The organism is Micromonospora sp. ATCC 39149, assembly GCF_000158815.1.
Taxonomy (GTDB): domain Bacteria; phylum Actinomycetota; class Actinomycetes; order Mycobacteriales; family Micromonosporaceae; genus Micromonospora.
Genome location: NZ_GG657738.1, coordinates 1,561,675 through 1,605,887 on the forward strand (window position 1 = coordinate 1,561,675; position 44,213 = coordinate 1,605,887).

42 protein-coding genes and 2 pseudogenes are annotated in these 44,213 nt (G+C 74.3%); 6 read left to right on the forward strand and 38 right to left on the reverse strand.

Annotated elements, in window-relative coordinates:
• Positions 1-104: pseudogene (locus MCAG_RS32260) on the forward strand (TetR/AcrR family transcriptional regulator); the annotation flags it as partial.
• A gap of 5 nt (positions 105-109) precedes the next feature.
• Here the strand turns inward: MCAG_RS32260 and MCAG_RS06265 are convergent.
• From MCAG_RS06265 to MCAG_RS06275, 3 genes are all read right to left on the reverse strand, one after another.
• The gene (locus MCAG_RS06265; protein WP_036376505.1) at positions 110-871 is read right to left on the reverse strand and encodes a hypothetical protein; all 762 of its coding nucleotides are present in this window, start codon (positions 869-871) and stop codon (positions 110-112) included.
• 145 nt (positions 872-1,016) lie between these two features.
• A complete protein-coding gene (locus tag MCAG_RS06270; protein ID WP_007072127.1) occupies positions 1,017-2,792 on the reverse strand; it encodes an ABC transporter ATP-binding protein in 1,776 nt (591 codons plus the stop codon).
• Positions 2,789-4,663, reverse strand: a complete 1,875-nt coding sequence (locus MCAG_RS06275; protein WP_198141509.1) for an ABC transporter ATP-binding protein — start codon at positions 4,661-4,663, stop codon at positions 2,789-2,791. The genes MCAG_RS06270 and MCAG_RS06275 overlap by 4 nt, the downstream gene beginning before the upstream one ends.
• A gap of 149 nt (positions 4,664-4,812) precedes the next feature.
• Here MCAG_RS06275 and MCAG_RS06280 point away from each other — a divergent pair, with 149 nt between their 5' ends.
• Both MCAG_RS06280 and MCAG_RS06285 read left to right on the forward strand, forming a co-directional pair.
• On the forward strand, positions 4,813-5,442 hold the full coding sequence (locus MCAG_RS06280; RefSeq protein WP_007072129.1) for a TIGR03085 family metal-binding protein: 630 nt from the start codon (positions 4,813-4,815) through the stop codon (positions 5,440-5,442).
• 162 nt (positions 5,443-5,604) lie between these two features.
• Entirely contained in the window at positions 5,605-7,431 is a 1,827-nt protein-coding gene (locus tag MCAG_RS06285) for a long-chain fatty acid--CoA ligase (protein ID WP_036376508.1), read from the forward strand.
• A gap of 55 nt (positions 7,432-7,486) precedes the next feature.
• On the opposite strand, the gene MCAG_RS06290 is transcribed toward MCAG_RS06285, so the two are convergent.
• Positions 7,487-8,824 carry a low temperature requirement protein A gene (locus MCAG_RS06290; RefSeq protein WP_007072131.1) on the reverse strand — a complete coding sequence of 446 codons (1,338 nt, stop codon included), beginning with the start codon at positions 8,822-8,824 and terminating at the stop codon, positions 7,487-7,489.
• Positions 8,825-8,906: 82 nt separating this feature from the next.
• Positions 8,907-10,364, reverse strand: a complete 1,458-nt coding sequence (locus tag MCAG_RS06295) for a PLP-dependent aminotransferase family protein (RefSeq protein ID WP_007072132.1) — start codon at positions 10,362-10,364, stop codon at positions 8,907-8,909.
• 58 nt (positions 10,365-10,422) lie between these two features.
• Here MCAG_RS06295 and MCAG_RS06300 point away from each other — a divergent pair, with 58 nt between their 5' ends.
• Positions 10,423-11,157 (forward strand): YitT family protein, encoded by a 735-nt coding sequence (locus MCAG_RS06300; RefSeq protein ID WP_007072133.1) that lies wholly within the window; start codon positions 10,423-10,425, stop codon positions 11,155-11,157.
• Between the two features lie 77 nt (positions 11,158-11,234).
• On the forward strand, positions 11,235-11,696 hold the full coding sequence (locus MCAG_RS06305; protein ID WP_007072134.1) for a hypothetical protein: 462 nt from the start codon (positions 11,235-11,237) through the stop codon (positions 11,694-11,696).
• A 262-nt stretch (positions 11,697-11,958) separates the two neighbouring features.
• On the opposite strand, the gene hisF is transcribed toward MCAG_RS06305, so the two are convergent.
• The 11 genes from hisF to hisD form a co-directional block, all read right to left on the reverse strand.
• Complete coding sequence (gene hisF, locus MCAG_RS06310) at positions 11,959-12,726, reverse strand: imidazole glycerol phosphate synthase subunit HisF (RefSeq protein WP_007072135.1); 768 nt, start codon at positions 12,724-12,726, stop codon at positions 11,959-11,961.
• Positions 12,727-12,858: 132 nt separating this feature from the next.
• The gene (locus tag MCAG_RS06315) at positions 12,859-13,857 is read right to left on the reverse strand and encodes an NADP-dependent oxidoreductase (protein ID WP_007072136.1); all 999 of its coding nucleotides are present in this window, start codon (positions 13,855-13,857) and stop codon (positions 12,859-12,861) included.
• A gap of 77 nt (positions 13,858-13,934) precedes the next feature.
• Positions 13,935-14,366 (reverse strand): organic hydroperoxide resistance protein, encoded by a 432-nt coding sequence (locus MCAG_RS06320; RefSeq protein WP_007072137.1) that lies wholly within the window; start codon positions 14,364-14,366, stop codon positions 13,935-13,937.
• Between the two features lie 5 nt (positions 14,367-14,371).
• A complete protein-coding gene (locus MCAG_RS06325) occupies positions 14,372-14,818 on the reverse strand; it encodes a MarR family winged helix-turn-helix transcriptional regulator (RefSeq protein WP_036376514.1) in 447 nt (148 codons plus the stop codon).
• 173 nt (positions 14,819-14,991) lie between these two features.
• On the reverse strand, positions 14,992-15,717 hold the full coding sequence (priA, locus tag MCAG_RS06330) for a bifunctional 1-(5-phosphoribosyl)-5-((5-phosphoribosylamino)methylideneamino)imidazole-4-carboxamide isomerase/phosphoribosylanthranilate isomerase PriA (RefSeq protein WP_007072139.1): 726 nt from the start codon (positions 15,715-15,717) through the stop codon (positions 14,992-14,994).
• A gap of 81 nt (positions 15,718-15,798) precedes the next feature.
• Positions 15,799-16,122 (reverse strand): hypothetical protein, encoded by a 324-nt coding sequence (locus MCAG_RS06335; RefSeq protein WP_007072140.1) that lies wholly within the window; start codon positions 16,120-16,122, stop codon positions 15,799-15,801.
• Between the two features lie 42 nt (positions 16,123-16,164).
• Entirely contained in the window at positions 16,165-16,800 is a 636-nt protein-coding gene (gene hisH, locus MCAG_RS06340; RefSeq protein WP_007072141.1) for an imidazole glycerol phosphate synthase subunit HisH, read from the reverse strand.
• 43 nt (positions 16,801-16,843) lie between these two features.
• The gene (locus tag MCAG_RS33460; protein WP_007072142.1) at positions 16,844-17,017 is read right to left on the reverse strand and encodes a hypothetical protein; all 174 of its coding nucleotides are present in this window, start codon (positions 17,015-17,017) and stop codon (positions 16,844-16,846) included.
• Between the two features lie 2 nt (positions 17,018-17,019).
• Positions 17,020-17,631 carry an imidazoleglycerol-phosphate dehydratase HisB gene (gene hisB, locus MCAG_RS06345; protein WP_007072143.1) on the reverse strand — a complete coding sequence of 204 codons (612 nt, stop codon included), beginning with the start codon at positions 17,629-17,631 and terminating at the stop codon, positions 17,020-17,022.
• A complete protein-coding gene (locus MCAG_RS06350) occupies positions 17,628-18,701 on the reverse strand; it encodes a histidinol-phosphate transaminase (RefSeq protein WP_007072144.1) in 1,074 nt (357 codons plus the stop codon). Before MCAG_RS06350 ends, hisB begins: the two co-directional genes overlap by 4 nt.
• Positions 18,702-18,777: 76 nt before the next feature.
• Positions 18,778-20,100 (reverse strand): histidinol dehydrogenase, encoded by a 1,323-nt coding sequence (gene hisD / locus MCAG_RS06355; protein ID WP_007072145.1) that lies wholly within the window; start codon positions 20,098-20,100, stop codon positions 18,778-18,780.
• A gap of 168 nt (positions 20,101-20,268) precedes the next feature.
• Between hisD and MCAG_RS06360 the strand changes: the two genes are divergently transcribed.
• Complete coding sequence (locus MCAG_RS06360) at positions 20,269-20,958, forward strand: LON peptidase substrate-binding domain-containing protein (protein WP_007072146.1); 690 nt, start codon at positions 20,269-20,271, stop codon at positions 20,956-20,958.
• On the opposite strand, the gene MCAG_RS06365 is transcribed toward MCAG_RS06360, so the two are convergent.
• From MCAG_RS06365 to MCAG_RS06470, 22 genes and pseudogenes are all read right to left on the reverse strand, one after another.
• Complete coding sequence (locus MCAG_RS06365) at positions 20,873-21,703, reverse strand: DUF2567 domain-containing protein (RefSeq protein ID WP_007072147.1); 831 nt, start codon at positions 21,701-21,703, stop codon at positions 20,873-20,875. The two genes, MCAG_RS06360 and MCAG_RS06365, sit on opposite strands and share 86 nt — an antisense overlap.
• A gap of 57 nt (positions 21,704-21,760) precedes the next feature.
• A complete protein-coding gene (locus tag MCAG_RS06370; RefSeq protein ID WP_007072148.1) occupies positions 21,761-23,338 on the reverse strand; it encodes an AAA family ATPase in 1,578 nt (525 codons plus the stop codon).
• 76 nt (positions 23,339-23,414) lie between these two features.
• Positions 23,415-24,395 carry a hypothetical protein gene (locus MCAG_RS06375; RefSeq protein WP_007072149.1) on the reverse strand — a complete coding sequence of 327 codons (981 nt, stop codon included), beginning with the start codon at positions 24,393-24,395 and terminating at the stop codon, positions 23,415-23,417.
• Between the two features lie 45 nt (positions 24,396-24,440).
• On the reverse strand, positions 24,441-25,319 hold the full coding sequence (locus MCAG_RS06380; protein WP_232290352.1) for an RluA family pseudouridine synthase: 879 nt from the start codon (positions 25,317-25,319) through the stop codon (positions 24,441-24,443).
• 53 nt (positions 25,320-25,372) lie between these two features.
• Positions 25,373-25,981: a signal peptidase II gene (gene lspA, locus MCAG_RS06385; RefSeq protein ID WP_007072151.1), complete on the reverse strand. Its 609-nt coding sequence runs from the start codon at positions 25,979-25,981 to the stop codon at positions 25,373-25,375.
• Positions 25,982-26,043: 62 nt separating this feature from the next.
• Positions 26,044-26,463, reverse strand: a complete 420-nt coding sequence (locus MCAG_RS06390; RefSeq protein ID WP_007072152.1) for a TraR/DksA family transcriptional regulator — start codon at positions 26,461-26,463, stop codon at positions 26,044-26,046.
• Between the two features lie 223 nt (positions 26,464-26,686).
• Positions 26,687-28,192 carry a potassium/proton antiporter gene (locus MCAG_RS06395; protein WP_036372567.1) on the reverse strand — a complete coding sequence of 502 codons (1,506 nt, stop codon included), beginning with the start codon at positions 28,190-28,192 and terminating at the stop codon, positions 26,687-26,689.
• 22 nt (positions 28,193-28,214) lie between these two features.
• Positions 28,215-28,514, reverse strand: a complete 300-nt coding sequence (locus tag MCAG_RS06400; protein WP_007072154.1) for a DUF167 domain-containing protein — start codon at positions 28,512-28,514, stop codon at positions 28,215-28,217.
• A 6-nt stretch (positions 28,515-28,520) separates the two neighbouring features.
• Entirely contained in the window at positions 28,521-29,138 is a 618-nt protein-coding gene (locus MCAG_RS06405; RefSeq protein ID WP_007072155.1) for a hypothetical protein, read from the reverse strand.
• A gap of 74 nt (positions 29,139-29,212) precedes the next feature.
• On the reverse strand, positions 29,213-30,016 hold the full coding sequence (locus tag MCAG_RS06410; protein ID WP_036372568.1) for a DivIVA domain-containing protein: 804 nt from the start codon (positions 30,014-30,016) through the stop codon (positions 29,213-29,215).
• 55 nt (positions 30,017-30,071) lie between these two features.
• Entirely contained in the window at positions 30,072-30,371 is a 300-nt protein-coding gene (locus MCAG_RS06415; protein WP_007072157.1) for a YggT family protein, read from the reverse strand.
• A 29-nt stretch (positions 30,372-30,400) separates the two neighbouring features.
• Positions 30,401-31,123: a cell division protein SepF gene (locus MCAG_RS06420; protein WP_007072158.1), complete on the reverse strand. Its 723-nt coding sequence runs from the start codon at positions 31,121-31,123 to the stop codon at positions 30,401-30,403.
• A gap of 188 nt (positions 31,124-31,311) precedes the next feature.
• A complete protein-coding gene (locus tag MCAG_RS06425) occupies positions 31,312-32,073 on the reverse strand; it encodes a YggS family pyridoxal phosphate-dependent enzyme (RefSeq protein ID WP_050777886.1) in 762 nt (253 codons plus the stop codon).
• 9 nt (positions 32,074-32,082) lie between these two features.
• On the reverse strand, positions 32,083-33,195 hold the full coding sequence (gene ftsZ / locus MCAG_RS06430; RefSeq protein ID WP_036372570.1) for a cell division protein FtsZ: 1,113 nt from the start codon (positions 33,193-33,195) through the stop codon (positions 32,083-32,085).
• Positions 33,196-33,470: 275 nt separating this feature from the next.
• Entirely contained in the window at positions 33,471-34,289 is an 819-nt protein-coding gene (locus MCAG_RS06435; protein ID WP_007072161.1) for a cell division protein FtsQ/DivIB, read from the reverse strand.
• Positions 34,286-35,743, reverse strand: coding sequence for a UDP-N-acetylmuramate--L-alanine ligase (murC, locus tag MCAG_RS06440; RefSeq protein ID WP_036372573.1), 1,458 nt, complete (start codon positions 35,741-35,743; stop codon positions 34,286-34,288). The genes MCAG_RS06435 and murC overlap by 4 nt, the downstream gene beginning before the upstream one ends.
• Before the next feature lie 34 nt (positions 35,744-35,777).
• Positions 35,778-36,884, reverse strand: coding sequence for an undecaprenyldiphospho-muramoylpentapeptide beta-N-acetylglucosaminyltransferase (gene murG / locus MCAG_RS06445; protein WP_007072163.1), 1,107 nt, complete (start codon positions 36,882-36,884; stop codon positions 35,778-35,780).
• Positions 36,884-38,290 (reverse strand): FtsW/RodA/SpoVE family cell cycle protein, encoded by a 1,407-nt coding sequence (locus tag MCAG_RS06450; protein WP_232290353.1) that lies wholly within the window; start codon positions 38,288-38,290, stop codon positions 36,884-36,886. The genes murG and MCAG_RS06450 overlap by 1 nt, the downstream gene beginning before the upstream one ends.
• A gap of 215 nt (positions 38,291-38,505) precedes the next feature.
• Positions 38,506-39,639, reverse strand: a complete 1,134-nt coding sequence (gene mraY, locus MCAG_RS06455; RefSeq protein WP_036372580.1) for a phospho-N-acetylmuramoyl-pentapeptide-transferase — start codon at positions 39,637-39,639, stop codon at positions 38,506-38,508.
• Positions 39,636-41,036, reverse strand: coding sequence for a UDP-N-acetylmuramoyl-tripeptide--D-alanyl-D-alanine ligase (gene murF / locus MCAG_RS06460; protein WP_007072166.1), 1,401 nt, complete (start codon positions 41,034-41,036; stop codon positions 39,636-39,638). The genes mraY and murF overlap by 4 nt, the downstream gene beginning before the upstream one ends.
• Positions 41,033-42,534, reverse strand: a pseudogene (locus MCAG_RS06465) (UDP-N-acetylmuramoyl-L-alanyl-D-glutamate--2,6-diaminopimelate ligase). The gene murF and the pseudogene MCAG_RS06465 overlap by 4 nt, the downstream one beginning before the upstream one ends.
• 118 nt (positions 42,535-42,652) lie before the next feature.
• A partial coding sequence (locus MCAG_RS06470) for a penicillin-binding protein 2 (RefSeq protein ID WP_036372582.1) occupies positions 42,653-44,213 on the reverse strand: 1,561 nt, incomplete at its 5' end.

A 44,213-nucleotide genomic window follows, 5' to 3' on the forward strand; every position in this document is an offset into this window, starting at 1 on the left:
GGTACGTCGTCCGGCTGGAACCGGTCGCCTCCGCCCCGCCGGAGACCCTGGTGGCGGCGGTGGGCCCCACCGTCCAGCGCTACCTGCTCGGCGACCTGACGTAGCCCGGTCAGGCGGTCGGGGGCGGGGAGACGCGCGCCGGGCGGTGGTGGCAGAGCATCGGGTGCAGCAGCCGGGCCAGCTCCCGATGGTCGGCCACCGGGCCCGGGAAGGCCAGCCGGGCCCGCCGCCGGGCGCCGGGCCCGCCGAGGGAGACCAGCAGCCCGTACCGGTCGACGCGGACCACCCGGGGCGGGCCGTCGGGGCCGGACTCGACCAGGCCGAGCTGGCGGCGGACGTACGCGGCCATTTCCCGGCCGTGGCGCACGGCCAGCTCGGCCAGCAGCTCCGTCTCCACCGGGTGCAGCGGGTCCGGCTCCGCCTCGGCGTACGCCACGGGGTCGACCCGCAGCAGCCCGTCGGGGCGCTCCAGGCGGGCCTCGGCCACCTCGAAGCGGTACAGCCGGAAGCGGGTGCCCACGTCGAGCAGGTCGCCGGTCGGGTCCACCTCGGCGAAGTCCAGGGCGGCCCGGCGGGCCGCGTCCGCGTGCAGCGCGGCGGCCCAGCCGGAGACCCAGGCGCGGCCGAGCGACGGGGCGCCGGCGGCGGGCGGCAGGTCCAGCACGTCGAGCGCCACGGCGACGTCGGAGCCCCTGCCGAGGGGCAGCGCCGCCGCCAGGTCGCTGTGGACCGGGACGAGCAGCAGCACCCGCCCGTCGGCGTCGGTGACGTGCCGGACGTGGAACGGCCCGGGTCGCTGGGCCAGGTGGACCAGGGCCGGGAGCCGGCCGGCGACCAGCGTCCGGACGATCTCGGCGGGCGCGGGGCGCAGGGCGGGACTGGGGCGCATGACCCACCTCCGAAGGTTAGGCTTACCTAACAGCACCGTAAACCACGCGTGCCCCCACGTCCACCGGCTCGCCGTTTTCCCCGCCCCGGCCTGGAGATGCCGATCACGTTCGCGAAGCGGCAGCCGGTCAGCGGGTCTGCTCCAGCCACGAGGCATGCAGCAGGGCGTAGACCGAGTCGGGGTCGCGGACCAGCTCGTCGTGCGGCCCGCGCTGCACGATCCGGCCCCGGTCCACCACGATCACCTCGTCGGCGGTTTCGGCGGTGGAGAGCCGGTGGGCGATCGCGAGGGTGGTCCGGCCCCGGGTCACCGCGTCCAGGGTGCGTTGCAGCCGCACCTCCGTCGCCGGGTCCACCGCGCTGGTCGCCTCGTCCAGCACCAGCAGGTCCGGGTCCGCCACGTACGCCCGGGCGAGCGCCACGAGCTGCCGCTCCCCCACGCTCAGCGCCTCGCCCCGCTCGCCGACCGGGGTGTCCAGCCCGGCCGGCAACCCGTCCAGCCAGTCCGCCAGCCCCAGCTCGGTGAACGCGGCGGTGAGCTCCGCGTCGGTCAGCTCCGGCCGGGCGAAGCGGACGTTCTGCCCGACCGTGGCGTCGAACAGGAAGCCGTCCTGCGGCACCATCACCACCCGGGAGCGCAGCGAGGCGAACCGGACCTCGGGCAGCGGAACGCCGGAGAGCAGCACCGCGCCGTCGGTCGGGTCCATCAGCCGGGTGAGCAGCTTCGCGAACGTGGTCTTGCCGCTGCCGGTTTCGCCCACCACGGCGACCCGGCTCTTCGCCTCGATCTCCAGGGTCACGTCGTGCAGCACCGGCGGCCCGCCCGGATAGGCGAAGCCGACCCCGGCGAAGTGGATGTCCAGCGGCCCCGGGGGCAGGTCCCGGCCCTGCTCGCCCGGGTCGGCCACGTCCGGGGCGACGTCCAGCACATCGAGCACCCGCCGCCAGCCGGCAATCGCGTTCTGCGCCTCGTTGAGCACCTCCGTGGCGATCTGCACCGGCTGGATGAACAGGGTCACCAGGAACAGGAACGCGGTGAGCTGGCCGACCGACAGGGTGCCGTCCACCCCGAGGGTCACCCCGAGCACCACGACGCCGGCCAGTGCCAGCCCGGCGGCCAGCTCCCCCACCGAGCTGCCCAGGATGCTGATCCGGATGGCCCGCTGCTGGGCCCGCTGCTGCCCCTCGATCGCCGCGTCCAGCCGCCGGGCGGTCCGCCCGGCGATCCCGTACGCGCGGATCACCGGAGCGCCGACGACGCTCTCGCCGATCGCGCCGAGCAGGGTGCCCATCCGCTGCCGGACCACCCCGTACGCCTCGGCGAGGCGGCGCTGGAGCTGCCGGATCATCAACACCGCCGGCGCGAACGCGGCGAGCACCACGAGGGTCAACTGCCAGGAGTAGGCGAGCATGACGGCCGTCGTCACCACGAGCTGCCCGAGGTTGACGATCAGGATCACCCCGCCCCACTGGAGGAACTGGGTGATCTGGTCGACGTCGCTGGTGACCCGGGAGACCAGCGAGCCGCGCCGCTCGGACTGCTGGTGCAGCATCGACAGGTCGTGCACGTGCCGGAACGCCCGGGTGCGCACGTTGGCCAGGGCCGTCTCGCTGACCGTGAACAGCCGGCGCATCATCAGGTACCCGCAGATCGTGGTCACCGCCAGCACGGCGCCGGTCGCCGCGACGACGCTCCACACCACACCCAGGTCGGGTCCGTCGACGATGCCCTTGTCGATACCCTGCTGCACGGCGACCGGGACGGCGACCCGGCCGATCATGTAGACCAACGCCAGCACGAGGGTGCCGGCCAGGCCGGTGCGCAGCTCCGGCGAGAGGGCCAGGCCCCGCCGCAGCGTCTGCCAGGTGCTCTCCGCCGGCCGCTCGGCCTCGACCACGCTCACCGGTCCACCTCGACTTCCAGGCCGGAGGTCAGCGGGGCGACCTCGTCGTACGGGCGTGGCTGCTCACCGTCAGTCTCCGCCTGCTCATAGGCGGTGACCAGGTCGGCGTAGCCGGAGACGGTGGCGAGCAGCTCGGTGTGGGTGCCCCGGGCGACCACCCGGCCCTGCTCCAGGTAGATGACCTCGTCGGCGAGCGCGATGGTGGCCCGCCGGTACGCCACCACGAGGATCGAGGCGGCGGGTCCACCGGCGGCCGGCGCGCGCAGCCCGGCCAGGATGGCCGCCTCCACCCTCGGGTCCACCGCGCTGGTGGCGTCGTCGAGGACCAGCAGCCGGGGCCGTCCGGCCAGTGCCCGGGCCAGGGTGAGCCGCTGCCGCTGCCCGCCGGAGAGGGAGGTGCCCCGCTCACCGACCATGGTGTCCAGCCCCTCGGGCAGCGCGGCGACGAAGCCGTCCGCCTCGGCGAGCCGCAGCGCGGCCCAGACGTCGTCGTCGGACACGCCGGGCCGGTCCAGCGCGATGTTCGCCCGGACGGTGTCGTCGAAGACGAACGGCACCTGGGCGACCAGGGCGGCGGTGTCCACCAGCGAGGCGGCGGTGAGCCGGCGGACGTCCACCCCGTCGAGGCTGACCGTGCCGGTGTGCGGGTCGACCAGCCGCACCGCCAGCGCGGCGACGGTGGACTTGCCCGAGCCGGTGGGGCCGACCAGGGCCACGGTCTGCCCGGCTCCGACGGTGAAGGAGACCTCGCCGAGCACCTCGGCGCCGGGCAGGTGCGCCTCGGCGGGCTCGTACGCGAAGCCGACGCCCGCGAAGGTGAGCGTGGCCGGTCCCGGCTCGGCCGGGTCGAGCGCCACGTGCCCGTACGGCATCTCGCCGGTGGCGTCGAGCACCCGGCGCACCCGGTCCCAGCCGGCGACGCTGCGCGGCAACTCGGCCAGCACCCAGCCGATGGCCCGCACCGGGAAGGCCAGCACGGTGAACAGGAAGGCCACGCTGACCAGCTCGGTGACCGTGATGGCGCCCTGCCGGAGCCGGAACGCGCCGACCACCAGCACGGCGAGGGTGCCGAGGCTGGGCAGGGTCTCCAGCATCGGGTCGAAGACGCCCCGCAGCCGGCCCACGGCGATCAGCGCGTCGCGCAGCTCGCCGGCCCGGGCGGCGAACCGGGCCGTCTCCTGCGCCTCGCGGCCCATGGTCTTGACCACCAGCGCGCCGTCGAAGCTCTCGTGGGCGATGCCGCTGACCTCGGCGCGCAGCCGCTGCGCGCGAGCCTGGCGGGGGGCCATCCGGCGGGAGTAGACCACGTTGAGGGCGAACAGGGCGGGGAAGACCGCCAGCCCGACGAGGGCCAGCGCCCAGTCGGTGGCGAACAGGGAGGCGATCGCGCCGACCAGCATCACCACCGTGCCGACCGCGAAGGGCAGCGGGGCGATCGGGTACCAGGCCGCCTCGACGTCGGAGTTGGCGTTGGACAGCAGGGTGCCGGTGGCGTTGCGCTGGTGCCAGGACAGCGGCAGGTTCAGGTAGCGGCGGGTGACCTGCCGGCGGTAGGCGGCCTGGAGCCGGAACTGCATGTAGCCCGCGCCGAGCCGACGGCCGAAGATGCCGACCACCCGCAGCACACTGATGCCGAACAGGGCACCGGCGGCGAGGGCGAGGGCCGCGACGCCCACCGACCCGCGCGCGATCGCCGGCACCACCACGTCGCCGACCACCGCCCCGACGACGTACGCGCTGGCGATCACCAGCCCGCCGAACAGCACGCTGCCGCCGACCGCGATCACGAAGATCCGGGGCTGTTCCCGGATCGCTTGGCCGAGCACGGCCAGCCCCCTGCGGAGCACATCCCGACTTGTCCTGCTGGTCACGCTCTCCCCCGCCGTAAGTTGCAATTATCTCCCTCATCCTTACCGGACGGACACCACCGCGCCTCCCGCAAACCCTATGTCGGCGATCACGTCGACCGCCGTCGTTGCCACGACGGGCGGACGGCGACCGGGCGGCCTACGATCGGGCCATGCCGCGGTACGCCCGGTCGGAGCGCGAGGCACTCGCCGACCTCATGCAGAGCGTGGGTCCGGACGCGCCGACCGTCAACGAGGGCTGGCCGGTCCGGGACCTCGCCGCCCACCTGATCCTCCGGGAGCGCCGGCCGGACGCCGCTGGGGGGATCGCGCTGCCGCCGCTGCGCGGGTACGCCGAGCGGGTACGCCTGCGGATCGCGGCGCGACCCTTCGCCGAGCTGGTGGCCCTGGTGCGCCGGCCGCCGCTGTGGAGCCCGGTGAGCAACCCGGTCACCGACGAACTGGTCAACACCATGGAGTTCTACATCCACCACGAGGACGTCCGGCGGGCCCGGGCGGGGTGGCAACCGCGCGAACTGCCGGCCGGGCTGGGCGCCGTGCTGTGGCGCCGGGCCACGGTGCTGGGCCGGCTGGCGCTGCGCCGCTTCCCGGCCGACGTGCTGGTGCAGGCACCCGGGCACGGCGAGCTGTCGGCTGGCCGGGGCGGGCAGCGGGTCCGCGTGGTCGGCGCGCCGACCGAGCTGGTGCTGTTCCTCACCGGCCGGCAGCGGGTCGCCCGGGTACAGGTGGAGGGGCCGGCGGCGGCGGTCGACCGGCTGCGGGTCGCCCACCTCGGTATCTGACCCACCGCTTCCAGGTGGTCACGTGGAGCCACCGGAAGCCCCGATCGGTTCCCCGACTGCCGCCGCGAGGGCTAGCCGATGCCCCCGTGCAGGCAATACCCTTCGGTAACCGCAAACGACGTGACCCCCGTCACGCTCCACCCCCCGAAGGCGACCACAGCGATGGCTCTCGATATCCCCTACCGTTCCATCCCCGACATGTTCCTCAAGCGCGTGGCGGCCACCCCCGACAACCCCGCGTTCGCCCACCCCGCCCCCGACGACTCCGGGCCGGTCTGGCTGACCTGGGCGCAGGTCGGGCAGCGGGCCCGGGCGGTCGCGGCCGGGCTGCACGGGCTCGGTGTCGGCCAGGAGGACCCGGTGGCGATCCTGTCGAGCACCCGGCTCGACTGGGTGATCGCCGACTTCGGCATCATGTGTGCGGGCGGTGCCACCACCACCGTGTACCCGACCACCGAGCCCGAGGACGCGACGTACATCGTCGCCGACTCCGGCTCCCGGGTGGCGTTCGCGGAGAACCCGGCCCAGGCCGCGAAAATCACCGGCGCGCGACTGCCCGCGCTGACCCACGTGGTGCTCTTCGACGGCGCGCCCGACCCGGCCGCGGCCGTGCCGCAGCTCACCCTGGCCGAGCTGGAGGAGCGGGGTGCCCGGACGCTGGCCGACGACCCGGGGCTGGTCGAGCGCCTGGTCGCCGACCTCGGGCCGGAGCACCTGGCCACCCTCATCTACACCTCCGGCACCACCGGCCGGCCCAAGGGCGTGGAACTGCTGCACGGCGGCTGGTGCTGGGAGGGGGTCGCCCAGGCCGAGATGGGGCTGCTGCGCGACGACGACCTGCAATATCTCTGGCTCCCACTGTCCCATTCGTTCGGCAAGACCCTGCTCTGCGGGGTGACCCACGTGGGCCTGCCGACCTACGTCGACGGCCGGGTCGAGAAGCTGGTCGAGCTGCTGGCCGTCGTGCGGCCGACGCTGATGTGCGGCGCGCCCCGGGTCTTCGAGAAGGTCTACAACAAGGCGGTCACCACCGCGCAGGACGCCGGCGGCGCGAAGGCGAAGATCTTCGCCTGGGGGGTGCGGGTCGGCAAGGAGAAGGTCACGCTGGAGCAGGCGGGGCAACCGGTCCCGGCCGGGCTGAGGCTGCGGTACGCGCTGGCCGAGAAGCTGGTGTTCAGCAAGCTCCAGGCCCGCCTCGGCGGTCGGATCCGGGTGCTGGTCTCCGGCGCCGCTCCGCTGAGCACGGAGATCGCCACGTTCTTCGCCGCCGCCAACCTGCCGATCTCCGAGGGGTACGGCCTCACCGAAACCAGCGCCGGCAGCTTCCTCAACCCGACCGACGGCCTACGCATCGGCACCGTCGGCCGGGCGATGGGCGACCTGGAGTGCCGGATCGACACCGACGGGGAGATCCTGCTCCGGGGCCGCCCGGTGATGCGCGGATACCACAACCTCCCCGAGGAGACGGCCGCCGCGTTCACCGAGGACGGCTTCTTCCGCACCGGCGACATCGGGAGCCTCGACGACGACGGCTACCTGCGCATCACCGACCGGAAGAAGGACCTGGTCAAGACCTCCGGCGGGAAGTACATCGCCCCCTCGCACATCGAGGGCATGTTCAAGGCGCTGTGCCCGTACACGTCGCAGGCGGTCGTCATCGGCCAGGCCCGCAACTACTGCACCATGCTGGTCAGCCTCGACCCGGACGCGATCCAGGGTTGGGCGGCCGGCGGCCCGCTGGAGGGCCGCACCTACGCCGAGATCGCCGCCTCCGACGAGGCCCGGGCCATGGTCGAGGAGTACGTCGCCCAACTCAACGCCAAACTCAACCGCTGGGAGACGATCAAGAAGGTGACCGTCCTGCCCCGTGATTTGACCATCGAGGACGGCGAGGTCACGCCGTCGCTCAAGATCAAGCGCCGGGGCGTGGAGAGCAACTTCGCCGCCGAGATCGACCGGATGTACGTGGGTACCCTCGCCGAGCTCTGAGCACCGACCCGCCGGCGGCCGTGCCCCACCGTCCCGGGGCACGGCCGCCGGTCGCTCACAGGTGCTCGCCGCGCCACCTGCTCGCCTCGGCCTCGGCCGCCTGCTGCTCCGCCAGCGCCAACTGGCGGACCCGGTGCCGTCCGCGGCCCTCCCCCCGGGTCTCCACCACGACCAGCGCCACGCAGACCACACCGAGCAGCACCAACGCGTGCAGGGCCGCGATCCGGACGGCCAGCGGCGAGACCAGGACCAGCACCGCCACCGCGAGCACCGGCGGCCAGCGCAGCACCCGCAGCACGCGCACCCCGCAGGCGACGAGGCTGAGCAGGTAGAGGCCGACCCCGCCGTAGAGGACGAGGATCCAGAACGTTCCCAGCGGCTCGCCCCAGGCCGGCGATCCCGGCTCCGCCGCCTCGACGAGCAGGTCCTTGATCCCGAGGGCGAAAAAGATCACCCCGGTGATGATCGGCAGGTGCAGGTAGGTGTACGCGTCGCGGGCCAGCCGGGCCCGCACGACGGGGTCCCGGGTGCGGTGCAGCGCCTGCTCGACGGCGAGAGCCAGGGTGTCGAAGTACGCCCACCACAGCGTCGCGGCGATCGTGATGCCGGTCACCGCAGCGATCACCACCGGCCAGGTCAGCGGCAGACCGGTGATGAACCTCGAGCCTAGCCCCAGCGCGATGATCGACTCACCGAGCGCGATCAGCACCATCAGGGCGTGCCGCTCCGCCCAGTGCCCGGCCGACACCACCACCCAGTACGCGCCGCCGAGGCTCACCCCAGCCACGTACTCCAGGAGCAGCGCGGCAGCCCACAGGGACAGTTGCAGGGCCGTTGCCGTGCCGCCGTGGGCGATCCGCGGCGGCACCAGCGCGGCGGCCACGAGCAGGGTCGCCGCGACCACCGGCAGCAGGGCCAGCAGCGCCCACCGCCGCCGCCGCACCGGGTCGTCGCGCACCACCCAGCCGAAGACCGCGAGCTGCGAGGCGCGGACCAAGAAGTAGCAGCTCGCGAAGACCAGCGGGCCGTTCAGCCCGCCCGGCCGGTCCACGAACGCCCCCGGCATGCTCAGGGCCAGCAGGAAGGTGGCGGCGACCGTGACGAAGCCGACCATCGGCAGGACGCCCTGGTCGGCGCGGACCGCGTTGCCGAGCCCGGCGAATCCGGTCCAGCACCACCACAACAGCCCCAGCACCAGCAGGCAGCGGCACAGGTTGACGGCGCTCGGGTAGTACGCGGTCAACGTCGTGACGTCGAGGAACGCGAAGACGAAGACCAGATCGTAGAAGAGCTCCAGCCGGGTGGCGCGCGAGCCGGGCGCGCCGGGCCGCACCCCGCGCGACCACCTCCCGCTGCCCACCCCCGCAGTCTCCCAACCCGGGGCCCCCGGCATCCGGGTTCGGCCAGATCACCGCCGCGGGCTCGGCCGGCACCGTCGCGGGCGTTGGCGCGGCTCCACAAACCGGCCGTGCGGCTCAGGCGATGACCGCCGGCTCCTGCCAGCTCGGGCGGCCGGCGCGGTCCAGGTCGTACCGAACCGCCGCCAGCCGGCCGACGGCCTCCACCAGGTCTGCGGCGGGCAGGGTGAACGGCAGCCGCAGGAAGCGTTCGAGGGTTCCGTCCAGGCCGAACCGGGGGCCGGGCGCCAGCCGTACGCCGACCTCATCGGCGGCCCGGGCCAGCGCGCTGGAGATCGGACCGTCCAACTCCACCCAGAGGGTCACCCCGCCGCGCGGCACGGTGACCCGCCAGTCGGGCAGGCGCCGCGCGAGCGCGTCGGTGAGGGCTTCGCGCTGGGCGGCGAGCTGGGTGCGGCGGGCGTCCACGATGGCCGACGCGTCGGCGAGCAGATGGACCGCGACGAGTTGGTCGAGCACCGGGCTGGCCATGTCCACCCCGACCCGGGCGGCGGCCAGCCGCTGCACCTGCGGGGCGGACGCGCGGACCCAGCCGATGCGCAGGCCGCCCCAGTACGGTTTGCTCATCCCGCCGATGGAGATCACCCGGGAGTGCCGGTCGAACGTGGCCACGGGCGGGGGCAGCTCGGTGCCGTCCAGCGGCAGATCCACGAACGACTCGTCGATCACCAGGTCGGTGCCGGCGGCGTGGGCCACGCCGACCATCCGTTCGCGCAGCTCGGCCGGCATCAGGTGCCCGGTCGGGTTCTGGAACTCGGGGATCAGGTACGCCAGCTTCGGCCGCCCCTGGCGCAGGCTGCCCAGCAGCAGGTCGGCATCCCAGCCCGCGGCGTCGGTGGCCAGGCCGTGGGTGGTGATCCGGGCCCGGCGGGCGGCGAGGGCGGCGAGCGCGTTCGGGTACGTCGGCGACTCGACCAGGACGCTGCCGCCGGGTGCGAGGGCCAGCCGCAGCACCAGGTCCAGCGCGTGCTGGGTGCCGCTGGTGACCATGATCTGGTCGGGCGAGGTGGGCAGGCCCCGGGCCGTGTATTTGGCGGCGACCGCCTCGCGTAGCTCGATGATGCCGGTCGGGTGGTAGCCGGCTCCGCCCAGATAGCGGGGCAGGTCCTCGGCGGCGGCCCGGGCGGCGGGCATCAGCTCGGGCGGGGCGGCCAGCGCGGCCACCCCGAGGTCGATCATGTCGCGGTCGTCCAGCGGGGTCCACAGGCCGGTGCTCGCCACCCGGTGGGTGCCCGGGAGCATGGTCCAGCTACCCGCCCCCCGGCGGCTGGCGAGGTGACCGCTCTCCCGCAGCTGCCGGTACGCGGCGGTCACCGTGGTCCGGCTGATCCGCAGCGCCTCGGCCAGCTCCCGCTCGGCCGGCAGGCGTACCCCCAGGGGCAGGCGGCCGTCGGCGAGCAACCCCCGCACGGTGCCGGCGAGCGCGGCGTAGTCCGGGCTGCGCCGGCGGCCCGGCAGCGCGTGCCACTGCCCGAGCAGCCGAGCCAATTGGGCCCCACGCACCTGACTCGTCATGGCCACCCTCCCAATATTGGCTCTCCCACCCGCCAGATTGGCCCCTAGGGTGGCATGCATGGCGGCAATTGGCAATCTCCGGCACCGGCCCACCCGACGGCTGGTCCAGCTCTACGCCGGGCTGGTCCTCTACGGCGTCAGCATGGCGCTGATGATCCGCTCCGGTCTCGGCCTCGACCCGTGGGACGTCTTCCACCAGGGCGTCGCCCGGCAGACCGGGCTGTCGTTCGGCACCGTCACCATCGCCGTCGGTGCGCTCGTGCTGCTGCTGTGGGTCCCGCTGCGGCAGCGCCCCGGCCTGGGCACGGTCAGCAACGTGCTGGTGATCGGCCTGGTGGTCGACGCGACCCTCGCCCTGCTGCCCGACGGCCTACCGCTGGCGGTTCGAGCGGCGCTGCTGGTCGTCGGGATCGGCGCCAACGGCGCCGCCACCGCCCTCTACCTGGGCGCGCGGCTCGGCCCCGGCCCCCGCGACGGCCTGATGACCGGGTACGTGGCACGCCACCCCGGGCGGTCCGTCCGGGGAGTCCGCACCGTCATCGAGGTCGCCGTGCTGGCCCTCGGCTGGCTGCTCGGCGGCACCGTCGGCATCGGCACCGTCGCGTACGCCCTCGCCATCGGGCCGCTGGTCCAGCTGTTCCTGCCGGCGTTCACGGTCGACCCGCCGCCCGGGGCGGCCACCGAACCGAGGCCGGCCGCAGCGGAGCCGAGGCCGATCCGAACGGAGCCGAACCAGGTCGGCGCTAAGCCGGTAGGGGCGCCGCCCGCCGAACCGCGCCCGGCCCGTTCGTAGCCGCGTTGAGCTGCGGCGAGACCCGTACCGGAAAAGTAGGTGTTTCCTCCGGGGGCGCCGCACGGCATCATTCCTGCATGGGGGAGAACGGATGGCGCTGGACCGACGCCTGGATCTTCGTTTCACTGGTAATCGCCAACGGCGCGGGCCGGCACCGCAGATCGGCATCCACCCGACGTCCCGAGGGCGTCCGGCTCACTGACGTGCTCTCCACAGCCGACCACCTCAACCACGCCATCCCCGAGCGGCACGACGTGGAGACCGCAGTCCGCCGACTCGTCGGCGCCGGCCTGGTCAGCGTCACCGACGGCTGGTTCCGGCTCACCCCCGACGGTGAGAAGCTCTGGCGCACCCGCCCGAGCGCCGGCCTGGCCACCGCCGTGGACACGGTGCAGGGGGTGCTGAGCCGGCGGCACGCCCCGGGCAGTGCCGACTGGACCCTCCCCGAGGACGAGCACGCCGCCGCCGTGCAGGAATACGTGGTCCGCTCGATCCCGGCTCCGCGCCGCTCCCCGAAGGGCCACTCCGGACGCGCCTGACCGTCCCGGCCGGCGCCCCGAAGGGGCCGGCTCGCTGCCGGACGCCGCGCGGCTCCGGGCTAGACGTCGTGCGGGCCGGGTGGGGCCGCGCGGCTCCGGGGTGGGGTCGGAGCCGGAGCGATCCGCCAGGTCGCCGACCTGGGTGGGTCCGGGGCGGAGGACACCGCCACGTCGCCGACATGGCCGGGCGGTCACCCGAGGCCGGCCACCCGGAGGGCAACGGGCCAAAGGCGGTGGTGGGCCGAAGGCGGTGGTGGGCGGGTCAGCGCACGGGGTGACCCGAGCCGCGCAGGGCGTCCTTGACCTCGGCGACGGTCAGCTCGCCGAAGTGGAAGACGCTGGCGGCGAGCACCGCGTCGGCCCCGGCGGCGATCGCCGGCGGGAAGTGGGCCACCTCGCCCGCGCCGCCGCTGGCCACCACCGGCACGTCGACGGCGGCGCGGACCGCGCCGATCAGCTCCAGGTCGAATCCGGCCTTCGTGCCGTCGGCGTCCATCGAGTTGAGCAGGATCTCCCCCGCGCCCAGCTCGGCACCGCGCCGGGCCCACTCGACGGCGTCGATCCCGGTGCCCCGGCGACCGCCGTGGGTGGTCACCTCGAAGCCGCTCGCCGTGGTGCCGACCGACGCCCGCCGCACGTCGAGGGAGAGCACCAGCACCTGTCGGCCGAACCGGTCGGCGATCTCGGCGATCAGCTCGGGCCGGGCGATGGCCGCGGTGTTCACCCCGACCTTGTCGGCACCGGCCCGCAGCAGGGTGTCGACGTCGGCGACCTGCCGGACGCCGCCGCCCACGGTGAGCGGGATGAACACCGACTCGGCGGTGCGTCGTACGACGTCGAGCATGGTGCCTCGGTCGCTGGAGGAGGCGGTCACGTCCAGGAAGGTCAGCTCGTCCGCGCCCGCCCGGTCGTACGCCGCAGCCAGCGCCACCGGGTCCCCGGCGTCACGCAGGTCCAGGAAGTTGACCCCCTTGACCACCCGCCCGGCGTCCACGTCCAGACACGGGATCACCCGCACCGCCACCGTCATGCCGCGAAGCCTATCGCCCCCGCCGGCCCGGCGACCGCCCGGTGAGGGCGACCACCGGCGACGCGGGTGACCTGCCCCAGGCTGGTGAGAGGGGAACCCCTCTCTACCGCAGGCGTCAACAAGGGGCCCTCTTTACAACCGGACGAGCATCTTGCCGAGGTTCTCGCCGCGCAGCAGGCCGAGAAACGCCTCCGGGGCGGCGGCGATGCCGTCGACGACCGTCTCGTCGTACGAGAGCTTCCCGTCGCGCAGCCAGCCGGAGACCTCCTCGACGAACTGGGCGCGAAGGTGACCCTGGTCACCGACGAGGAAGCCGCGCAGGGTGAGCCGCCTGCTGATGAGCAGCGCCAGGTTGCGCGGCGCGGCCGGCGGCTCGGTGGAGTTGTACTGGGCGATCATGCCGCAGACGGCGACCCGGCCGTGCAGCCGCATCGCGCCGAGGGCGGCCTCCAGGTGCTCGCCGCCGACGTTGTCGAAGTACACGTCGATCCCGTTCGGGGCGGCGACGGCGAGCTGGTCGCGCACGGGGCCGTCGTGGTAGTCGAAGGCGGCGTCGAAGCCGAGCGCCTTGAGCCGCTCGACCTTGGCCGGCGAGCCTGCGCTGCCGACCACGTGGGCGGCGCCGGAGAGCTTGGCGATCTGGCCGACCATGCTGCCCACCGCGCCGGCGGCGCCGGAGACGAAGACGCTCTCGCCCGGCTGCATGGCGGCCACGTCGAGCAGGCCGGCGTACGCGGTCAACCCGGTCATGCCGAGCACGCCCAGGTACGCGCTCACCGGGGCGACCGACGGGTCGACCCTGCGAGCGCCCTTGGCGTCGACCAGGGCGTACTCCCGCCAGCCGAGGCTGTGCAGGACTGTGTCGCCGGGACCGATCCCGTTGCCCTCGCCGGCCACCACCTCGCCGACCGCGCCGCCTTCGAGCGGGGCGGCGAGGGCGAACGGCGGCACGTACGACTTGACGTCGTTCATCCGCCCCCGCATGTACGGGTCGACGGACATGAACTGGTTGCGGACCACGAGCTGGCCGGGGCCCGGGGTGGGCACCTCGGTCTCCACGAGGCGGAAGTTGTCGGCGGTCGGCCACCCCTGGGGGCGGGAGGCCAGATGGATCTCACGGTTGACGGTCACGGTGTCGTCCTCTCGGTCGCTGGGCGGGCTGGGCGGTGCTGGACGCCGCGCTGGCGCGGGACGCCGCACGGGGCGTGTCAGGCGGCCAGGGCCTCGCGGACGGTGAGGGCGACCTCGATGTTGCCCCGGGTCGCGTTCGAGTACGGGCAGACCTGGTGGGCCTGGGCGACGAGCTGATCGGCGACGGGCCGGGCGACGGCCGGCAGGTCCACCACGAGGGCGACGGTCAGGCCGAAGCCGCCGCTGCCGTTCGCGCCGATGCCCACCTCGGCGTCGACGACGGAGCCGGTCACGTCGGCCTTGGCCCGCCGGGCCACCAGGCGCAGTGCGGAGTGGAAGCAGGCAGCGTACCCGGCGGCGAAGAGCTGCTCCGGGTTCGCGGCGCCGCCCGCGCCGCCCATCTCCTTCGGGATCGCCAGGTCCAGCTCGAAGGTGCCGTCGGAGGTGCGGACGTGGCCGTCGCGGCCGTCGCCGGTGGCGCGGGCGTTGGCGGTGTAGAGGACCTGCATGGCGATCACTTCTCCCTCTGTCGGTGGATCGTCTCGGTGACCCGGGTGAGGGTGTCGCGCAGCCCGATCAGCTCGGCCTCGGTGAGCCCGGTGGCCCGGGCGACCCGCAGGGGCACCCCGCACATCCGCTCGCGCAGCGCGCGACCGGCGTCGGTGAGGCGCACCTCGACCCGCCGCTCGTCGCGCGCCGACCGGGACCGGACCAGCACCCCGGCCGCCTCCAGCCGCTTGAGCAGCGGGGAGAGCGTGCCGGAGTCCAGCCGCAGGGCAGCGCCCAGCTCGGAAACCGTGGGGACGTCGTCGCCGCGCTCCCAGAGCACCAGCAGCACCAGGTACTGCGGGTAGGTCAGCCCGAACTCGTCGAGGATCGGCCGGTAGACGTCGGTCAGGGCGCGCGACGCCGCGTAGAGCGCGAAGCACACCTGCCGTCCCAGCACCAGATCATCGGTCACCACAGAAACGTAGCCAGCAACTTAGTTGCGCACAACTTAATCGGTCGCGATGTGCCCCGCCTCACCCCGCCCGGCGGGCGGGGTGAGCGGTCAGCGGTCGCCGAGGTACGCCTCCAGCTTCACCAGGTGCCCGGGATCGAGCAGCCCGGCCACCACGCCCAGCCGGGTCACGGTCACACGGCGGCGAGCACGTCGAGGGCCTGCCGCACGGTGAACGCGCCCGCGTACAGCGCCTTGCCGGCGATCACACCCTCCACGCCGACCGGCTCCAGGGTGGCCAGGGCGCGCAGGTCGTCCAGCGTCGAGACGCCACCGGAGGCGATCACCGGGGCGTCGGTACGAGAGCAGACCTCCCGCAGCAGGTCCAGATTCGGCCCGCGCATGGTGCCGTCCTTGGTGATGTCGGTCACCACGTACCGGGAGGCGCCGGCCTTGTCGAGCCGCTCCAGCACCTCGTACAGGTCGCCGCCGTCGCGGGTCCAGCCCCGCGCCGAGAGGGTACGGCCCCGCACGTCCAGCCCGATCGCGACCCGGTCGCCGTACTCGCCGCAGACCCGGTCGCACCACTCGGGGTCCTCCAGCGCTGCCGTGCCGATGTTGACCCGCGCCGCGCCGGTGCCCAGGGCGGCCCGCAGCGACGCGTCGTCCCGGATCCCGCCGGACAGCTCCACCCGCACGTCGAGTCGGCCGACCACGTCGGCCAGCAGCGCGGCGTTGGAGCCGCGGCCGAACGCGGCGTCCAGGTCCACCAGGTGGATCCACTCCGCGCCGTCGCGCTGCCAGGCCAGCGCCGCCTCCAGGGGGTCGCCGTACGCGGTCTCGCTGCCGGCGGCGCCCTGCACGAGCCGGACGGCCTGGCCGTCGGCGACGTCCACGGCGGGCAACAGGGTGAGGCTCAACGCTCTTCTCCTCGCATCGAAAACGTCTCTTCTCGCATCGGAAACCCCGCGTCGGGAGCTTCCGCGTCGGGAACACCCGCGTCAGGACCGGCGGCCCAGGGCGATCACCACGGCCGCCGGCAGGACCAGCAGCAACAACACGACCAACACCACCCGCAGCGCCAGGTCGTCGACGAAACTCCAGATGGCGACCACCGCCACCCCGGTCAGACCGACGATCGCCGCCCGTTCGCCCCGGGAGTGCCGGGCCAGCCGGCCGGTGCGGCGACGCGGCCAGCGGGGCGTCAGCCGGCGTACCACCGCACGGCGGCGCTCCCGGCGGGCCACCCGGCGGCGGCGGACGGCCCGCTCCCGCTCCAGCTGGGCCTCGCGGGCCTCCCGCCGGCGGGCCCGCTCCTTGCTCACGCCGCGCCCCCCGGCCCGGCGCCCCGGCCGCGCGGCACCCGCTCAGCCACCGGCGGTCACGGCGCCGAGCCAGTTGCGCAGCAGCGCCGCGCCGGTGTCGGCCGACTTCTCCGGATGGAACTGGGCAGCCGAGAGCGCGCCCCGCTCCACGGCGGCCACGAAGTCCGCCTCGTGGTGCGCGGTGGTCACCGCCGCGCCCGAAGCCGCCAGCGCCGCCGGGTCCACCGCCGCGTAGGAGTGGACGAAGTAGAAGCGGCTGCCGGCGGGCAGGCCGGCGAAGAGCACCGACGACGACGCAGGCCGCACCGTGTTCCAGCCCATGTGCGGCAGCCGGACGGCGGGCAGCCTCGTCACCCCGCCGGGCAGCAGCCCGAGCCCCTTGGTGACCACCCCATGCTCGTCGCCGTGTTCGAAGAGCACCTGCATGCCCACGCAGATGCCCAGCACCGGCCGGCCGGCGGCGACCCGCTCGGCGATGACCGGGCCCGCGCCGAGCGCCTCGATGCCGGCCATGCAGGCGGCGAACGCGCCCACGCCCGGCACCACCAGGCCGTCCGCCTCGGCGGCGGCGGCCAGGTCGTCGGTCACGGTGACGTCGGCGCCGGCCCGCTGAAGGGCCCGCTCGGCCGAGCGCAGGTTGCCCGAGCCGTAGTCGAGCACCACGATCCGCTTGCTCATACGCCCGCCCCGCTCCGCCGGCCCAGGCCGGCACCCCGCCTCGTCATGAGCCCTCCCCGGGCAGCAGCCAGAGCACCCCGCCGGCCGTGGCCAGCAGCGCGAGCAGCGCGGTGACCACCACCGCGCCGCGCGAGGCGCCCTGGCGGCGCAGCGAGAACACCCCGCCCACCAGCAACCCGGCGAGGATCAACAGCAGGGTCGGCAGCACCCCGCCCATGGCTACAACGCGCCCTTCGTGCTGGGGATCGCGCCGGCCGCGCGCGGGTCGAGCGCCGTGGCCTCGCGCAGGGCGCGGGAGACCGCCTTGAACTGGGCCTCCACCACGTGGTGGGCGTCCGGGTGGCCGCCGGGGCGGGCCGCGCGCAGCACGTCCACGTGCAGCGTGATCCGGGCCGCCTGGCCGAAGGACTCCCAGATGTGCCGGGTCATGCTCGTCGGGTAGACCGGCCCGATGTACGGGGCCAGCGCCGGCTCGTCGTGCACCACGTACGGCCGGCCGGACAGGTCGACGGCCGCCCGGACGAGGACCTCGTCCATCGGGACGGTCGCCGAGCCGTACCGCCGGATGCCGGCCTTGTCCCCCAGCGCCTGGTCGAACGCGGCGCCCAGGGCGAGCGCGGTGTCCTCCATCGTGTGGTGGGCGTCGATCTCCAGGTCGCCGACCGTGCGCACGGTCAGGTCGAAGCCGCCGTGCCGGGCGATCTGGTGCAGCATGTGGTCGTAGAAGCCGACCCCGGTGCCGATCTCGGCCCGGCCGGTGCCGTCGAGGTCGATCTCGACGAGCACCTTGGTCTCCTTGGTGATCCGCTCGACCCGGGCGGTACGGCTCATTGCACTGTCTCCATCGCGGTGAGGAAGGCCTCGGTCTCGGCGGGGGTGCCGGCGGTGACCCGCAGCCAGCCGGGCAGCCCGACGTCGCGGACGAGCACGCCGCGCTCCAGCAGGGCGCGCCAGGCCACCGTCTGGTCGCCGCCCACCTGGAACAGGACGAAGTTGGCGTCGCTGTCGGCGACCCGCAGGCCCCGGGCGCGCAGCTCGGCGACGATCCGGTCCCGCTGCCCCATGATCGCCTCGACCGTGGCCAGCAGGGCGTCGCGGTGCGCCAGCGCCGCGCGGGCGGCGGACTGGGTGAGCGCCGAGAGATGGTACGGCAGCCGCACGAGCTGCACCGCCGCCACCACGGCCGGGTCGGCCGCGAGGTAGCCCAGCCGGCCACCGGCGAAGCCGAACGCCTTGCTCATCGTCCGGGTCACCACCAGCCGCGGGTGGCCGGGCAGCACCGCGAGGGCGCTGACCGTGCCGGGGCGGGCGAACTCGGCGTAGGCCTCGTCGACCACCACCATGCCGGGCGCGGCGTCGAGCACGGCGGCCACCACCGCCGGGTCCAGCGCCGTGCCCGTGGGGTTGTTCGGCGAGCAGAGGAACACCACGTCGGGGCGGTGCGCGCGGACCTGGGCGACCGCCTCGTCGGCGGTCAGCCCGAAGTCGGCCCCGCGTGCCGCCGGGACCCACCCGGTGCCGGTGCCGAGCGCCAGCAGCGGGTGCATCGAGTACGCCGGGGTGAAGCCGAGCGCCGTGCGCCCCGGGCCGCCGAACACCTGGAGGAGCTGCTGCTGGATCTCGTTGGAGCCGTTGGCCGCCCACACCTGCTCGACGGAGAGCCCGTGCCCCAGATACCCGGCCAGGTCGGCGCGCAGCGCCACGGCGTCGCGGTCCGGATAGCGGTTCAGGTCACGCAGTTCGGCCGCGAGCGCCTTGCCGATCGCGTCGGCCACCTCCTCGGGCACCGGGTACGAGTTCTCGTTGGTGTTCAGCCGCACCGGCACGTCCAGCTGCGGCGCCCCGTACGGCGACAGCCCGCGCAGGTCGTCGCGGATCGGCAGATCGTCAAGCATGCTCACGCCGCCACCACGCCTCGCCCGGTGCCGGCCTGAGGACGGGAGGGTCCGAGCCCGGTGGTTCGCTCGCTGCGCCCGCTCACGACGCCTCCCCCGGGAAGCGCACGCTGACCGCCTGGCCGTGCGCCGGCAGGTCCTCGACGCCGGCCAGGGTGACCACGTGCGGGGCCACCTCCCGCAGCGCGTCCCGCGTGTACTCCACCAGGTGGATGCCGCGCAGGAAGGACTGCACGGACAGGCCGGAGGAGTGCCGGGCGCAGCCGCCGGTGGGCAGCACGTGGTTGGAGCCGGCGCAGTAGTCGCCGAGCGACACCGGCGACCACGCGCCGACGAAGATCGCCCCGGCGTTGCGTACCCGCAGCGCCCACTCGCGGGCGTTCTCGGTGTGGATCTCCAGGTGCTCGGCGGCGTACGCGTCGACCACCCGCAGGCCGGCCTCCAGGTCGTCCACCAGCACCACGCCGCTCTGCTCGCCGGTCAGCGCGGTGGTGACCCGGTCGGCGTGCTTGGTCGCCGGGACCTGCCGGCCCAGCTCGGCCTCGACCGCGTCGGCCAGCGCGATCGAGCAGGTGACCAGGACGCTGGCCGCGAGGGGGTCGTGCTCGGCCTGGCTGATCAGGTCGGCGGCGACGTGCGCCGGATCGGCGGTGTCGTCGGCGAGGATCGCGATCTCGGTGGGGCCGGCCTCGGCATCGATGCCCACCACGCCGCGCAGCAGCCGCTTCGCGGCGGTGACCCAGATGTTGCCCGGCCCCGTGATCATGTCGACGGGGTCGCAGTGCTGTTCGCCGGCCGGATCGACCGTCGAGCCGTAGGCGAGCATCGCCACCGCCTGGGCGCCGCCGACGGCGTACACCTCGTCGACGCCGAGCAGCGCGCAGGCCGCGAGGACCCGCGCATCCGGCAGGCCGTCGTTCTCCTGCTGCGGCGGGCTGGCCACGACCAGCGACCGGACACCGGCCGCCTGGGCGGGGACCACGTTCATCACCACGGTCGACGGGTACATCGCCAGACCGCCGGGGACGTACAGGCCGACCCGGTCCACCGGCACCCACCGCTCGGTGACGGTGCCGCCGGGCACCACCTGGGTGGTGTGGTCGACGCGCCGCTGGTCGGCGTGCACCCGCCGGGCCCGGCTGATCGACTCCAGCAGGGCCGCGCGGACCTGCGGGTCGAGCGTCCCCTCGGCCTCGGCGATCGCCTCGACCGGCACCCGCAGCCGCTCCGGCGAGACCCCGTCGAACCGTTCGCTCGCCTCGCGGATCGCCGGGTACCCATGCTCGCGGACCGCCTCCACGAGCGGGCGGATCCGCTCGACGGCCACGGAGACGTCGAGCTGGGCACGGGGCAGCAGGCGGCGGGGGTCACGGACGCCGCCGCGCAGGTCGATCCGATTCAACACGCCTGCGAGTCTAGGCGGCCGGGCCGGCCGTGGGCCCGCGCCGCCCGCACCCCGGGACGGTGAGCCGAGCCACGCCGGCCGGCGAGTGGGCCGGAAGGGTCCCGCCGGGCGGGGACGGGCCGCGCCCGGGCGGCGCGGTCGGGCTAGGCTCGGTCCCGTGATGCACGGTTGCCGGTTTTCCCCCTCGGGACGGTGCTCTTCCCCGGCCTGGTGCTGCCGCTGCACATCTTCGAGGAGCGCTACCGGGCCCTGGTTCGCCACCTGGTGGGCCTGCCCGAGGGTGCGCCCCGCGAGTTCGGCGTGGTGGCCATCCGGGCCGGCTGGGAGGTCGCCCCCGGGGCCCCGGGGCGGCCCGTTCCCAGCGTCGGGGACGTCACGCTGCACGAGGTCGGCTGCACCGCCGAGCTGCGGCAGGTGACCGAGCTGTCCGACGGCGGGTACGACATCGTCACCGTTGGGCGGCGGCGGTTCCGCATCGCCGACCTCGACGTGGGCGCCGAGCCGTACCTGACGGCCGAGGTGGAGTGGCTACCCGAGCCGGACGGCCCCGACGAGGGCGCCGACCTGCTGGCGGCCCGGGTGATCTCGGTCTTCCGGCAGTACCTCGGGCTGATCCGCCCCGGGCCGGAGGACATCTCCGAGCAGCTACCGGAGGACCCGACCGTGCTCTCCCACCTGGTCGCCGCGACCGCCATGCTGACCGTCGACGACCGGCAGCGGCTGCTCGCGGTCGACGACACCGCCGCCCGGCTCCGCGCCGAGCTGCGGCTGCTCAACCGCGAGGTGGCTCTGCTGCGCCAGGTGCGGGCGGTTCCGGTGCCGCTGTCGGAGTTGGCGAGCCCACCGGCCCCGAACTGAGCCCCGGCCCGGCGTCGGGTCCGGTGGGCGCGGCGGCGGTGGGCGGGCCTGCGGCCGGCGGGGCGTTGAGGACCCAGGACAGGTCGGGCTCGGGCTCCGGGCGCAGCGACGGCCAGCGCGACCAGCCGGCCAGCAGGGTGTACGTCACGGCCACGCCGAACGCCGGCAGCAGCAGGTTGCCGTACGGCAGGGGCAGCACGTCGAGGAACCGGTGCAGGCCCCCGGCGCGCAGGTCGGCGGGTTTGGTGAACGCCTGCCCGTCCGGGGCGCCCGCCAGCAGCCGCTCGTACGTCGACAGGCCGACCCGCCGGCCGACCTGCCAGGCCACCAGCGCCGCGCCGAGGCCGCCGACCGTCCCGGCGAGCAGCCCGATCGGGCCGCGCCGCCGCCTCAGCAACACCCACAGGGCCAACGCGGCGAGCACCCCGAAACCGAGCCCGAGCAGGCTGAACCAGCCGTCCGCGGCGATCGGCTGCTCCGGCTGCGGTTGGGCGTAGACGGCCCCCTCGGCGGTCTTGACCACCTGGGTGTCGGGCGCGACGGCCGCCCAGAGCAGCCCCAGCGGAACGCCCAGCGCGGTCAGCGCCACCACCGCGCCCAGCGCCACGCCGGCCGCCCTGCCGGGGCGGCGCTCGGGCTGGGCCACGCCGCTGGCGACCGGCCCGGCGGGCAGGTCGGCGGACGGGTCGGCCGGCGGGTCGGGACGAGGCACGGGGCGGTCGGCGTCGGAGGTGTCCGGGCTCACCCGATGATCCTTCCAGACCGGGTACGCCCCCGGGGCGTCGGTGCCGCTGCGGGGGCCTCAGCGGGCGAAGGGTTCCAGCATGACCGACGCCGCACGCAGCCACGCCTGCCGGGTTTCCGGCTGGAGCTGGTGGTACTCGATCGAGGAGCCGGTCTCCAGCGCCGGGTCGTACGGCACCACGGTCACCGCCCGGGTGCGGGTGGCGAAGTGCCGCTCCAGGTCGGTCTGCAACGGCGAACGGCCCGGCGTCGGGCAGGAGATCAGGGTGACGGCGTTGTCGGCCAGCTCGCCCATGCCGACCTCGTGCAGCAGGTCGAGCATCCAGTCGGCGCTGAACGCGGCGTCCTCCCGGGGCACGGTGGTGACCACGAGCTGGTCGGCGGCCTGCATCACCGTGCGCCAGTTCGGGCTCTCCACGTTGTTGCCGGTGTCCACGCAGACCACGTCGTGGGTGCGCCGCAGCAGCTCCAGCACCCGCTTGACGGTGAACTGGTCCAGGCGTTGGGCGAAGCGGGGGCTCTCCTCCCCGGCCAGCACGTCGTACGAGCCGTCGGCGGCGTGCCGCAGGTAGTCGTCCAGGCTGCCCAACAGGCTGGAACCCTCCAGGATCTCGATCTGGGCGAGGTCGTGGATCAGGTGCCGGATGGTCCGGGCGTGCCGGGCGCTGCCGGCGCGCAGCCCGAGGGTGCCGCGCAGCTCGTTGTCGTCCCAGGCGAGCACGCCCCGGCCGCGCACGCTGCCGACGGTGGCCGCGGCCAGCACCGTGGCCGTGGTCTTGTGCACCCCGCCCTTGGGGTTGGCGAAGGCGAGCACCCGGGGGGTGCCCAGGTCACGGCGGAGCACCCCGGCGGCGCGTTCCAGGTCGCTCTCGGCGCTCTGCGCCCGCCACTCGATGCGGGCCGGGTAGCCCCGCTCGGCCAGCGCCGGCGGCCCGGGCGGCGGCTGGTACGCCGGCTCGACGACAGGCTGATACGCCGGCTCGGCCCGGTAGACCGGCTCCGCCGGGGGCGGCTGGTACGCCGGCTCGGGGCGATATCCGCCGTTGTCGAGCAACGAGTACCGCGACTCGGCCGGCGGGGGCTCGGGACGGTACCCGCCGTTGTCGAGCAACGAGTACCGGGACCGGCCGGGCGGGACCGGGTCGGCGCGGCGCGGCGGCTCCGGGCCGAGGTGCCCGGGATCGGCCCGCCACGAGGGCTCGGCCTGGTAGGTCGGCTCGGCCTGGTAACCCGACGGACCGGCCGGGTAGGTCGACTCGGCCTGGTACCCCGGCGGCTCCGGCTGGTATGCCGGGTCGATCCGGTAGGCCGGGTCCACCCGGTAACTCGCCCCGGCCCGGTAGCCGCCGTGCGCCGGTTCGGCCGGGTAGCCGGGCTCCCCGCCGTACGGCTGCTCGCCGGCCGGGCCGATCGCCGGCACCCGCCCGGCGTAGCCGTTGCCGGACGCGCGCCGGGGCAGCGGCTCCGGCGCCACGTGCGGCGGTTCCTCGGCGCGGCGGTCGGCCTCGTCCTGCTCCGCGGCGGTGCGACCGCCGAGCCGGGCCCGGTCGAGCAGCGCCCGCCACCGCGGTGCTGGTTCGGCCGGCCGACCCCAGCTGGTCTCCGTGCCGTCCAAGGCTCGCCCTCCCAGCGCCATCGGTCTCCGCCTGACAGGCTACGAACGAAACCCTATTCGGACCACACCGGTCCGCGCACATCCTGATTCGTCTTTGTCACTTCTGCACCGCCGTTCGGCTGTCCGCGGGCGCGTCCGGGGAGGTCGCGACGGCGGATAGGACCGCACCGGGCACCGCCGGGGCGACTCTCGGTGAGGATCCGATCGCCTTCGGTGCCGCTTCCGACGATTCGCCCACCGGCGGAGTCGGCCCGGCGTCGGCCGGCGGGCGGGCCACGTCACGCTGCTCGGGCAGCGGCGGGGTCACCACCGTCCGGTCCAGCCGGCGCAGTTCCGGGGTCGGGTCGACCGCGCGGACCGCGGGCCGGGCGGCCAGGGCGCGCAGCGCGTCCGGTACGCCCCGCACGACGGCCGCGTAGGCGCAGCCGCACGCCGCGCGGTACGCCGCCGCCTCTCCCGCCGCGACCCACGCCCCGGTCTCGTACGCCCGGCGCAGCGCGGCGTCGTCGGCGGTGGCGGCCCGGGCCCGCTGGTCGGCGGCCTCGCGGTCCTTGCGCCCCGCCACCCCGGCCATTCCCGCGACCACGTCCTGCGGGAGCCGCTGGGCCGCCAGCCGGACGATCTCGGTCTGCCGGCCGGGCAGCGGCACCCGCGCCACCACCTCCACCACCGCGACGCCGGCGAGCGCGTCGGCCAGCGGGCCCGGTGCGAGGTAGTCCGCGAAAGACACCAGCGCGTAGGTGCCCGCCGGCGAGCCGCCCGCCGGCAGGGCCGCGAGTTCGGTCGCGGCGGCGCGCAGGTAGCCGGGGATCGCCTCGCCGGGAAGCACCCCGACCCGGGTGACCTCGCCCACCGTGCGGTCGCCCACCGGCCGGTCGTGGCGGCCGGCCCATCCCGCCGTGACGAGCACCGCCGCCACCGACAGCAGCGCGGCGACGGTGAGCCAGCGCGGCCGGTGCCGGACCGACCCCGGCCGAACGCCCGGCCCCGGAAGCTCGACCAACGACGGACGCTCGACCAACGGCGGCCGGTCGGACTGCGACGGCCGGTCGGACTGCGGCGGTTCGGCAGCGCGCACCGCGCGGGCCTCCTCGTCTGTCAGGAGTCTCGGCTGGTCGCCGGGTCAGTCGCGGAGGATCCGCAGCGCCCGGTCCAGGTCGTCGGGATAGTCACTGACGAAGGTCACCTCGTCGCCCGTGCGCGGGTGCAGGAAGCTCAACGACCGGGCGTGCAGCCACTGCCGGCCCAGGCCGAGCCGGGCCGACAGGGTCGGGTCCGCGCCGTAGGTGACATCGCCCACGCAGGGGTGGCGCAGCGAGGAGAAGTGCACCCGAATCTGGTGGGTGCGGCCGGTTTCCAGCCGGACGTCGAGCAGGCTCGCCGACGGGAACGCCTCAAGGGTGTCGTAGTGGGTGATGCTCGGCTTACCGCCGGAGACCACCGCCCAGCGGTAGTCGTGGTGCGGGTGCCGGTCGATCGGGGCGTCGATGGTGCCGCGCAGCGGATCCGGGTGCCCCTGCACCACGGCGTGGTAGCGCTTCTCCACCTCGCGGTACTTGAACGCCCGCTTCAGCGCGGTGTACGCCTGCTCGCTCTTGGCCACCACCATGATCCCGGTGGTGCCCACGTCGAGCCGGTGCACCACGCCCTGCCGCTCGGCCGCGCCGCTGGTGGAGATGCGGTGCCCGATCCCGGCCAGCCCGCCGATCACCGTCGGCCCGGTCCAGCCGGGGCTGGGGTGGGCGGCGACGCCGACCGGTTTGTCCACCACCACGATGTCGTCGTCGGCGTACACGACGGTCAGGCCGGGCACCGCCTGCGGCACCATGGTCGGCGGGGCGGCCGGCGTGGGCAGCGTCACGTCCAGCCAGGAGCCGGTCTTGACCTTGTGCGAGTTCGGCCGCGCGACGCCGTCGACCAGGGCGTCCCCGGCGTCGACCAGGTTCGCGGCGGCGGTGCGGGAGAGCCCGAAGAGGCGGGACACGGCCTGGTCCAGCCGCATCCCGTCCAGGCCGTCGGGGACGGGCAGGGACCGGTGGTCGCCGCCGGCGGCCGTCACGCCCGCTCCCGCTGCTCGACCGGGGCCTGTGCGGCGGGCTGCTTCCGGCCGAGCCGGGACCCGTCGCGCTGCCGGCCGGTCAGCTCCAGAAACACGGCCAGCACGACGCCACAGACCAGCGCGCTGTCGGCCAGGTTGAACACCGGCCACACCTGCCCGTACGGGTCGAAGAGGCTGATCATGTCGACCACGTGGCCCACGAAGTGGCCCGGGGCGCGGAAGATCCGGTCGGCCAGGTTGCCCAGCGCCCCGCCGAGCACCAGGCCGAGCGAAACCCCCCACGGCACCGAACGCAGCCGCAGCGCCATCCACCCGATCCAGCCGATCACCGCCATGGTGATCAGCGGGAAGATCCAGGTGTGGTCGCTGCCGATGCTCCACGCCGCACCGCTGTTGCGGGTGAGGCTGAGGTAGACCGCGCCCCCGAGCAGCTTCACCGGCTCCCGGTCACTGAGCGCCTGGAGCGCCAGGTGCTTGATGAGCAGGTCGGCCAGGAAGGCGACCAGGCCGACGCTGGCGAGGATCACGATCGCCCGGCGTCGGGGCCTGCCCCCGCCTGGCTCGGCGGTGCCGGTCTCGGATCCGGCGGGCGGTGTAGCCGTCATCTGCTCCCCATCGACGCTCTCGGCGGTGATCGCTCACCGTCCTGATCGGCCGGGGAGCGAGGTCAGCGCCGCTCCTCCAGCTGCTTGCACTTCACGCAGAGCGTCGCCGACGGGAAGGCGGCGAGCCGCTCCACCGGGATCGGATCGCCGCACTTCTCGCACCAGCCGTAGCCGCCCTCGTCGAGCCGCTCCAGGGCCCGCTCGACCTGCGTGATCCGTTCCCGGATGCTGTTGGCGAGTGAGATCTCCTGCTCCCGCTCGAGCGTCTTGGTCCCGGTGTCGGCCTGATCGTCCCCGGCCGAGTCGGTCAGCCGGTCGCGCTGCAGCTCGGTGATCTCGCTCAGCGTCTGATCGTACTCGGCGCTCAACTCGTCGCGACGGGCCGCCAGCGCGGCCCGGATCTTCTCGGTCTCCGCCGCGCTGCGGGTGGTCCTGGCCACCGGCTTGCGCCCGGCGGTCCTGGTGTCGGCTGGCTTCACCATCGTCACTCCCTCGCGCCACGGGACCGCGGCATGCCGCGGCCTCTGGACAGGGGGCACCGGCCTGGCGCCCCCAGGTAACAAAACGGGCGCGCGGCGAGGACCGCCGCGCACTCCGGAGGTTGGCAAGAATACGGAACGTACAGGCGTCCGACAACGTGCCGCACCGCCGTACCGCCATTCCGCCTCGATAAGCCCATAGATGGGCAAAAGGAACGCTAGCAGATCAGTCTTCGCGGTCGTCGCCGTACTCGCCAAACCATCGGGCCAGGCGGCCCCGGCGGCTGACCGCCCGCAGCCGCCGCTCGGCCGCGTCCCGCACCCCGGCGGTGGCCACGATCAGCAGGCTGTCGCCCGCCTTCAGCCGGGTGTTCGGGCCGGGCACGAAGCCCGCCCCGTCGCGCAGCACCAGCGTCACCGATGCGCCCGCCGGCAGCCGCAGCTCGTCCACGTGCACCCCGCCCAGTCGCGAGCCCGGGGGCACCTCCAACTGGAGCAGGTCGGCCCGCATCCGTTCCAGCGGCGCGGTCTCCACCCGGATCTCCGCCGGCTCGGCGGGCGCGGTCACCCGCAGCCGGCGCGCGGCCGGGGCGAGCGTGCCCGCCTGGAGCACCGTGAAGATCACCACCAGCACGAAGACCGCGTCGAAGAGCTGCTCCGCCCCCGGCACCCGCTGCGACAGCGGGATGGTCGCCAGCACGATCGGCACCGCCCCGCGCAGCCCCGCCCAGGACAGGAACGCTTGCTCGCGCGGGCCGATGCGGAACGGGGTGGCCGACACCGCGACCGACAGCGGGCGGGCGAGCAGCAGCAGCGCCAGCCCCGCGACGACCGCCGGCAGCACCGCCGCCTCCAACCGGCCCGGCGAGACCAGCAGCCCGAGCAGCACGAACAGTCCGATCTGGGCCAGCCAGGCCAGCCCGTCGGCGAAGCCGAGGATGGCCTGCCGGTGCGGCAGCCGGGCGTTGCCCAGCAGCACCCCCGCCACGTACACGGCGAGGAAGCCCGACGCGTGCAGCACCGCCCCGGCGGCGTACGCGAGCACGGTGAAGCCGACCACCGCGATCGGGTACAGCCCCGCCGAGGGCAGTGCCGCCCGGCGCAGCGCCGCCCGGCCGGCCAGCCCCGCACCCACCCCGACGGCGGCGCCCACACCCAGCTCGTAGCCGAGCAGCAGCACCTCGTACCACCACGGGTGGCCGGCCTCGGTGGCCGAGCGGGACAGCAGGACCACCAGCAGCACCGCCGGGGCGTCGTTCATCCCCGACTCGGCCTCGAGGGTGGCGACCAGCCGGGGCGGCAGGCGCAGCCGGCGCAGGGTCGCGAAGACCGCGGCGGCGTCGGTGGACGAGAGCACCGCGCCGTAGAGCATCGCCAGCCGCCAGTCCAGCCCGAGCAGCAGATGGACCACCAGGCCGACCACCAGGATGCTCACCACCACCCCGACGGTGGACAGCGCCGTGGCCACGCCGAGCACCGGGCGCAGGGTGCTCCACCGGGCGGTCAGCCCGCCCTCGGCGATGATCACGATCAGGGCGCAGAAGCCGAGGGTACGGGTCAGCTCGACGTCGTCGAACCGGATGCCCAGCCCGGACTCGCCGATCGCCACCCCGAGGGCCAGGTAGACCAAAAGGCTGGGCACGCCGAGGCGGCTGGAGAAACGGACCGCGCCCACCGCCACCAGCAGCACGCCGGCGCCGAGCAGCAACGCGAGATCGAACCCGGGGGTCATGCCGGCCCGGGGCGGCCAGCCATCACGGGCCGGTTCCGTCGCGCAGCCGGCGCAGCGCCTCCGCCAGCCCGGGCGTCGGGCGCTCGACGAGGAAGAGCTTGTCCCGGCTCGCCGCGCCGGCACGCAGGGCGACGGCCGCCGGCCGGATGCCGAGCGCGTCGGCGAGGGCCCGGCGGGCCGCCTCGGTGGCCCGGCCGTCGACCGGCGGGGCGTTCACGGCGATCACCAGGGCCGGCCCGTGCGGGCCGTCGTGTCGGCCACCGACGCGGGCCCTGGCGGCACCCGGCTTGACCCGCACGGCGACGGTGAGCGTGTCGTCCATCGGGAGTCAGCGCGGCCGGGCGTCGGCGAGGAGGGCATCGTCTGGCGCGCAGCGGGCGCACGGGGTGAAGCCCAGCCGCACCGCCTCGGCCACCGGCAGCGGCTCGGGCTCCCGGCCGTAGAGGTGGGCACAGTCGGCCAGGTGGTAACGGGGCCTGCCGTCCACCACCTGGACCTCGGCGTCGAGCTCGGCGACCAGCGCCGCGTCGGCCGGCGACACCCGCAGCGCGGGCGGCTCGTCCGCGGGCACTGCGGCCTTACCCGCCGCAGCCCCGTCCGGATTCGCCCCGGCGACCGGCGACCCGGGCGGTTGCCGCCACCCGGTGTCGTCGGCGTCGATCGGGGCAGAGGCGCGCTGGACCGGGATGTCCGGCCCGGCCGGGAAGTTGGCCCCGACCCGCCGGGCGCGGCCGGCCGGAGGCCGGCGTTCCTCGGTCGCGTCGGGGTCGACCCGGGCGGCTGCCGCCCGGCTGGCGGCCGCCTGGCGGGCACCCACCACCAACGCGATGGCGGCCAGCAGGCTGGCCGCGATGGAAGCGGCCAGCAGCACGCTGGAGCCACCGGCGAGGCCGACCACCAGAAGCACGACGGCGACGAGGATGAGCAGCAGGCTAGCGACTATCACGGCTCACCCCCGCCGCGTCGGATTCAGCTGGCACGGTCGGTGGCCGTCCCCACGACGGCCGCCGTACCCGAGGATCAGCGGCCGGACTCCAGCGCGCCGGAGCGCCCGCCACCATACGAACCGGCAAGGCCTGCGGCCGCGAGGCCGTTGCTGCCCCCGACGGCCCGGCCGCCCTCGGACCGGGCCATCTCGGCCTCCAGGCCCTGACCACGACCGTCGAGGTCGCGCAGCTGGCTCTCCAGGTACGCCTTGAGCCGGGTGCGGTACTCCCGCTCGAACTGCTTGAGCTCCTCGATGTGCTTCTGCAACGCGGTGCGCTTGGCGTCCAGGCCGCCCATGGCCTCCTGGTGCCGCTGGCGGGCGTCGCGCTCCAGGGCGTCGGCCTTCGCCCGCGCCTCGCGGGTGACCTCCTCGGCCTTGGAACGGGCCTCGGAGAGCAGCTGGTCGGCCTCGCGACGGGCGTCGGAGACGTGGTCGTCGGCGGTGCGCTGGGCCATCATCAGCACCCGCAGCGCCTGCTGCTCGCCGTCGCCGGCCACGGCCGGGCCGCCCTGGGCACGGACCTGCTCCAGCTCGGCCTGCATCGCGCGGGCGGCCTGCTCGGCCGCAGCCTTGTCGCGCTGCACCCGGTCGAGCTGGGCCTTGACGTCGTTCAGCTCGGCGGCGAGCCGGGCGTCGCCGCCCGGGCCGGCGGGGGCACCGCCGCGACCGCCACGCTCCACCTGGGCGCGCAGCTCGTTGTTCTCCTCGATCAGACGGGCAAGCTCGCGCTCGACCTCGTCCAGGAAGGCGTCGACCTCCTCCTCGTCGTACCCCCGCTTGCCGATCGGCGGCTTTTTGAAGGCGACGTTGTGGACGTCGGCCGGGGTCAGCGGCATCGAAACTCCTCGGGTCAGTTGCGGCCGCGTAGCGGGCTGGACCTGCGGGTCTTCATCACCCGAGGATCAGCCGCTTCAACACGAACTCCATCAGCACGAACAGGATAACCAGGAGCACAAGGGAGGCCAGGTCGATGCTCACGGTACCAATTCGCAGCGGAGGGATCACACGCCTCAACGCCTTAAGAGGCGGATCAGTGACGCTCCACACGGATTCCAGCCCCACCGTCGCCCCCCGGCCGGGCTGCCAGCGACGCCCATAGGCGAGGACCGCGCTGAGGACAAACCGGGCCAGAAGAATGATCAGGAAGACATACAGAATCAGGTACAGCACTTGCAGCACGATCGACAACACAGCAGGCGACGTCCCTCGGTCGGGCGGGGCTAACTCAGGCTGAAAAACCCACCCTCAGCGATCTTGGCCTTGTCCTCTGCGGTGACCTGGACGTTGGCCGGTGAGAGCAGGAACACCCGGTTGGTCACGCGCTCGATCGTACCGCGCAGCCCGAAGGCCAGCCCGGCAGCGAAGTCGACCAACCGGCGGGCATCGGACTCGTCCATCTCGGTGAGGTTGATGATCACCGGGACGCCGTCGCGGAAGTGCTCCCCGATCGTGCGGGCCTCCCGGTAGGTGGTGGGATGCAGCGTGGTGATCTGGTACCGCTGCTCCTCCTCGACCGGGGCCACCCGCTCCCTCGGCTGGGCCTGCGGGGCCAGGGCGAGGTTGTCCCGGGTGTGGTAGGTCAGCGCCCCGGAGCCGTCCGCGCCGGAGCTGCGGGTGATCGACCGGACGCTGGAGCGGTCGGCGCGCTCGACCCGCTCGCCGCGCTCCGGCCGGTCGGAGTCCAACCGGTCCCGGTCGGAGTCCAACGGGCGGGTGGCGGAGCGCTCGGTCAGCCGGCCCCGCTCACCGGCCCGGGGCCGGGGTGCCGGCGACTCGTCGGCGTCGTCGTCATCGTCGTCGGTGAACTCCTCGGCGTACCGGCCCTGCCGGTAGCGCGACGACTCGCGGTAGCCACCCTTGTCGTAGCCACCGTCGTCGTACGCTCGCTCGTCGTCCTCCTCGACCAGACCGAGCCAGACCCCCGCCTTGCGCAGTGCACCCATCCCGCGCCCTTCCGTCCGCCGTGCGGCACGCGCCCCCGTGCCGTGTCGCTTCTCGCGAGTGGACAACTGCCCACCGGACCGGAACGGCAATCCCCGGCCCACGATTCGCGGTCGCGGACCGCGCCCCCTGACGAAGGGACGCCGCTCCTGAAACAACACTGATGTAATTTGCTTCTCTCGCGGAGAGGCTACCGCAGCCTGGAACGCATTCCGAGCAACGCGCTGCCGACGCGGACATGTGTCGCGCCGTACTCGATCGCGATTTCCAGGTCCCCGCTCATGCCGGCGGAGAGCGCGACCGCCTCCGGATGGGCCGTGCGGAACGTTCGCGCCACCTCGGCGAGCCGGGCGAACGCCCGCTCCGGCTCCCAGCCCAGCGGGGCCACCGCCATCAGCCCGGCCAGCCGCAGCCCCGCCGCGCCGGCCACCGCCTCGGCCACCGGGCCGAGCCCGGCGTCCGGGTCGACCGAGCCCGGCAGCGCCCCACCCCGGGCGGGGTCGGCGTCGACGCTGACCTGGACAAACACGTCGACCGGGCGGTCCCGGTTCGTCAGGGCCGCGGCGTCGAGCGCCCGAGCCAGCCGGACGCTGTCGACCGACTGGACGACGTCGGCGTAGCGGACCACCGACCGGCACTTGTTGCGCTGCAACTGCCCGATGAAGTGCCAGCGGGGCGTCGCCCCGGCGGCGGCCACCTCGGCGGCCTTGCCGGCGGCCTCCTGGTCGCGGTTCTCCCCCATGTCGACCACGCCGAGACTGGCCAGGGCCAGCACGTCGGAGGCCGGGTACGTCTTGGTCACCGCGATCATGGTGACCTCGGTACGGTCCCGCCCTACGGCCGCGCAGGCGTCGGCGATGCGGGCCCGGACCCGGGCCAGCCCGACCGCCAGCTCGGCCCGGCGGTCGGGGTGCCCCGGGTCAGGGCGCACCGTCGGGTTCACGTCGGTCATCTCCGGCGGTCAGGATCCGTTCTTGAGGAAGTCCGGCACGTCCACGTCGTCGAAGAGCACCCGGCGCGGCGACTGGGACGGTGCCGGCATCGTGGTCGGGGGCGGCACCGGCGTGGTGGGCTGGGCCGGCTGGTTCTGGTTGCTCTTGCGGCTCGGCTCGGGCTTGTACGCCGGCGTCCCGCTGTCGAACCCGGCGGCGATCACGGTGACCCGCACCTCGTCGCCGAGGGCGTCGTCGATGACCGCGCCGAAGATGATGTTGGCGTCCGGGTGGGCCGCGTCCGTGACCAGCTGGGCCGCGTCGTTGATCTCGAACAGGCCGAGGTCCGAGCCGCCGGCGATGGAGAGCAGCACGCCGCGCGCGCCGTCCATGCTCTGCTCCAGCAGCGGGCTGGAGATGGCCGCCTCCGCCGCCTCGACCGCGCGGTTCTCGCCCCGGGCGCTGCCGATGCCCATGAGCGCGCTGCCCGCGCCGCTCATCACGCTCTTGACGTCGGCGAAGTCCAGGTTGATCAGACCCGGAGTGGTGATCAGGTCGGTGATGCCCTGGACACCGGAGAGAAGCACCTGGTCTGCCGTGCGGAACGCGTCCATCATGCTGATGTTGCGGTCGCCGAGCGCCAGCAGCCGGTCGTTGGGGATGACGATCAGCGTGTCGCACTGGTTGCGCAGCTCGTCTATCCCCGCCTCGGCCTGCACCTGGCGGCGCTTGCCCTCGAACGAGAACGGGCGGGTGACCACGCCGATGGTCAGCGCGCCGAGCTTACGGGCGATGTTCGCCACCACCGGCGCGCCGCCGGTGCCGGTGCCGCCGCCCTCGCCGCAGGTCACGAAGACCATGTCGGCGCCCTTGAGCACCTCCTCGATCTCGTCGCGGTGGTCCTCGGCGGCGTTCTTGCCGACGTCCGGGTTGGCGCCCGCACCGAGCCCCCGGGTCAGCTCGCGCCCCACGTCCAGCTTGACGTCGGCGTCGCTCATCAGCAGCGCCTGCGCGTCGGTGTTGATCGCGATGAACTCGACGCCCTTGAGCCCAACCTCGATCATCCGGTTGACGGCGTTGACGCCGCCACCCCCGATGCCGACGACCTTGATGACCGCCAGGTAGTTGTGCGGAGGTGTCATCTCCGGTCCTTTCCCTTCGAGATTGGCATGGGCCGACCCCACACGGCTTGGCCAGACCAGCGCCGACACGGCTGCGCCCCCGCGAGGCCGAGAGGTGAACCCTCACCCTCTACTAGAGGCTTACTGTTATGTCAACTACTGATCCTCTTCGGGGCAACGTAAGCGGCCTCACGCCCGGAGCCAAGGACCCGCCCGGCGTGTCGCCGCCGGAGAGGGCCACACCTCACTTCCGGGCCACCGGCCGGGCCACCACGCACGGACCGCTGACCGGCGGGTCACCTGAAGGTGACCACGTCCGGCGCGCTCACGTCGATCGTGTCGGCCTTGCGACCGAGCAGGACCGTGGCCACCCGCGCCTTGTCCGCGCCCCGGGTGGCATCCCCCCAGACGACGGTCCGGTCACCGCGCAGCCGCAGGCTGATCCGGGCCAATCCCTCGACGCTGACCTCCACCAACTCGCCGCGCAGCTCGGGGGTCAACGCGCCCAGCACCTCCAGCCCGGCCCGGGTTCCCGGATCCGCCGGGCCCGGCCGGACGACCCGCACCACCGGCAGGCCGTCGGGCTGCCGGGGCGACGACTGGAAGACCACCCCGGAGCGGTCGACCACGGCGAACCGTTCGCCCTGCGGCACCGCCGCCACCGGCGTGCGCTCCACCACCCGCACCACCAGGGTGCCCGGCCAGTCCCGGGTGACCGTCGCCCGCTCCACCGGGGGAAGGGCGCCGATCCGCCGGGCGACGGCGGCCAGGTCGACCCGCGCGAGCGGCTCGTCGTCCGGCACCGCGGCGGCCTCGCGGACCTCCACCGAGGTGACCAGCTCTGCGCCCTCCACCCGGACCTCGCGCACGCCGAGCAGCCCGGTGCCGAGCACCGTCCAGGCCACCAGCGCGGCCAGGGCCAACACCCCGACGGTCACCGCCCAGGGCAGCGCCGCGCGCATCCGGCGCCGCCGGGCCCGGGCCATGAACCGCCGGGTCGACGGCGGCACGGCGTCCGTGCCGGCCCGCACCAGCTGCCAGCGCCGCACCGGCCCACGCCGGCCCCCGCCCGGGTCCGCGCCGGCGGTACGACCGCGCGCCGGACCGGGGCTCATCCGGCGGTGGCCGCCGAGCCGCCGGCGGCGTTACCGGCACGGGCCGCCAGGGCCGCCAGCAGCTCGTCGCCCATCAGCGAGATCGGCGGCGCGCCCATGGTCACCACCACGTCGCCCGGGCGGGCCCGGCGGGCCACCTCGACCGGCACGTCGTCCCAGGAGCCCACGAAGACCTTCCGGTCGGCCGGCAGCGGCACCGCCTCGACCAGCGCGGCCGAGCCCTCTCCGGGCTGACGCACCTCGCCGGGGCCGAAGACCTCCAGCAGCACCAGCTCGTCGGCGATGCCGAGGGCCGCCGCGATCTCCGCCTGCAAGTCACGGGTGCGGTAGAGCCGGTACGGCTGGAACACCACGATCAGCCGCCCGTCGCCGGCCACCTCGCGCAGCGTCTGCAACGCCAGCGTCATCGAGGTGGGGTGGTAGGCGTACTCGTCGTAGACCAGCACCCCGTCGGCGACGCCCTTGCGCTCGAAACGCCGCCGCACCCCGGGGAACGCCGCCAGCGCGGCCTCCGCGGCCTCGACGGGCAACCCCAGCAGGTACGCGGTGAGCACCGCCGACGCGCTGTTGAGCCCCATGTGCCGCCCCGGCACCGGCAGCCGGAACTCGCCCAGCGAGCGCCCGTCGATCTCGGCGAGGTAGCGCACCCCCTGCGCGGAGGAGACGATCTCGCTCAGCCGCAGGTCGGCGTCGGCAGCCTCGCCGTACGTGTGCACCCGCCGTCCCTCGGCGCGCAGCGTCTGCGCCAGCCGCCGTCCGCCCGGGTCGTCGGCGCAGGTGACGATGAACCCGCGCCTGTCGGTGAGCCGGGCGAACTCGGCGAACGCCGCCTCCAGCGTGGCCAGGTCGCCGTACGTGTTGAGGTGGTCGGCCTCGATGTTGGTGATCAACGAGAGGTACGGGCGGTAGATGAGAAACGAGCGGTCGCTCTCGTCCGCCTCGACCACGAAGTGCTCGCCCGTGCCGTGGTGCGCCCCCGAGCCGACCTCGGAGATCTCCCCGCCGATCACGAAGGACGGATCGGCGCCGGCCTGCTGCAGCACCATCGTCACCATCGAGGTGGTGGTGGTCTTGCCGTGGGTGCCGGCGATCGCCACCGTGAGCCGGCCGGTCATCGCCGCCGCCAGGGCCTCGGAGCGGTGCAGCACCCGCAGCCCGCGCCGGCGCGCCTCCACCAGCTCCAGGTGGTCCTGCGGGATCGCCGAGGAGTAGACGACGGTGTCGACACCGTCGAGGTTGGCCGCCTCGTGGGTCATGTGGATGGTCCCGCCCAGCGCCCGCATCCCGGCCAGCGACGGCCACTCCCGCAGCTCGCTGCCGGAGACCGGCAGGCCCCGGGTGAGGAAGAGCCGGGCCAGCCCGCTCATGCCGACACCGCCGACCCCGATCAGGTGGATCCGGCCCAGGTCCTCGGCGGTCAGCGTGCCGGCCGGGGTGAACTGCGCGGTGTTCATGACGGGCACCTTCCGATCGCGACGGCCGGCCCGCTCACCGGGCCACCGCCTCGTAGACGAAGTTCAGCAGCGCCTCGTCGCCGTCGCGCCGCCCGTACGCCGCCGCGGCGGCGCCCATCGCCGCGAGCCGGTGCGGGTCGCGGATCAGCGGGATGACGGTGCGCTCCACCCAGGCCGGGGTCAGCTCGGCGTCGTCCACGAGCAGCCCGCCGCCGGCCTCCACCACGGGCAGCGCGTTGCGCTTCTGCTCCTGGTTGCTGTGCGGGTACGGCACGTAGATGGTGGGCAGCCCGATCGCGGCCACCTCGGCGCAGGTCATCGCCCCGCCCCGGCCGAGCATCAGGTCGGCGGCGGCGTAGCCGATCTCCATCTGGGACAGGTACGGCAGTGTCACGTACGGCACCGGCAGGTCGGTGGGGACCGGCACCGGCTCGTTGCGGGCGCCCATCACGTGCAGCACCTGCACGCCGTTGCGGGCCAGTTCCTTCGCCGCGCCGGCCACGGCGAGGTTGATCGAGCGGGCACCCTGCGAGCCGCCGGCGACGAAGAGCACCGGCAGGTCCGGGCGGAGTCCGAAGTGGGCGCGGGCGGCGGCGGCGTTGGCAGCCCGGTCCAGCCCGGCGATGCCCCGGCGCAGCGGCACGCCGACCACCCGGGCGTCGCGCAGCGCCTCCGCCTGGGTGGGCTGGTGCGGGAAGCCCACCGCGACGTTGCGCGTGAACTTCATCCCGAGCCGGTTGGCCACCCCCGGCGGCACGTTCACCTCGTGGATGACGATCGGCAGCTCGCGCCGCCAGGCGGCCAGGTAGCCGGGCACCGATACGTACCCGCCGAAGCCGACGACCACGTCGGCGCGCACCTCGTCGATCACCTTGCCCGCCGCGCGGGCCGCCTTCCACATCCGGTCCGGAGTGCGGACCAGGCTCATGTTCACCGACCGGGGCAGCTGGTAGGCGGGGATCTGCCGCAGGTCGTAGCCGGCCGGCGGGATCAGCTCGTTCTCCAGGCCCTTCGGTGTGCCGAGGCAGGTGATCCGGACGCCCGGGTCGTGTCGGCGAAGGCAGTCGGCGAAGGCGAGCAGCGGGTAGATGTGGCCACCCGTGCCCCCTCCACAGAGCACCACCGAACGCAGCGGACCCATCAGCGTCTCCTCTCGCTCGCCGCGCCGCCCCGGGCCCGGTCCGGCCGGGCACCGCGGGATGCGGCCTGGTCGTCCTCGCGCCGCGCCCGCGACCGGGGTACGGACCCACGGTCCGCCGGTGGCGGCGCCGGACGACGACGCCGGCCGGGAAGCGGCGGCAACGGGGCCCAGAGTAGTCGGACCCATCGGGCGGGCGGACGGGCGTGCAGGGCTCGGGCCGCGTCGGGTTCGCAGCGGGCGAACGAGGCGAGCATCCCAACCGCCGCCATGGTCACCACCAGGGCACTTCCGCCGTCGGAGATGAACGGCAGCGGCACGCCGGTCATCGGCATCAGGCCGATGACCCCGCCGATGTTGATGATCGCCTGGCCGACCAGCCAGGTGGTGGCCCCGGCCGCGGCGAGCCGGCGGAACGGGTCCTCCACCCGCCGGGCGATCCGCAGCCCGGTGTAGCCGAGCACCGCGAACAGGGTGATCAGCACCACGCAGCCGACCACGCCCAGCTCCTCGGCGAGCACGGCGAAGATGAAGTCGTTGTGCGCCTCGGGCAGCCAGCCGAACTTGAGGCTGCTCTTGCCCAGCCCGACGCCGAACCAGCCGCCGTGCTCGATGGCGTTGCGGCCCTGGACGAGCTGGTAGCACCAGGTCTCGAAGCACTCCTTGGGTTCGGGCGGGTTGAAGAAGATGGTGAGCCGGGCCAGCCGGTAGTTCTCCTCGCCCTTCGCCCCCGAGCCCGCGCCCAGCGAGGCGGCGGCGACGAGCAGCCCGATGCCGACCAGCCCGATCACCGACAGCACGGCGAACACCTTGGTCCGCACCCCGGCCGCCCAGAGCAGGCCGACGACGAGGGCCAACAGGCAGAGCATCGTGCCGACGTCGTTGTAGCCGACCAGCACGAACAGCAGCGCGACCACGGGGAACAGCGGGGTGGCCAGTTCCTTCCACCAGCCGAGCCGGGCGCCCTTGCGGGCCAGCACGTCGGCCCCCCACAGCACCAGCGCGAACTTCGCCAGCTCGGACGGCTGGAGCTGGATGCCGCCGACGAACAGCCACAGCAGCTCTGCCTCCAGCGGCCCGACCCGCTTCACCCCGAAGAACGAGTTCAGCGCCAGCAGCAGGTTGAGCACCAGCAGCAGCGCCACGGCGATCCCGAGCGCGGGCCCGGCCACCGACCGGTAGGTACTGGCCGGCAGCCGCTGGCACACCCAGAATGCCACCACCCCGATCACCGCGAAGATCGCCTGCTGGGTGGCGTCGGCGAAGGCGTTGCCCTCCTCGGCGTAGTTCTTCACGCTGGTGGCCGAGAAGACCATGGTCAGGCCGATGACCAACAGCAGGCCGGCGCTGGAGATCAGCAGGTAGTACGAGGCGAGCGGCCGGGCCAGCAGGCCGCGCAGCGCGGCCAGCCCGCCGGCGGCGTCCAGGCCGAACGCCGGCGCCGGCGGGGGGTCAGCGCTCTTCGCACCCCCCGCCGCCCGCCGGGGCTGTGTGTCCGCCGTCGTGCCGCTGCCTCGGTCCTCCCCCACCCGCCCATCATGGCGAATGTGAGCGCTCCGTTCCCGCCGAACGCCGTGGTCGGCGTGTCGCCGGGCAGAAGTAGGGCGGGGCGGGAGGTGGCGGCTCAGCCCATCGCGGCGAGGAAATCGCTGTAGAACAGGCCGAGCGCGATGGCCACGCCGATCCCCGCGATGATCCAGAACCGGACCACGATGTTGACCTCGCTCCATCCGGCGAGCTCGAAGTGGTGCTGGAGCGGCGACATCCGGAACACCCGCTTGCCCGTGGTGCGGAACGAGATGATCTGGATGACCACCGACATCGTGATGATCACGAACAGCCCGCCGATGATCGGCAGCAGCAGGATCGTCCGGGTGGACATCGCCATACCGGCGATCAGGCCGCCCAGGCCGAGTGCGCCGGTGTCGCCCATGAAGATCCGGGCCGGCGAGGTGTTCCACCACAGGAAGCCCACGCAGGCCCCGGCCGCCGCCCCGGCGATCAGCGCGATCTCCAGCGGGTCCCGCACCGTGTAGCAGTAGTTGTCCGGATTCGCCGTGTACGACGGGTCGGCGCACCAGTGCCGGTACTGCCAGAACGCGATCAGCGCGTACGCGGCGAGGACCATCACCGACGCGCCGGTGGCCAGGCCGTCCAGGCCGTCGGTGAGGTTCACGCCGTTGGTCGCCGCCATCACCACGAAGATGAAGATGACCACCGCGCCGATCTTGGAGACGTCCAGCGCGGGAATGTCCCGGATGAAGCTCAGCGTGGTGGCGCCGACGGTCTCGGTGTTGGTCGCCGCGCCACTGGCGTCGGTCATGCTGCTCGGGAAGTACAGCGCGACGACGCCGAAGGCCGCGCCGACCAGGATCTGGCCCGCCAGCTTGCCCCGCTTGTTGAGGCCGCCGCTGTGTCGCTTGCGGACCTTCAGGAAGTCGTCGATGAAGCCGACCGCGCCGGAGAACACCATCAGGCCCAGCAGCACCAGCGCGGTGATCGTCGGCTCGACCTGGGCGATCTGGGCATCCGGCAGGGTGGTCAGGGCGAGGTGCCCGGCGACGTACGCGATGACCGTGGCCAGGATGAAGACCACGCCGCCCATCGTCGGCGTGCCCTTCTTGCCCTGGTGCATGGCCGGGCCCTCGGCCCGGATCGGCTGGCCGGCCTTGAGCCGGGTGAACACCCTGATCGCGATCGGGGTGCAGAACAGTGAGACGAGGAAGGCCACCCCGATGGCGACGATCACCGCCCTCATGCGGCGGCTCCCCCGCCCGTGGCCTCGACGCGCAGCGCGTCGGCCACCTCCCAGGTGCGGTACCGGGAGCCCTTCACCAGGACCACGTCGCCCGGCCGTAGTTCGCTCCGCAGCACCTCGACGGCCGCCGCCTGATCGGTGAGCAGCACCGACTCTCCTCCCCAGTCCTCTACCGCTGTCGCGCCCTCGTGGATCGGCGCCGCCGGCTCGCCCACCACGAGCAGCCGGTCCACACCCAGCTCGGCCGCGAGCCGGCCGACCTCCAGGTGCCCCTGTCGTTCGTACTCCCCCAGCTCGGCCATGTAGCCGAGCACCGCGACCGCGCGCCCCGCGCCGCGCATCCCGGCGAGCGCCCGCAGCGCCACCGCCGTGGACGCCGGGTTCGCGTTGTACGAGTCGTCGATCACCGTCACGCCGTCGGGGCGCTCGAAGACGTCCATCCGACGGGTGGAGACCAGGCCCAGCTCGCCCAGCGCGGCGGCCAGCTCCGCCAGCGGCATCCCCAGCTCCCGGGCCACCGCCGCGGCGGCCAGCGAGTTCGACACCTGGTGCCGGCCGGTCAGCCCGAGCCGCACGGCCGCGCTCCCCTCCGGCGTCACCAGGGTGTACGCGGCGCGGCCCCGCCCGTCCAGGGTCACGTCCACGGCCCGGACGTCGGCGTGCGCCGCCTCGCCGTAGCGCACCACCCGGGCGGCGGTCCGTGCCGCCATCACGTCGACCAAGGGGTCGTCGGCGTTGAGCACGGCCAGCCCGTCGGCGGGCAGCGACTCGACCAGTTCCCCCTTGGCCAGCGCGATGTTCTCCACCGAGCCGAACTCGCCGAGGTGCGCCACGCCGACGTTGAGCACCACCGAGATGCGCGGCGGCACCACCTCGCACAGGTAGCGCACGTGCCCCACCCCCCGGGCGCCCTTCTCCAGCACCAGGAAGCGGGTGTCCTGGTCGGCCTGCAACGCCGTCCACGGGTGCCCCAGCTCGTTGTTGAACGACCCCGGCGGGGCCACCGTCGGGCCGAGCCGCACGGTGAGCTGGGCGATCAGGTCCTTGGTGGTGGTCTTGCCCGACGAGCCGGTCAGCCCGATCACGGTCAGCGCGGGCAGCCGGTCCACGACCGCGCGGGCCAGCCGGCCCATGGCGTCGAGGGCGTCGCCGACGAGCACCATCGGCACCCCGGGCACCTCGCGGGTGCCGAGCACCGCCACCGCGCCGCCGGCCACGGCCGCGGCGGCGTAGTCGTGACCGTCCACCTTCTCGCCGGGGAACGCGACGAACAGCCCGCCCGCACCGGCCTTGCGCGAGTCGAACTCCACCGGGCCGGTCACCAGGGCCGCGGGGTCGGCGGCGACCAGCCGGCCGCCGACCGCCTCGGCCACCTCGGCCAGCGTCAGCGGGATCATCGCCGGCCCGCCAGGTCCCCGAAGCGGGCACGCAGCGCGTCGGCCAGCTCCGTCCGGTCGTCGAACGGCAACACCTCGCCGCCCACCTCCTGCCCGCGCTCGTGCCCCTTGCCGAGCACGGCGATCACATCCCCCGGGGCGGCCAGCCGGACCGCCTCGTCGATCGCCGCGCGCCGGCCACCCACCTCGACGATCCGGGCCGGCGTGGCCGCCGCGTACGCCCCAACCAGCACCTCCGCCCGGATCGCCGCCGGCTCCTCGGTACGCGGGTTGTCGTCGGTCACCAGCACCACGTCGGCGCCCCGGGCGGCGGCGGCGCCCATCTCCGGCCGCTTGCCGCGGTCCCGGTCGCCGCCGGCGCCGATGACGCAGATCAACCGCCCGGCGCTGAGTTCACGCAGCGCGGCCAGGGCCGCCACGATGGCGTCGGTCTTGTGCGCGTAGTCGACCACCCCGCGCACCGGGCCGGCCGCCGAAACCAGCTCCAGCCGGCCGGGCACCCCGCCGCAGGCGGCCACCCCGGCGGCGGCGGTGGGCGCGTCCACGCCCGCGCCGACCAGCGCGGCGATGGCCAGCAGGGCGTTGGCGACGTTGTGCCGCCCGGGCAGCGCCACCCCGGCCGGCACGGTCAGCCCGCCGGGGCCGTGCGCGGTGAACCGCTGCGCGTACCCCTCGCCGTCGACGTCGGTGGCGTACCAGGTGGCCGTCGGGTCGCCGGCGGCCGAGTAGCTGACCGTGGCGGGGGTGAACAAGGGGCGCAGCGCCGGGTCGTCGTGGTTGAGCACCTCGACGGCGCAGCGCCCGTCGAACAGCTGCGCCTTCGCGGCGAAGTAGTCCGCCGAGTCGGCGTGGAAGTCCAGGTGGTCGGAGCCGAAGTTGGTGTACCCGCCGACGGTGAACCGCACCCCGCCGACCCGGCCCATGGCCAGGGCGTGGCTGGAGACCTCCATGACCAGCGCGGTGACCCCACGCTCCCGGGCGGCGGCGAGCATGGCGTGCAGGTCGGTGGCCTCCGGGGTGGTCCGCTCGCGTAGACCACCAGGTCGCCCAGCCGGGTCTCCGCCGTTCCGTCAGGCCGGTGACGTGGCCGGCGGCGCGCAGCCCCGACTCGACGAGAGTGGACCCCGAGGTCTTCCCGGCCGTACCGGTGATCCCGATGACAGTCAGCCCGCGGTGAGGTCGCCGTAGACGGCGGGAGGCGAGGGCGCCGAACCCCGCCACGGGGGGTCGGCGGCCACCAGCGCCGGCAGCCCCGCCCGGGGCCACCGCCCGGCGCGCCGGCCGGGTCGGTGAGGGCGGGCCACCGCGCCGGCGGCGAAACGCGGCGGCGGCGAACTCCGCGCCGTGGCGGCGGGCGCCGGGCAGCGCGGCGTACAGGTCGCCGGGGCGGACCTCCTGGCTGGCGTGGGTCACCCCGGTCACAAAAAAAGTCAGCGGCTCCTCCGGGGGCCTCGACGGCGAGCCGGTCGGCGAGTTCGCCGAGCCGGAGTCCGGTCACGGTACGGGGGCGTGGATTGCCGGGCACGGCGTCAGACCCTACCCGGTCGTCCGGTTCCGACCGTACAGCCGCCCCGGTGGTTCGTCCCCACCAACCGATGATGTCCCGCCGCGCCTGGTCAGCGCGGAAAGACCTCGAACTTGGGCGCCGGCGTGCCGGACGGGGGAACCCGGTTGCGGCTGAGCGTGTAGCCCATGATGTCGCGGAAGGCCGGCGCGGCGACCGCCCCGCCCCCGCCGCCGGGGCTCCACACGAAGACCGCCACCACGAAGCGCGGATTGTCCGCCGGGGCCATCCCGATGAACGAGCCGACCTCGCCGGGCTGCTGCTTGCCGTTGGCGTAGCGGAGGCCGGTGCCGGTCTTGCCGGCCACCCGGTAGCCGGGCACCGCCGCGGCGAGCCCGGTGGCCCCCTCGACGGTGGTGACCGCCTCCAGCATGGTCCGCAGCGCCGCCGCGTGCTGCGGGCTGAGCACCGACCGGGTGACCGGTGCCTTGCCCGGGGTGCGGCTGCCGTCCCGGCCGCTGATCACCTCTTTGATCAAATGCGGCTGGACGTACGTGCCGTTGTTGGCGATCGCGGCGTACGCGGCGGCCATCTGCAGCGGCGTGGCGTCGACGCTGTGCCCGATCGGCACCGACCCGTACGACGAACCGCTCCACGCCTGCGCGGGCAGCAGCCGGCCGCTGGCCTCTCCGGGCATGCCCTCGCCGGTGGGTTGGCCGAGCCCGAAGCGCTTCTGGTAGTCGATCAGCCGGTCCGGGCCGAGCTTGTCGGCGATCTCGATCGTGCCGACGTTCGACGAGTACGCGAGCATCCCGGCCAGGCTCATCCGCCGCCCGTTCGCCGGGTGGGTGTCGCGGAAGGTGGTGTCGCCCCTGACGATGGAGTCGGCGATCGGCAGCGCCGTGTCCGGGGTGACGACGCCCTCCTGCAACGCCGCGCCGAAGGTGATCGCCTTGTGGATCGAGCCGGGGTCGACCACGAAGCTGGTGGCCGCGTCCTCCCGGTCGGTCGGCTCGCTCTCCTCCGGCTTCGCGGCGTTGTAGGTGGGGTGACTGGCCTGGGCCAGCACCTCGCCGGTGGGCACGTCCATGACGACGGCCACGCCGACGCTGCCCTGCACCTTGGCCATCTGCCCCTTGAGCACCTGCTGCGCCTTGAACTGGATGTCCCGGTCGATGGTCAGGGTCAGGGAGCTGCCCGGCTTGGGCGCGGTGGTGCTGCTGTAGCCGCCCGGGATCGGGGCGTCCAGGTCGCCCTGGCCGGCCTCGTACACCCGGCGGCCGTTCTCGCCACGCAGCAGCTCGTCGTAGCGGGCCTCCAGCCCCTCCAGGCCGACCATGTCCTGGCTGGTGAAGCCAATCAGGTTGGCGGCCAGGTCGCCGCCGGGCACCTCGCGACGCTCGTCGCGGTGCACGCCGATGCCGAACAGGTCGAGCGCCACGATCTTCTTGGCGGTGGGGATGTCGACGCCACGGGCCAGGTACTCGAACTGGGAGGCGATCCCGTTCTCCAGGGTGCGCGGCTTCATCCGCTCGGCCAACTCGGAGGCCGGCAGGCCGAGCAGGGGCGACAGCGCCCGGGCGGTCGCCGCGCGGTCCTTGACCCGGGTCGGGTCGGCGAAGACGTACCGGGCCTCGACGCTGTTGGCCAGCGGGGCGCCGGTGCGGTCGTAG

Bases quoted from the DNA above. Each gene is read 5' to 3' on its own strand.
- MCAG_RS06280 (WP_007072129.1), top strand. From the start codon at position 4,813: ATGCCGCGGTACGCCCGGTCGGAGCGCGAGGCACTCGCCGACCTCATG.
- MCAG_RS06285 (WP_036376508.1), top strand. From the start codon at position 5,605: ATGGCTCTCGATATCCCCTACCGTTCCATCCCCGACATGTTCCTCAAG.
- MCAG_RS06290 (WP_007072131.1), bottom strand. From the start codon at position 8,824: ATGCCGGGGGCCCCGGGTTGGGAGACTGCGGGGGTGGGCAGCGGGAGG.
- MCAG_RS06295 (WP_007072132.1), bottom strand. From the start codon at position 10,364: ATGACGAGTCAGGTGCGTGGGGCCCAATTGGCTCGGCTGCTCGGGCAG.
- MCAG_RS06300 (WP_007072133.1), top strand. From the start codon at position 10,423: ATGGCGGCAATTGGCAATCTCCGGCACCGGCCCACCCGACGGCTGGTC.
- MCAG_RS06305 (WP_007072134.1), top strand. From the start codon at position 11,235: ATGGGGGAGAACGGATGGCGCTGGACCGACGCCTGGATCTTCGTTTCA.
- hisF (WP_007072135.1), bottom strand. From the start codon at position 12,726: ATGACGGTGGCGGTGCGGGTGATCCCGTGTCTGGACGTGGACGCCGGG.
- MCAG_RS06320 (WP_007072137.1), bottom strand. From the start codon at position 14,366: ATGCAGGTCCTCTACACCGCCAACGCCCGCGCCACCGGCGACGGCCGC.
- hisH (WP_007072141.1), bottom strand. From the start codon at position 16,800: ATGAGCAAGCGGATCGTGGTGCTCGACTACGGCTCGGGCAACCTGCGC.
- MCAG_RS33460 (WP_007072142.1), bottom strand. From the start codon at position 17,017: ATGGGCGGGGTGCTGCCGACCCTGCTGTTGATCCTCGCCGGGTTGCTG.
- hisB (WP_007072143.1), bottom strand. From the start codon at position 17,631: ATGAGCCGTACCGCCCGGGTCGAGCGGATCACCAAGGAGACCAAGGTG.
- MCAG_RS06370 (WP_007072148.1), bottom strand. From the start codon at position 23,338: ATGGCGCTGGGAGGGCGAGCCTTGGACGGCACGGAGACCAGCTGGGGT.
- MCAG_RS06380 (WP_232290352.1), bottom strand. From the start codon at position 25,319: ATGCGGCTGGACCAGGCCGTGTCCCGCCTCTTCGGGCTCTCCCGCACC.
- lspA (WP_007072151.1), bottom strand. From the start codon at position 25,981: ATGACGGCTACACCGCCCGCCGGATCCGAGACCGGCACCGCCGAGCCA.
- MCAG_RS06390 (WP_007072152.1), bottom strand. From the start codon at position 26,463: ATGGTGAAGCCAGCCGACACCAGGACCGCCGGGCGCAAGCCGGTGGCC.
- MCAG_RS06395 (WP_036372567.1), bottom strand. From the start codon at position 28,192: ATGACCCCCGGGTTCGATCTCGCGTTGCTGCTCGGCGCCGGCGTGCTG.
- MCAG_RS06400 (WP_007072154.1), bottom strand. From the start codon at position 28,514: ATGGACGACACGCTCACCGTCGCCGTGCGGGTCAAGCCGGGTGCCGCC.
- MCAG_RS06410 (WP_036372568.1), bottom strand. From the start codon at position 30,016: ATGCCGCTGACCCCGGCCGACGTCCACAACGTCGCCTTCAAAAAGCCG.
- MCAG_RS06420 (WP_007072158.1), bottom strand. From the start codon at position 31,123: ATGGGTGCACTGCGCAAGGCGGGGGTCTGGCTCGGTCTGGTCGAGGAG.
- MCAG_RS06425 (WP_050777886.1), bottom strand. From the start codon at position 32,073: ATGACCGACGTGAACCCGACGGTGCGCCCTGACCCGGGGCACCCCGAC.
- ftsZ (WP_036372570.1), bottom strand. From the start codon at position 33,195: ATGACACCTCCGCACAACTACCTGGCGGTCATCAAGGTCGTCGGCATC.
- MCAG_RS06435 (WP_007072161.1), bottom strand. From the start codon at position 34,289: ATGAGCCCCGGTCCGGCGCGCGGTCGTACCGCCGGCGCGGACCCGGGC.
- murC (WP_036372573.1), bottom strand. From the start codon at position 35,743: ATGAACACCGCGCAGTTCACCCCGGCCGGCACGCTGACCGCCGAGGAC.
- murG (WP_007072163.1), bottom strand. From the start codon at position 36,884: ATGGGTCCGCTGCGTTCGGTGGTGCTCTGTGGAGGGGGCACGGGTGGC.
- mraY (WP_036372580.1), bottom strand. From the start codon at position 39,639: ATGAGGGCGGTGATCGTCGCCATCGGGGTGGCCTTCCTCGTCTCACTG.
- murF (WP_007072166.1), bottom strand. From the start codon at position 41,036: ATGATCCCGCTGACGCTGGCCGAGGTGGCCGAGGCGGTCGGCGGCCGG.